A 57167-nucleotide genomic window follows, 5' to 3' on the forward strand; every position below is an offset into this window, starting at 1 on the left:
TCTTACCCCAATCTTCTGGAGGTATCTGTTCTAAGTGATTGACGCGATTTAGTTCCATGTCACTTAATTTATCACATTTTGGAGGTAATTTTTTAACGATCGCTCTTCTACCCCCCTGAACGGTTACGTTTTTTGTTACCCATTCTCCCGCCATAAATTTTACTGGCCGTTGGTTGAGGGTATATTGTTTAAATAGTTCTCGTAATGCACCAGAAAGGGTAGATTCCATCATGGGAAATTGACTCTGATCGGTACTATTTGGTAAAGGGTCGTAACGCAATACCGGAGGGGAAAAGAAGACTGTTAGGGGCATTTCTGGGCGGTTGTGGACTATTTCCAGAGTGTCATCAGCAATGCCAAAAAAGGGACTATTGCGATCTCTTCTAGCATCATCACGATTTTGTTTATCTCGTTGTCGGGTAATTTGCGCGTCAAGATAGCGGATTTCAATGGCAAATTGTTGATCTGTTTCAGTTTTCCATTTTTGAAAGGCAATATTATCAGTTTGGATGGCAATTTGTACTTCTGCTTTGAATTTTTCAATTGCTTGGGTAAATTCTCGTTGTTTTTCTGCTTCTAATACTTGGAATGCTTGCCGCATTTTTTCTTGTGTGAGCAAAGTTTTTACTTCCATAGCTTTAAGAGTAAGGCTAAATTCCTTATCTCCTTGATGTTCTTTAGCTCTGACACTTTGCCGCATCATTTCCATTTTGGCATCAAATTCCATGCGTTTAATTGCCAAATTTTGAGCGTCATTATCGCGTTTTTGAGCAAGTGCTAAAGATTGTGTTTGGGTAGTAATGATACGGGTTTTATTTAATGCCATTAATGTGGGAGCGATAGTCCCAGCTAATTTAGCAATACCACCGACTATAGCGCCGAGAATACTCATGGATAAACTTCTTTTTTGTGGTTATTTATTCTGATGATTGAGATTCTTTTTCGAGTAAACTTTGTAATTGTTGAATTAGTACAGGAATATCATTATTAATTCCTCGCCATATCAATTTGAGCCTAACTTGAAAATATTCATGGGTAACAACATTTCGCATATCACCCATTAATCGCCAAGGAATTTCCGGGTAACGTTTCTTTATATCTTCAGGAATATGTTTAGAGGCTTCACCAATAATCATGTAGTCATAAAGTACGGCTTTGACGATAACCTTATTTTCGCAAAATGTTTCAAAACTCAGTCCTGCTGCACAGTCCCTAATTGTACGGGTGGAGTCAAGAATATCCTGAATACGAACCAGCCAATTTCTAGAAGACATAGACAATATCCTCTAAAATTGGTTGGCGCAAATGTTCACGTAAAGTATCTTTTGTTCCCATATCTACCGGACATTTTAATAAATCTTGAATATAGAGTTTAGCTTCAATAAACTGAAATAAACTCATTGATTCGGATAATTCTGCTAATAAATCTACATCACTATCAGAATGAGCTTCATTACGAGCAACAGAACCAAATAATTCAAGGGATCTTACTCCTAAGTCTTTTAATTCTTGTTGATGTGTTCTGAGAATTTGTAACACTTCTTCACGGTTCATAATTTGGTATTTCTCCTTATTTCTCCATTTTATTTGCAAGTCTCCTACTATCTTTCTAAATCCTTTACTTCCTTGGGAACTCCGGCTGTTAAAACCTCATTTCCATCTGCGGTAACTAATACATCATCTTCAATGCGAATCCCAATTCCTACCCAACGGGGGTCAATTTCCGGTTGGTCTTCGGCGGGTTTGGTATCCGGTACTATATAAAGTCCTGGTTCTATGGTTAGCACTTGGCCAGGTTGTAAGGTTTGGGGGTTTTCTCCATGTTGATAAACGCCGACATCATGGACATCTAAGCCTAACCAATGGCTGGTGCGGTGCATATAAAAGGGTTTATATTTTTCCTCGGCGATTAATTTATCAATTTCTCCTGTGAGTAAACCTAGTTCGACTAATCCTTCTGTTAATATCCGCACGGCTGCATTATGAGGTGCATGGAAGGAATTTCCCGGCTTTACTTCTGCTATGGCTTGTTTTTGTGCTGCTAATACGATTTCATATAATGCTTTTTGTTCTGGTGTGAACTTACCACTAACGGGAAATGTCCGGGTAATGTCAGAGTTGTAATAACCATAAGCGCAACCAGCATCAATCAAGAGTAGGTCATTTGCTTGCATTTGACAGTTGTTTTCGATGTAATGCAGTACGCAAGCATTTGTCCCCGATGCGACTATGGAAGGATAAGCTGGACCCATACCACCCCGTAACCGGAAAATATGTTCTATTTCGGCTTGGATTTCATATTCATAACGTCCGGGTGCGGTGGTTTTTAAAGCATGATTATGGGCTTCTACGGCAATTTCTACGGCTTGACGCATTAAATCTAATTCTGTTTTGCTCTTGTATAACCGCATATTGTTGAGGACAGTACCAGGATCAGCAATGGATGTGGGACCTGTACCGCGTTTGGGGTAGGTTCGCAGTAAACTTTGATAATGTTGGAGAATTTTGTCGTTAAAATGGCGATCGCGTCCTAAATGATAATAGATACAATTGGCTTTTTCTAAATATTGGGGTAACTTTTCATCTAACTCCGCAATGGGGTAAGCTACATCTGCACCATAAAATTCCTTAGCTGCGTCTATTCCACAACGATAACCACTCCAAACTTCCTTTTCTCGGTCTTTGGGTTGGACAAATAAGATAAACCGATGTTCTGGATGATGTGGTGCTAATACTGCGACTGCTTGGGCTTCGTTAAAGCCAGTTAAGTAAAAGAAATCACTATCTTGACGATAAATATACTCGACATCGTTGTGCATTACTGCGGTCGGCGCACTTCTAAAAATCGCTGTACCACTGCCTATTTTCGCCATTAACTGCTCACGACGTTGCCGATATTCTGTTTGCATAGTTGATTTATTGATAGTGTTGTTTTTGGCTTTAACAATTATAGACTACTGATAAATGTTGTCAGGAAAATTGTTAATTTTAGTTATTTTAACCAATTTTTAATTTCCTTGACAATCCATGCGGACTTTTAGGGATGAGATTGTCAAGAAAACAGGATTTCATTTTTAAATGATGACATTGATAAACAGAATATAAAATATTTTTTGATTGTTTAGATATTACTTTAAAAATTAAAAGTTAGTGTTGATGAACATTATTAAAATGTCTATAAATAATGACATTAAATCAAAATAATTAAGCAAATGTTTGTCATTTACAGAATCTTCATATAAATCAAATTAAAAATAGATGTTAATAACTCATAAAAACAAGTCATGGCTGATCAATTATCTTTAGATACAAGAAATTACGGTTTACAAGCTCAAAATAAAATCGAGCAAGCATCACCTCTTGAAGATTTAAATACTTCATCTTTTAGCGTTAGAAGTTCTTCTGTTTCTGCATTAGCCGATCCATTAGTTCCAACAAATCCATTACCTACATTGCCAATTGGAGGCAGTGCTAACCCCAATCCTAATCCTTATTTAACCAGTGCAGCAATTGTTCCTGATTTTAATGGTGATGGGAAAACAGATAAACTTTGGGTAAATGCTCAAACTGGTGAAATTTTAGTTCGCTTGATGAACGGAACTCAAGTTTTAGAACAGGCTTCCTTGGGTAAATATGACTTAAATACCTGGGAATATAAAACTGCTGATTTTAATAGCGATAATAAGACTGATTTCTTATTACGCAATAAGACAACTGGTGATAATGTGATTGTGCTAATGGATGGCGCAAAAGTTTCCAGTTACTTGACTTTAGATCGAGTTGATCCAGGTTGGAGTGCGAATATTGGCGATTTCAATGGCGATCGCAAAACTGATATTTTCTGGAATAATACTACTACTGGTGAAAATGCTATTTGGCAAATGGATGGAACAACCGTAGTTAGTGCAAATGTTCTAGAAACTACAGCACCAGGATTGACTGCTACCATTGTTGATTTTGATGGTAATGGTAAGAGTGACATCTTCTGGCGCAATTCCACCACAGGTGCAAATACCGCTTGGTTTATGGATGGTAGCCAAGCCACTAAGTATGATCTCCAATCTCAAGATGCTTCTTGGACTTCTACTCTTGGTGATTTTAACGGCGACTTCAAGACTGACGTTCTGTGGCGCAATACCGCTACAGGCGAGAATAAGATTTGGACAATGAATGGCGTTTTTGTGACTGAAGGTGTTGTCAGCACATTGGGTACAGATTGGAGTGCGAGAATTGGCGATTTCAATGGCGATGGTAAAACTGACATCTTCTGGCACAATGCGACTAGTGGGGCAAATACTGCTTGGTTGATGGATGGTACAGCGGTAAGTGCTGAAGCTTTCCTACCTAGCAATACTCCTGGTTTGACAGCATCTTTAGGTGATTTCAACGGTGATGGTAAGACGGATATCTACTGGAGAGATCAACAAACGTCCGCAGATAAAATCTGGACTATGGATGGAACTCTAGCGACTGAAACTCCTGTTGCTGATACAGAGAAGCTGACTCCAGAATGGTATACAGGTTGATTTGGTAATTGATCTATGATCAATTTATATTAGGCGATCGCTCTTTTGATTTTACAAGTAAGATCCCCGACTTCTCTCAGAAGTCGGGGATCTTATTGATCATCGCTCTTTTGATTTTACGGAAGGCGGCGACATAGGAATCGCTTTTTTGTGGCTGTTAAAGCTAATTACCCATTCTTTCGCTAAGATTGTGTGGGTATTCTCATGATTAGTAATTTGACAAATGATTGAAGTTGAGCATTTGAGTAAAATTTATGGTTCAACAACAGCAATTACTGATGTTACCTTTAGTGTTGAACCAGGGGAAATTTTAGGTTTCTTGGGACCGAATGGGGCTGGTAAAACCACAACTATGCGAATTTTAGCTGGTTATTTACCGGCTACAAGTGGGACAGCCAAGATTGCGGGTTATGATGTTCATGATCATTCTCTATTGGTGCGACAGCGAATTGGTTACTTACCAGAAACGCCCCCATTATATCCAGAGATGACTGTGGAGGGTTTTTTACACTTTGTCGCTCGGATTAAGGGAGTTTCTTCAGGCGATCGCCCCACAAAGGTAACAGCAGCTATTAACCGTTGTAACTTAGAAGATAAGCGCAAAGTTATTATTCGGAAACTTTCTAAAGGTTATCGGCAAAGAGTGGGAATTGCCCAGGCGATCGTTCATGATCCACCAGCTATTATTCTTGATGAACCTACCATTGGTCTTGATCCTCGGCAAATCATCGAAGTGCGAAACCTAATTAAAAGTTTAGCCGGAACACACACTATCATTTTGTCTACCCATATTCTCCCAGAAGTGAGCATGACCTGTAGTCGAGTTGCCATTATTAATCGGGGGCAAATAGTCGCAACGAATACCCCAGAAAATTTGATGACACAGTTAACAGGTGGGGTGGGATATGAGTTAGAAATCGGTGGAGATGCAGCCTTAGCTAGACAAATGCTGGAAAATATCGCTGATGTCAGTTCAGTAGAATTAATGCCTAACCATCAGCAATCGTCAGATGATCATACTTGCCTCCGGGTAATATTGCAGCCAGGAACAGAACCAGGAAAAGAAATTACTGCTGCTTTAATTCGGGCTGGGTTTGATTTATATGAAATGCGACGAATCAATGCCACACTAGAAGATGTTTTCTTAGAATTAACTACAGCAGAAAAGAATTTACCAATGGAAATAACCCCAGAAATTGAAGAAGGAGAAGCTGCATAAATGGGTATAGTTATCGCCAACATTATTGCCATTTATCGTCGAGAACTACAAAGTTATTTTGTTTCGCCATTAGCCTATGGAGTAGCTAGTGCATTTTGGTTTTTAGCCGGGTTATTTTTCGTGATGATTTTGTTAGGACCAGAAGGAATTTTAGTCACGGTTTCTGCTTATGATTTACAAGGACAACAAATGGGAGTCCCCGCCCCAACAATAGATGTTCCCTACGAATTTGTGCGGGCATTTTTAGATAGAATGGGGTGGTTAATGTTATTTGTATTACCGATTCTCTCAATGGGACTTTATGCCGAAGAACGGAAACGGGGAACTTTAGAACTACTAGCCACATCACCAATTACCAACTGGGCTGTAGCTGTGGGTAAATTATTAGGGGTATTGACATTTTTCTTAACTATGATTCTACCCTTAATGGGATTGGAGGCGATCGCTTTATCTAGTTCCAATCCACCCATATCACCCATAATTCCCTTACTTGGTCATTTAGGATTACTCTTACTAGCAGCAGCGATTTTATCTTTAGGAATGTTTATTTCCTCTTTAACAGACAGCACAATCCTATCGGCTGTCCTCACCTTTGCCCTCGTCATTTTGCTATTATTTATGGATTTAATTGCCAAAGCCATACCAGGACAAATGGGTGAAGCCGTGAGTCATTTATCCCTTCTCAAACATTATAACACCCTGATTCAAGGCATTTTTGATACTAGCGGCTTGATTTTATTTGCCAGTTACATTGTCTTAGGTATTTTTCTCACCGCCCAATCAATTGATGCACTCCGGTTTCAACGTCAGTAGGTGCGGGGTTTCCCCGCCCTTGTATTGTATGTTTACTCTATTCCCTATTCCCTATTCCCTATTCCCTATTCCCTATTCCCTATTCCCTATTCCCTATTCCCTATTCCCTAATGAATAAAAATAAACTTTGGAAACTTGTATTTTGGCTAGGACCATTCTTTTTAGCTGCCGGCTTAACCATTGGTTTAATATCAGAAAAATGGGGAATAATTCCCTTAGTATTAACAATATTAGGTTTAGTAATTTGTAGCCTCTGGATAATCATCCAAAGCCAACAAAGTAAATGGTGGCAAAAACGTTCCACCCAATCTGGTACTAACGCCCTTGTCGCCACCTTATCAGTATTAGTTATCTTAGGATTAATTAACTTTTTAGGTATTCGCTATCACCTGCGCCTAGATTTAACAGATAGTCAATTATTTACCCTATCCCCTCAATCAAGAGAATTAGTCAGTAACTTACCCGAAACCATGAAAGTTTGGTTATTTAGTAAAGAACAAAATCTCCAAGATCGAGAATTATTAGATAACTATCAGCGTCAAAGTAATAAATTTAAATTTGAGTATCTTGACCCTCAATTAAAGCCAGGAATAGCCGAGAAATTTGGTGTCAAAGATTATGGCGAAGTTTATCTAGAATTTCAAAACAAACGGCAATTAGTCCAGACAATTAATGAAAATGAACGTTTATCAGAAATAAAACTAACTAATCGCTTACAACAAATCACCAGTTCCACAACTGCTAAAGTTTATTTTCTTCAAGGTCATGGTGAACATCCACTTACAGCTAGTAAAGGGGCAATTTCCCAAGCAATTAAAGCATTAACCGATAAAAACTTTACTACATCAGCTTTGAATTTAGCAGAACAGCCACAAATTCCTGATGATGCTGCTGTTATCGTTGTCGCTGGACCTAAAAAAGAATTATTGATAGGGGAAGTTACAGCTTTACAAAATTATCTTAATCGTGGTGGTAACTTATTATTGATGATTGATCCCAATACTAACCCGAAAATAGACACTATTTTAAAAGATTGGGGTGTACGCTTAGATAATCGTTTGGCTATTGACACTTCTGGCGCAAATTTACAACTAGGACCCGCTGCTATTCTGGTGACAGAATATGGACAACATCCTATTACTCAAGATTTTGCTAAAAATATTTCTGTATATCCCTTAACTCGTCCTTTGGAAATTGATCCTGTTTCGGGTATCGAGTCTATGACTTTATTGAAAACTAAACCCTATCCCAACAGTTGGGCAGAAAGTGATCAAAAAAGTGAAAAATTAGAGTTTAATGAAGGTCAAGATTTAAAAGGACCTTTAACTTTAGGAGTAGCACTAACTAGAAAGTTATCAAATGCAATTCCCACAAGTTCACCAACACCAACTCCTACAAGTTCACCAACACCAGCCTCCACAAGTTCACCAACACCAGCCTCCACAAGTTCACCAACACCAACTCCCACAAGTTCTCAACCTACTGCTAAAGAATCCAGATTAGTAGTATTTGGAAACTCAAATTTTGCCGTTGATGGTTTATTTGAACAACAATTAAATGGAGATGTATTTTTAAACTCAGTTAGTTGGCTAAGTCAACAAGACCAACAACTTCTCTCAATTCGTCCTAAAGAACCAAAAAATCGCCGCATTGTTATCTCAATCCTTCAAGCTAATTGGTTAACAATAGTTGCTGTGTTTGTATTGCCTTTAATGGGATTAATTACAGGTTTTGTGATTTGGTGGAAACGCCGATGAAAAATAAATTAGTAATTCATGATGCTAAATTAAAACATTGGCTTTGTTTTCAAAATCCCGATGAAATTATCAAAGCTGATAGTATTGATCAAGTTGTGCCTAAATTGCAACTTGTAAATGATTTAATCGCCAAACATCAAATGTATGCAGCGGGTTTCATTAGTTATGAAGCTTCCACCGCTTTTGATTCCATCCTAGAAACCCATTGTTCTGGTTCATTTCCCCTACTTTGGTTTGGATTATATAAAAAACCAGAAATTATTGAATTACCAAAACCGACCTTACCGACAGAATATCAACTCAATTGGAAACCTTCAGTTAGTGAAGCCGAATATCATCAGGCCATTAGTAAAATCAAAGAATATATTGCTTTGGGGGAAACATATCAAGTTAATTATACCTTACGACTAAATGCACCCTTTAATGGCGATAGTTGGGAATTATTTCTCAAATTAGTACAAGCACAAAACGCCGACTATGGGGCTTATGTTGACATTGATAACTTTGCTATTTGTTCCGCTTCCCCAGAACTATTTTTTGATCTTGACGGTAATAATTTAACCTCTCGTCCCATGAAAGGAACAGCAGCTAGAGGTTTAACATTAGCGACAGACCAGGATATTGCTAATCAACTACATTTTTCTGAAAAAAACCGCGCCGAAAATGTGATGATTGTGGATATGATTCGCAATGATATGGGAAGAATAGCTAATATTAATACTGTCAAAGTTCCCCATTTATTCAATGTTGAAAAATATCCCACAGTTTGGCAAATGACATCCACAGTCACAGCCAAAACTACAGCTTCCCTAAGTGAAATTATGAGGGCGTTGTTTCCCTGCGCGTCTATTACTGGCGCACCTAAAGCCCGGACTATGCAAATTATTCAGAAGTTGGAAAATACACCGCGCCGCATCTATACTGGATGTATTGGATTTATTAGTCCCCACCGTCAAGCGCAATTTAATGTGGCTATTCGGACTGTATTAATTGATCAGGAAAATAGTCAAGCTGAGTATGGAGTCGGAGGAGGAATTGTTTGGGATTCTGTAAGTAGTGATGAATATCAAGAATGTCAAATTAAAGCCCAAGTTCTCACGTTGAATCAAGCAGATTTTTCACTTTTAGAAACGATATTATGGCAACCTAATCATGGTTATTTTGTTTTAGATTATCATTTACAACGGTTGCATTCCTCAGCAATTTACTTTAATTTTAAAGTTGATATCAATAGTTTAAGAAAACAACTTGATGAATTAACAAAAACATTTTTAAGTCAAGCTTATAAAGTGCGGTTGTTATTAGATTATTATGGTGAGATTACATATCAAACTATACCTTTATCTCCTGTGAATAATCAGGAATTTGTTAAACTAAGTATGTGTTGCACACCCATTGACTCTAATAATCCATTTTTGTATCATAAAACGACTAATCGCCAAGTTTATGAAACAGCAAAAGCTGCTTTTCCTGATTGCGACGATGTTTTGTTGTGGAATGAAAGAGGTGAAATCACAGAAACTTGTATTGGTAATATTGTGGTAGAGTTGAATGGAGAATTATTGACACCTTCGGTAAAATGCGGTTTGTTAGCAGGTACTTTTCGCGCTGATTTACTTGAAAAAGGAAAAATCAGAGAAGAAATTATTGCAGTGGAACAGTTACAATATATCAATCGCATTTATATAATTAACTCAGTGCAAAAATGGCGAGAAGCGGTTTTAATTTCTAACTAATTAGATAATTTAGTAATATTCAACATGAAATTACCAAAAACGACTTTAATTTTAATACTTTTAGCCTTGGGATTAGGTAGTTTTGTCTACTTTCATGAAATCAAAGGTAAAAATCAGCAAACAGAAATAAAAACCCCAAAACAGAAAATTTTCGCTTTTAATGCTGATGATGTGCAATCTTTAACAATTAATTTTAAGGAAACAAGATTACAAATAGAGAAAAGAAATACAACTGAAAAGCCTCAATGGGAAATCAAATCGCCTATCTCAGCACTGGCAAATGATGCAATTGTTTCTTATTTAATGGATTTATTAGTTAAGGGCAAAAGTGAAATAACAGTATCAGTTTTACCCACTGAATTATCAGAATTTGGTTTAGATAAACCTGTAGCGACCATTGATGTTAAACTAAAAAATAAACAAAGCCATCAATTGATTTTAGGTAAAGGTGATTTTAATAATCAATTTTTATATGCTCAAGCTGATGGTAACAAAAATATGAATTTATTGTTAGTGTCTAAAGATTTTGTGAATGCAGTTAATCGAGATATATCTGAATGGAAACAACCAGAGGAAAAGACTGATGTACAGCCATTACCTAGTCTTCCTTTCCCAACTCCTCCAAATAAATAATTAAGCCCTGGCGACTGGAAGTCGTGGCTATACAAACAAAGTCCGCCTGCGCGGACTAATTAAAAATCAATAACTACTTTATTTACTCCAATGACAAAACAAACAGCAACGTTATTAATTTCTTGTCCAGATCAACGGGGATTAGTAGCAAAATTTGCCAATTTTATCTATGCTAATGGTGGTAATATTATTCATGCAGATCAACATACAGATTTTGAAGCTGGACTATTTCTGACTCGCATAGAGTGGCAATTAAAAGGATTTAATTTACCCAAGGATGTAATTAATCCTGCTTTTAATGCAATTGCCCAACCCTTAAATGCAAAATGGGAATTACACTTTTCTGATACTCTTCCCCGCATTGCTATTTGGGTAAGTCGTCAAGATCATTGTTTATTTGATTTAATTTGGAGACATCGCGCTAAAGAATTTCATGGGGAGATTCCTTTAATTATGAGTAATCATCCAGACTTACAACCGATAGTTGAACAATTCGGTATTGGTTACCATTACTTACCTATTACTAAGGACAATAAACAAGAACAGGAAGCTAAACAACTAAAATTACTGCATGAATACAAAATTGATTTAGTAGTTTTAGCCAAATATATGCAAATAGTTAGTGCAGATTTCATTGAAAAATTCCCGCAAATCATTAATATTCATCATTCATTTTTACCTGCATTTATTGGGGCTAATCCCTATCATCGCGCCTTTGAAAGAGGTGTAAAAATTATTGGTGCAACAGCCCATTACGCTACGGCCGACTTAGATGCAGGACCGATTATTGAACAGGATGTGGTGCGGGTAAGTCATCGAGATGAGGTGAATGATTTAATTAGAAAAGGTAAAGATTTAGAAAGAATTGTGTTAGCTAGGGCGGTAAGATTGCATTTACAAAATCGCGTTTTAGTTTATGGAAATAGAACTGTAGTTTTTGAGTAAATTTATTTAATCTGAATTGATCATCTTAGCTATCGTTTCCATCATCAAAAAAAGCCTATGAGAATAATCAGGAAAGCAAATAAATTGATAATGCTCATAAAAAGAACGGGCTTTATCATCTTTAGCATCAACAACTACCGCAATTGTCGCAATTTCATTTTGTAAACTACGATATAGGGCATCCATTAACAACATTTCCCCTAAACCTTTTTGACGATGATTTTTATCAACTGCTAATCTACCTAAAAGGGTAGCGGGAAGTTGAGGATATTTTGGTAGTTTTTTAGTAATTTCTATCGGCAATTCTCCGATCTGAATACTTGTTGATGATAGTGTGTAATAACCTGCTACGAAACCAGAACTTTTTTCTACTAAAAGAAATGGGGCTGCTATGTAATTACGTGCATCTTGCCCAGCTTTTTTTTGCAAATAATCATCTAATTGATCAACACCACAACAAAAAGCCGCCCGGTTATGCTTTTTGCCTAGCGGCTCTATTAAATAATTCTCAAAAGCATCAAAATTATCTGTTTACTGCACTTATACACCCATATTCTTTTTATAGCGTTGAGCCGCAAGCTGTAACTTTTCACTGGGTTTCGGTGGATTAAGCAGTGCTTCTACAAAAACTTCTTGGTCTTTTCTGCTTAAAACCATGATTTCATTTTCCTGAATAATCTGGTTTGCAGCACTGACAAGACTGCTAACTACAAAATCTGTAAGTGTTCGCCCTTGAATATCTGCCGCACGTTGAAACAATTCCTTATTTTCTGGACTGATACGGGCTTCTAATCGTTCTGATTTGGAACGCAAGGATTTTTCTGGGCTGTTTCTAGCCACTGAGTGAGTCATGATACTTTCTACACAATAAATGTGATGTGTAAATCTTTAATGTACGGCAAAACTCCTAACAAATAATAGTGTACTGATTTATTCAACAAATGTCAACTATCCCCAGTCTCCAGACTTGCCACCTGTCTTACTGACTAAATGAATCGCCTCAATTTGAATCGTTTTTTCTAACGCTTTAGCCATATCATATAAAGTTAAAGCGGCAATAGATACCGCTGTTAAAGCTTCCATTTCCACACCTGTTTCTGCTTTAGTTTTGACAGTGGCATCAATTTGATAACCGGGTAGTTGGGCATCGGGGATAATCTCAACGGTAATTTTTTGCAACGGTAAGGGGTGACAGAGAGGAATTAAATTCGCTGTCTGTTTAGCAGCCATGATTCCCGCTAACCTAGCAGTTGCTAAAACGTCGCTTTTGGGAGTGTTTCCGGCTTGAATAGCGGCGAATGTCTCAGGTAACATTCGTACCTTACCAGTGGCTACTGCTTGGCGAATAGTGGCTATTTTGCTGGATACATCAACCATTCGGGCTTGTCCTTGGGCATCCAAATGGGTTAGCGAAAAAGAATTTGAAAAATTAGCTTGCGTCATTGGGAAAGTGTGTGCTACTATGAAATTCGTGAGTCAAGGGTGTGTAGCTCAGTGGACTAGAGCACGTGGCTACGAACCACGGTGTCGGGGGTTCGAATCCCTCCTCGCCCACTATCTGATTTTAGATGCACAAGTTCCTTTTTTGGAGTTTGTGCATTTTCGATCAGTGCGGGTATATATGAATGGGCGCAGGGACTGCGCCCCTACGATTGCTTGACGGCATAGATATCTTCTGTACGACCAAGGGCAAAACGCAGAGATTGAGGAATATTGCGGCTAGACTGGGTAAAGAAGATGATCATGGCGATAATGGTTAAACCTGTGGTCAAACCAAACATATTTCGATAACCTAGTGTTTCGGCAAATGTACCAAAAATTGGACCAGCGATCGCTAAACCGATATCAAATCCCATTAAGGAAGCACCAAATATTCTCCCGCGTTCGTGGGGTAACGCCCTATCTGTCATCAATACAGAAATCATGGGAATAAGTGTACCAGAAGCAGCACCTTCCATCAATGCTGCCAATAAAAACATGAAGGAGTTAGTTGCTTGCCAAATGCAGATGACAGAGAATGTATAAGCTATCAAACTCATGGTGACAAATAAACCCCTTCCATATCTATCAGAAGCTTTACCAGTAAATAATCTACAACTAAAACTGGAGACAGCCGCCGCAGTAAAAAATAAACCTGGATTTAAATCAACTCCGGTTGATTTGATAAATAGGGAGATGAAAGTATGCAAACTACCTAAAGTCAAACCACTCAGGAGTAAGACGATAGCGGGAATCCGCACCCGAGGACTAGTTAATATTTGCCAAAAGTTATCATTTTTACTGTTAGTTGGTTTGGTGACAATTGGTGGATTAATAATCGGGATGATACATAATAAACCCAAGGAACATAAAGCCGCAGATGAGAGAAATAATGGGGTATAACCAGCACTTGCTTGTAAAAATCCCCCGATAGCCGGACCTATTCCCACACCTAAAGGACTCACCAAACTCATGTAACCAACGACTTCACCTCGGCGGTGTTCTGGTGCTAAATCGCTGACTAGGGCAATGTAAGCTGTGGCAAAAGCGGCGATACTAATGCCATGAAAGGCACGAATTACCATGAGGGGAATAATTGATTTTACACATAAATATCCCAAAGGAGCGATCGCTGCTGCGGACATTCCAATCAATAATACTATTTTACGACCCCGAGTATCTGCTAAAGCACCCATTGACGGGCGACATAGCAACATCCCCATGGCAAAGCTACCCATGACAATGCCAATTTCTTGTTTGCTTGCACCAATATGTTCAATATATAAGGGTAAGGTAGGCAATAATGAAGCCAAACCTGACCAGAAAAACAGACCCGCTGCAAATAACATGAGCAGGTTTTTTCGCAGATTAGCGTCAAAAGTATCAAAGGCTTTCACGGCAGATGCAATAATGCTAAAAGTATTATTTCTCTATTGTTACGTTACTTAACATTTTTTGCCACAACTTCTCGCACCCGATAGATGGGTCGTCCTTGAGATTCATGATAAGTCCGCATCAGTAATTCTGCCAAAAGACCGAAGCAAAATAGCTGCACTCCTGTTACTAACAGCAACACTGCCAAAATCAACAAAGGACGATTACCAATATCTACATGAAAAGCCAATTTGACGACAGTTAAATATACGCCTATCACCCCACCAGAAACCATGGAAATTAAGCCTAACAGCCCAAAAACGTGCATAGGACGGGTGAGAAACTTCTTCATAAATAGAATAGTTAATAAATCCATCAATACCCGAAAAGTCCGTGATATCCCATACTTACTTTGTCCAAACCGCCGCGCATGATGACGCACAGGTACTTCTGTAATTCTCGCCCCTTCGATATATGCCAATGCAGGTAGAAAGCGGTGTAGTTCTCCATACAGATTCATGTCTGCCACCAATTCCGCCCGATAGGCTTTTAAAGAACAACCATAATCATGAATATAGACGCTTGTAGCCCCACGAATTAACCAATTGGCAATTTTAGAAGGAAGTAGGCGATTGACCGCCCCATCTTGGCGATTTTGCCGCCAACCACTAACTAAATCATAACCTTCATCTAACTTTGCCAATAACATCGGCATATCAGCGGGGTCATTTTGCAAATCAGCGTCTAAAGTCACAATTACTTTAGCTGTAGCATAATTAAAACCCGCAGACATGGCCGCAGTTTGCCCATAGTTACGTCGCAAAATCACCGCTTTTAAATCAGTGCGCCTTTGGGCTTGTGCTTTGAGAAATTCTGCTGTACCATCACTAGAACCATCATCTACACAAATAATTTCATAATTCAATTTACTAGCGGTGAGAGTCGCAGCAATAGCTTCTAGTAATAAAGGTAAACTTTCGACCTCATCTTTAATGGGGACAACTACAGATACATCTAAAATTGGTGATTGGTCATTGGTCATTGCTAGATAGTTGATAACTGATGGTTAATTTTACATGGTTGAGGAAATGCAAATACAAAAATATTCACTTTATAGCGTGTATTAACTCAAGTTGCTAGTTGTCTTGTTGAGGCTGGTAATGGGTAATTGATTTTCATACCTCAATTCACCTGAGTTCGGTGTTAGGAGTTTCTCCTTCGGAGACGCTACGCGAACGGAGTTATGATTTTTTCAACGAGATCATCAGGGTTTGAGACTCATGGCGAGTTTTCCACAAATTATCTTATGTCGAACTCAGGTTCAATTCAGCAATACCAAAAATCTTTAGGATAAAGATTTTTGTTTGAAGGCGTTAAATTTCTGAGCTAATTCTTGCCGAGTCTCATATTTGATAAGATAACGGAAAGTAAACCAGATAGAATAAAACAAGCCAATCAACTCGAAAATCGGTTGTAGCAACGGGAAATCATTAACAGCATCTAGTAATGCGATCGCTACCTTAACTGTGACAAAAGCTGATAAAATTAAGGCTAAAGTGATTAAACCCTGTTTATTGTTGTTAAAAATACTGCCTAAATAATCTGGCAGTTGGTTGAAAAATTCAACAATTTGTCTAATAATTTGCTGCCATTGAGATTCAGATTGCTTAGGAGCAAGTAATTTTGGTAAACGGCGATTGTCTGCATCTGAAAAAGATCCACTATCTTCTGGTGAAGAAGAATTTCCTTGTGCTGTTTGCTGTGCTTGAGTTTCCATCATAATTATCATTTAGGAATTGCAACATTTTTCGACAAGTGCATAGTTCACTCTATCGTCTCATAATCAGCTTGTGAGTTATTTTCCTCGTTTAAATTAATATTGAATTGCGGTATTTGTATGTTGGTCAAGGAAGAATGATATTCTTCTGTCAGATTTATTTGGGTGGCATCTTCTGATGTGGAATCCTCTTCACTAGCCTGGTTGTAAACATCTGTACCAATAGCAAAGATAGTTTGTTGGAAATCCTCTAAAAGGGTTTTAAACTTCCCTGGGGACAGACGGGAATTGTTCATTGCGGCTTGCAGTTGTTCAACTTTCTGATTAGCTACAGCTATCAATGGCTTACTGAGTAGATTGGAATTAGCCCGTAATGTTGAAGTATAGGTACACAAGAGATTATTAGCTTGGTTTTTGAGTTCCACCAGTTCTTTACGTCTTTGATCTTCTTCGGCAAATAATTCAGCCTGTTTCCGCATTTGCTCAATTTCTTTGTTGTTTAACCCGCCTGTACTCGTAATGCGGATGCTTTGTTCTCTGCCTGTACCTTTATCTTGCGCAGCAACTTTGAGGATGCCATTCACATCAATTTCAAAAGCGACTTCAATTTGGGGAACACCACGAGGAGCAGGAGGAATACCACTGAGGAGAAATTTGCCCAGACTTTTGTTATCTTTAGCCATAGCACGTTCTCCTTGGAGGACATGAACTTCTACAGAGTTTTGACCATCAACGGCTGTAGAAAATATTTGGGCTTTGCTGGTGGGTATGGTGGTATTCCGGTCAATGATTTTGGTGAATACTTCTCCTAGTGTTTCAATCCCTAAAGATAAAGGTGTAACATCTAAAAGTAACAGGGTGTCTAATTCCCCCCCCAATACCCCGGCTTGGATAGCTGCACCCAAGGCTACGGCTTCATCAGGGTTGACGGAATGATCTGGGGTTTTGCCATTGAAAAATTTAATCAGGGCGTTTTGAACGGCAGGAATGCGGGTAGAACCCCCGACAAGAATAATCCTATCTATATTCTGTAGTTTGACTTCTGCATCTTTGATGGCTTGCATCATTGGGGCGATAGTCCCCTCGATTAAACTCCTTGTGAGTTCTTCAAATTGGGACCGGCTGAGTTCCATTTCCAGATGTTTGGGTCCGGTGGCATCAGCCGTGATAAATGGCAGGTTAATGGAGGTAACAACCATGCTGGATAGTTCGACTTTGGCTTTTTCCGCTGCTTCTCGCAGGCGTTGGAGTGCCATTTTGTCTTGGGTAATGTCTATGTTCTCTTCTGCCAGGAATCGCTCCACCATCCAGCAAACAATGGCATTATCAAAGTCGTCTCCGCCGAGATGATTATTACCACAGGTGGCTTTAACTTCAAAAACTCCATCTCCTAGTTGGAGAATAGATACGTCAAATGTGCCTCCGCCTAAGTCAAATACGAGGATTAATTGTTCTTGATCTTGTTTGTCTAAACCGAAGGCTAGGGCGGCCGCGGTGGGTTCGTTGATAATTCTTAATACTTCTAGCCCAGCAATAGTACCTGCATCTTTTGTGGCTTGTCTTTGAGCGTCTGTAAAATATGCTGGTACGGTAATTACGGCTTTTGTGACTTCGTCACCCAGGAAATTTTCCGCGTCTTGCTTGAGTTTTTTCAAGACCATAGCGGATATTTCTTGGGGTGTGTAGTTTTGGGCGCGAATTTGGACATCAACGGTGTTATCCCTGCCTTTGATACAATTATAAGGGACACGACCACGCTCTAATTCTGTGTCTTCCCAGCGACGACCGATAAATCTCTTGATACTGTAGACTGTGTTTTCGGCATTGGTTACAGCTTGTCGCTTGGCTAGTTGTCCGACTAGGCGATCATTAGCTTTACCAAAGGCTACGATACTAGGGGTAGTGCGTCCACCTTCGGAGTTGGCAATTACTTTTGGTTGCCCAGCTTCCAAAACAGCGACACAACTATTTGTAGTCCCTAAGTCAATCCCAATAACTTTTCCCATACTTGAATTATTTTTAGTAAGATGCTCTACCGTAATTACTCACAAGTGGTTGTGTCTTAGCTACAGGCAATGAATTTATGCAAACTTGATGCAAACTTTATTTAAAAACTTAGTATTACATTGGCATTCATAATTGATGATTCCATCTGGATGCTATGAGCATAAGGCAGTGAAACTTTAAGCAAGTATCAACAGCCTTATACTTTTTAGGCTAACTGTTATCTTGATTGGACAAATCTTCTGAGTCCACAGATATATCTTCTTTGGGCGCAGCTACTTTCACCATAGCATGGCGGAGTACACGATCGCCAAAATAATAGCCACGAACTAACTCTTCTAAAACTGTTCCTTCTGGATGTTCATCTGTCGGTTCTCGCATCACAGCTTCATGCAAATTCGGGTCAAATTCTTGACCTTCAGGACGCATGGGTGCTACACCTAAACGTTTGAGACAATCCACCAATTGTTTATAAACCCCTTGATAGCTCTTATGAATGGTCATTTCGCCATCGCCCTGGGGTTTGAGGTGCGCTCGCGCTCTTTCAAAATTATCAACGACAGGTAGCAATTCTGTAATCGTGTTGCGCTTTACCTGTAGGTCAATTTCTTCTTTTTCTTTGGCAGTTCGTTTACGGTAATTCTCAAAATCTGCGGCAATTCGCATATATTGAACACTACGGTCTTCTAATTGAGCCTTGAGAGTTTCAATCTGTTGAGATAAATCCGCTAAGACAGCGATATCTACTTCAATGGGGTTGGTTGTAGCATTACCATTTTCCTCAGTGAGTATATTATCTCCCTGTTCATTTATTTGGTTTACTACTTGCTCATTAGCTTCGCTGCTAGAGTCTTGGGGGTTAATTTCGGACGGGGAGTCACTTTTCATAAGAATATGTGGTAAGTGGAAAACTCAGTCACTGAAGTGCTGAGAAGAATGGTTTGCGGTAGACTTAGGCGTTTTCGGTAACTTTAGCAACTACTTGCTATATCTTTAGTTGATTCGCCCAATTCCTGGTTTATAGAATAACTCAGAGGCTTTAGCCCTGGGATATCAGCGACTCGTGGGATTTTCATCCCTGTCATTTATTTTCTCTTGCCATAATTTAGCATTTTATCGACAATATGACCCATGTAGGAAGGGTAATCAACCTGTCTAAAAACCCGATTGCCGCCTAAACCGCAGAGACTGTACCTTGACAATTAAACGGCTGTTGCTCTGCTTGGGGAGACCCCAAAACCGCACGGTAGGAGTCGGACACACCTGCAAAGGTTTTCGGTATTTTTCCGATAAATTCTCAATATAAAAATTTTTACATCAAAAGGTTGTTGGCTAGAATTTAATACAGTATCAATGAGAAGTATGTACCACCGTGAGGGAATACTTAAAGAAGAGATTCCCCTACCCTAACCTATCTGCTTATGACTTACTCATCACCACAAGGGCGCAGTACGGCGATAACGATCAAAACTGAGTTTTCGCCTTTTGCTAATAAACTAGTAGCATCTGGATATATCAATAATGAACAAATGAGACAGGCTTTAGCTATGAGCCGCAAGTCTGGCAAGCTGCTGACAGAAGTATTAGAGTCAGTTACTAACCGAAAATTAGCTCCTGAACAGGTAACAGCATACAAAAAACAACACTTATTTGAACTTAAAATTTTATACGGTATTGAGTCGCTTGATACTGAAATCAACGAAATTGATACAACAAATGTGGGGATGCTGATTCAAGAACTCATTCCTGTGGAGATATGCCGTCGCCATTATCTAGTGCCATTGTCAAGACATGATGACCAAGCGTCACCTTATATTTTGGTGGCGATGGTTGACCCAGATAATTTAGACGCTTCTGATGATCTTAACCGAATTTTGCGTCCTAAAGGTTTGTCTTTTCAGCGGCGGGTAATTACCCATAAAGATTACTGGAGCATTATTAATCAATACCTAAATGAGCAAGCTGCCCGCCAAAAGACCTTAGATCAACAAAAAAATTATGATGTGAAGGGGGATTTAGATAATTTAGAGAATCTGGAAATAGAGGAAAATAGTGATGATGATGTTGATTTAGATAAGGCAATCAAGGGTGCTGATGATGCACCTATTATTAAACTTGTGAATCGGATTTTGTTGAAGGCTTTAAGTGAGGGTGTTTCGGATATTCACATTGAACCCCAGGAAGAATATTTACGGATTCGTTTCCGTAAGGATGGGGTGTTACGTGAGGCATTTGAAAATATGCCGAAAAAAATTATCCCGGCAGTAACAGCCCGATTTAAAATTATTTCTAACCTGGACATAGCGGAGAGACGTTTACCTCAAGATGGACGTATCCGGCGGATATTTGCGGGGAGGAAGGTGGATTTCCGGGTAAATACTCTACCCAGTCGTTATGGAGAAAAGGTTGTTCTTCGGATTTTAGATAACTCCTCTACCCAATTGGGTTTGGATAAGTTAATTACTGACCCAGAAACCTTAAAAATTGTTCAGGATATGGTTAGTAAGCCATTCGGGTTGATTTTGGTGACAGGACCAACTGGTTCGGGTAAAACGACTTCGTTGTATTCGGCGCTGTCAGAAAAGAATGATCCGGGGATTAATATCAGTACGGTAGAAGATCCGATTGAATATAGTTTACCGGGGATTACTCAAGTACAGGTAATTCGAGAAAAAGGGTTGGATTTCTCGACGGCATTGCGGGCTTTCTTGCGTCAAGATCCAGATGTGTTGCTGGTGGGGGAAACACGGGATAAGGAAACTGCGAAAACGGCAATTGAGGCGGCATTAACCGGTCACTTGGTATTAACTACTTTACACACTAATGATGCGCCGGGAGCGATCGCTCGCTTAGGAGAAATGGGTATTGAACCTTTCATGGTTTCCAGTTCTCTGATTGGTGTTTTAGCTCAACGTCTCGTTCGTCGTGTCTGTTCTGAATGTCGGATTGCCTATACTCCCACCATTGAAGAACTAGCTCGCTATGGTCTATCCGCTTCCCAAGAGGCTCAGGTGACTTTCTATAAAGCCAATATTATCCCACCAGAAGAAATAGCCAGCCATAAAAATCTTTGTCCAAAATGTAATGGCATTGGCTATAAAGGGCGTTGTGGTGTTTATGAAGTGATGCGGATTACTGAAGAACTACAAACCCTCATTAATCAGGAAGCACCTACAGAAAGGATCAAAGAGGTAGCTGTTGAAGAGGGTATGAAAACCTTACTGGCATACAGTTTAGACCTAGTTCGTCAAGGTGCAACTACCTTAGAAGAGGTAGAACGGGTAACATTTACAGACACAGGTTTAGAAGCCGAATTAAAGGCTAAACGCAAAAGTGGTCTGACCTGTCGAATTTGTACAGGAGAATTACAACCAGAATGGTTAGATTGTCCTTACTGTATGACACCTCGATTTACAGATTAACCAACCACATATTTTGCATTGAGAGTTTGCGGTTATTTATTATTAATTAATGGGAGTGCAGTCAGACTATGGAAATGATGATTGAAGACTTGATGGAGCAACTAATTAATATGGGTGGCTCAGACTTACACCTATCTGCTGGTTTGCCTCCCTATTTTCGGATTAGTGGACATCTCACACCTATTGGTGAACACATCTTAACTGCTGATGAGTGCCAAAGACTAATTTTCAGTATGCTCAATAACACCCAGCGCAAAACCTTAGAGCAAACTTGGGAATTAGATTGTTCCTATGGTGTCAAAGGATTAGCTCGGTTTCGGGTGAATGTCTACAAGGAACGAGGTGCTTTTGCCGCCTGTTTACGAGCATTAAGTTCTAAAATTCCTAACTTTGAAAAATTAGGGTTGCCCGATATAGTTCGGGAAATGACGGAAAAACCTAGAGGATTAATTCTCGTTACAGGTCCGACTGGTTCTGGTAAAACTACGACCCTAGCGGCAATGATTGACTTAATTAATCGGACTAGGGCAGAACATATTTTAACAGTTGAAGACCCTGTGGAATTTGTTTATGAACCTATCAAAAGTCTAGTTCACCAACGCCAATTAGGGGAAGATACGAAGAGTTTTGCTAGTGCTTTAAAAGCAGCTTTACGGGAAGATCCAGATATTATTTTGGTAGGAGAAATGCGGGATTTAGAAACAATTGCCTTGGCAATTTCTGCCGCAGAAACAGGTCATTTGGTATTTGGTACATTACATACAAGCTCGGCTGCACAAACCGTTGACCGGATTATTGACGTTTTCCCCTCAGAAAGACAAACTCAGGTGCGGGTGCAGTTATCTAACTCCTTAGTTGCAGTTTTTAGTCAAACTTTAGTACCTAAGAAAAATCCCAAACCAAATGAATATGGTCGAGTTATGGCTCAAGAAATCATGGTGATTACTCCCGCTATTTCTAACTTAATTCGGGAAGGAAAAACAGCACAGATTTACTCAGCTATTCAGACCGGTGGTAAATTGGGAATGCAAACTCTAGAAAAGGTTTTAGCTGATTTATACAAAGCTGGAACTATTTCTTTTGAAGCGGCAATCTCTAAAACCTCTAAACCAGATGAAGTACAGCGTCTAATTGGTGCAACAGCCCCAGCAGGAGCTAAATTGAACAGGTAAGATGAGGGGGCAAGGGGCGGGGAGCAGGGGAGAGAAATATTCTTTTGCAACTAACAACTGACCAATTCTAAAATTTTAAATTAATATTATGCCTACCTACGTTGCCCGTATTCGTGATTCTCAAGGAAAATCCAGAACTGAAAAATTTACCGCTGATTCCTTGACTGATGCTCGGACTAATCTTAGAGATCAAGGTTTTGTTGTTCAAGATTTAAAAGAATCTCAAAGCTTGGCTTCTCGGTTTGATATCCAGAAAATTCAGAATTCCTTTGTTAAGGTTTCTGTCAAAGATAAAGCAATTTTTTCCCGTCAATTTGCTGCTTTAGTAAATGCAGGTGTAGCTATAGTTAGAGGCTTGAGTGTACTTGCTGAACAGTGTAGTAATCCTAAACTTAAAGCAGCTTTAATAGAAATTTGTGCTGATGTTCAAACTGGAGTTAACCTCTCCGATTCCATGCGTAAACATCCTGAATGTTTTGATGGCTTGTATGTGAGTATGGTACAAGCTGGAGAAATTGGAGGTGTGTTAGATGAGGTTTTAAATCGTTTAGCTAAACTATTAGAAGATATGGCGCGATTGCAGAACCAAATTAAATCAGCTATGTCTTATCCAGTGGTAGTAGGGTTTTTGGCAACTGCTATTTTTGTGGGGATGACAGTTTTTCTAATTCCCATTTTTGCCGCCGTTTTTAAAGATATCGGAGTAGAATTACCAGCACTTACCCAATTTTTGATGACTTGTAGTGAAATATTACGAAGTTATTGGTCATTGGCAATTATCGGCGGGTTATCTGTACTATCATTTCTCTATAAGCAGTATTACAAGACCCCTATAGGTAAGTTAAATATTGATGGTATTTCTCTCAAATTGCCTTTGTTCGGTGATTTGATTCAAAAATCTGCTATTGCTCGGTTTAGTCGGACTTTTGGTTCATTGACTCGCTCTGGAGTCCCGATTTTAACCTGTTTAGAAATTGTGAGAGATACATCAGGAAACCAAGTTATTGCTAATGCTATTGACTCTGCCCGTGAGGAGGTGCAACAGGGGGGTATGATTAGCGTGGCTTTGCTCAAAGAAAATGTTTTTCCGGGTATGGCAATTCAGATGATGAGTATCGGTGAAGAAACGGGTCAATTAGATGGAATGCTGATGAAAGTTGCCGATTTCTATGAAGATGAAGTAGAACAGGCAGTGAAATCTCTCACTAGCATTTTAGAACCGGTGATGATTGTGGTTTTAGGGGGAATGGTGGGAACAATTTTGTTGGCTATGTATTTGCCCATGTTCAAAGTATTTGAAAAGTTGGGTTAAGGAAGGATTGAAAGATGAAGTATGAAGACTAAATAGGGTTTGCTGAATAAGTTGTCTGTGAGGGGAGGTGACAGGTGACAGTTTCAACTATCTGGATATCCTCAACTTTCCAAATCCGACAAGGAAAAATGCACCTATTTTGAGACACTATCAGCCAAAACCTGGCACTTTCTTGTGATAAAAATCCGCGAAACCCTTATTAGCAAATAGTTGTAGCTTTATTTAGCAATCCCTAAATAGGGTTTGCTGAATAAAATCTGTTTTGGGAATATTGGCTGGAGAAACCGTTCAGTTGTTATTAGTTGAATTTTCTTGATTAGGATTAATTAATTCGGGTTTACATTTGCTAAATGGTGCTACCAATTCAGCCCGTTTTAAAAATACTCTTATTAAATAAGAATATCACTTACCTTAATTTTAATTTCTGGAATTACTCCACTTTTAATCACATCATCACGTATATAGATAGATTCTTCATAAAAGCCTTCTACTAAAGATAAAACTGTAATCTTGTTCTGCACAGGATCGACAATCCAATATTCAGTAATTCCCCTGGCTGCGTACTCAGAACGCTTGAAACGATAATCTCGTATTTGATTTTTAACACCAGGCGATACCACCTCAATCGCTATTAATGGTGGTGGCATATCATGGGTAATTGTTCCTCTTTTCGTAGTTTCCAAAGCAGCACGACATTCTTCACCCAAAACTAATAAATCAGGAATCCTTACTTTAGCCCTACGCCCACTTACCTCAATCATAATTTCTTTATATTTTAATAAATGGAACGGGACAGATTTAGCCAATTCCAATAATAATCTCATTGATATATCAGAGTTTAAAATTGATTCTGGTGGCATTAAAACTAATTCTCCATCTACTAGTTCATAGCGATTCTCAGTTCCATCATCATAGGCATAGTAATCTTCAAAGGAAAAATACTTGACTTGTGGTTGAGTAGTTTGAAACATAAATATAATTCCATTATCTTAGTAACTCAAGTTGCTAGTTATCTAGTTGAGGCTGGTAATGGGTAATTGGTAATGAAAACAGAAGTTTCATCCTGTTCATCCTTTAATCCTGGACATCCTGATAGCGAAGCGTGGCGTTAGCCATTTCTGACAATGTACCTAACTAGCAACTTACATTAGTACATATTACTACAAAATTTAAAATATTACAGTTCACATCAGGTCATTCTACACAATTGTGTAGGCTGTGGATCTTTATACACTGCCCTCATAAACAACTTATTCAGCAAACCCTATCTAAAGTTTTTGGATTTTCCATAAATAGCTAGATAGCCAATTTGTCACCATATGAGCAACTATTGGTAATAACAAGTTGCCACTTAATAGGGTACTACAACCTAAAATGATACCAACAATAGTTGCCCAAATTACATAAGGCCATTGTTCCGGACTGCTAAGGTGTAGGACTCCAAAACAAAGACTGGATACGATCACAGCGGTATAATCTGCGCCTAAAGCGGGTAGCATTACACCTCGAAATAATAATTCTTCACTTAACCCGGGGAGTAATCCTAACCAAATTAAGTCCGGTAAAGCTAGAGGTTTGAGAACCATTTCTAGATAATAATCGGCACTTTTGCGATAGGGAGGGGAAAGGCGATACGCTAAACCACTTAATATGGTAATAATTACACCTAAACTAATTCCTAATAATAAATCTTGTTCGTGCCAGCGCCACTCAAAAAGCACAATGTTACCCCAGCGTAACCATAATTTAGCAACTATCCAGAGAATAATTGCGGTTACACCCATTGCTACTAAGACTTGGGTGCGTGTTAAATAGGGTATTTCTGGTTCTTGATTTTGTTTTTCAATCACAGGAGTTTAAAAAATAATTGTTAATTGTCAATGGTTAATGAGGAAGGATTGATACCTGCTTTATGAGCGACTAATACACCTACTGCTTCTAAATATGAGTTTACCTGTAAGGTGGGAATTCTTAACATGGATGCAGAAACTTGCATCAAAGTTTCATTTTCTGCAACTGTAATTATTTGACATTGTTTCTGGATTAAACTCAATAAAGCACTATTTCCACAAGCGGTGACGGGAATAATTAAAGCATCAACTTGATCTGCCCATATATCAGTGGATAAAGAATTGTGATGTTCTGTATTAATGATAAATTGCGGGGCGTTACTCAACCCAACTAAAACGCAAGGTAAGAATGTGTAGCCCAATTCTTCCGCTGCTGCACGGGGGGATAAATCTGCGTCTGGTGAGGTGCTGGCAAGGGCAGGAGCATGGGCGCAGGGAATTTTAAAGGTACGAACTAATAAATGACTAATGACGGCTTCTGCACCTGCTATAGGGTCTACTCCTTGCCCTTGGCAATAGTTTTGGACTGCGGTTTCGTCCATATCCTCGGGGAAACGGGCAACAACTGCGATCGCTTCGGCTTTTTCTTCTATAATTAATTTCTCAGCAGCCCGTAATAAACTATCAGGATTGCCAATTGTTCCCCAACTAGCACCTGATGCAGAAGTCCGTAATTCTACGTTTAGTGGGGCATCTGTAATAACATGATTTGTAATATTTAATCCTAAAGTTGCTCTGGCTGCGTCGGCTACCTGCAAGTGTCGCAGCATTAATTCCGGTTCGAGTCCCTGGTCTAAAAGTAAACCGACTCTGTTACTACGGACGGGACGTAAACCCCATTCTCCAGCCGCAAATTTATCTAAACCATAACCTTCGACATAGAAAGCGTTGGGAATATTCCAGTATAAACTTGCGCCGTTCATGACATTGGGGTGAGTAATCAAGCGATCGCATACCTGTGATATAACTCTAGCTACTGGTAACGCATCACCAGCATAACCGCCAATCGCCGCCCCAATGCCGGTAGGTATAATTAAAATTACTGTGTATGGTTTTTGGATGGGTATCACAGGTTTTTTTCGCGCAAAGACGCAAAGAAGAAATTTAAGCGGTAACTACGGCTTCTACTGTTACGGTTTGTGCTTGTTCATTAACAGCGGTAATAGCCCAACGCAGGGGTTCACCTTGTTTCTCCAATTCTGCTGTAATCGCTTTTTCTAATTCTGTGGGAGTTTCTTGCAATTCGATTTCAGCGGAAATAAAGTGAGTTGTCATAATCCTAAATCCTTTCCCTTGATGATTTTGAGAATACAGAAACTTTTTGGTGATTGGTAATGATGATCAACCTTTCCCAAATTGCGCTTTATAAACAATCTCTTCTTTTTCCGTTTCGATTTTTAAATCAGAAAGAGGTTTAGCAACACAAAGCAGCGCATAGCCTTGTTTTTGCAAATCTGGACTTACACCCATACCATCCTCTTGATTTACAGTTCCTTCTGTAATCAAAGCCGCACAAGTTGTACAAACACCAGCACCGCAAGAAGTCGGTAAGTCTAAACCATTAGCTGAGGCGGCATTGAGAATAATTTCATCTTCAGGAACTTGCAGGGTATGTTTTTTACCTTGGTGGTTAATTTCTACAGTGTAAATTTTGGACATATATAGCAGCAGTGTTTGGCAACAGACAAATATTCTATTCTACTTGTTGACATTATTAGGACATTCTACCATATTTATTGTTAAATTTGACTTAATCCTCAAGGCTTTTGGCTGTTATTGAATTTGGTTCGTTCGTTTATATTCATGGGGATACCTCAAACTTTGGGCGTAAATTAGACTTTTCAACCAACCTCTTAGAATATAGATCAATTATTTACGGTACAAAACCACATTTGATTGTAGACTACTAATACCAATTTTACGGGAATCTCCACAGAATCATCAAATACATTGATTCATGCATATTCATCTGCGTTTATTTGCGTTCATCTGCGTTTAATTATTCTTAAAATCCTAAATTGACATATACAAATTTTATGTTACGTGATTTCCAAAATCGAGCCGAATTAGTCGCATATCTCAAGGAACAGTTCCCCCAAGCCGCAGCACAAGATGATCACATTAGCGATATTCCCGGAGGAAGGAAAGCAGCACAACAAGCACTCCAAAAAATTGACCCCATAGCTTACGCAAAAACCCGCAACTTCTTAACAGGTGACATTACCAAATTATCACCATACCTTCGTCATGGAGTCTTGAGTCTGCGGGAAGTTCGAGAATATATACTGAACCGAATTGACAATCCAGAGGATGCTAATAAACTAATTAACGAATTAGGTTGGCGCGATTACTGGCAAAGATTATATGTCAAACTAGGAAACGAGATTTGGCAAAATCAAGAAGAATCCAAAACCGGTTATCAATCAACAGACTACGCAGCCCAACTACCTGAAGATATCACAACCGGAACGACAGGACTAGTTTGCATTGACAGCTTTAGTCAGGAACTACGAGAAACAGGCTACCTGCACAACCATATAAGAATGTGGTTAGCCGCCTATATTATCCATTGGCGGCATATTCAATGGCAAGCCGGCGCAAAATGGTTTCTCCAACATTTACTTGACGGTGATCCAGCAAGTAACAATATGTCCTGGCAATGGGTAGCAAGTACATTTAGTCATAAACCCTATTTTTTCAACCGTGAGAATCTAGAACGGTACAGCAAAGGCGTTTATTGTCGTCAATGTCCCCATTTCGGCAAATGCGACTTTGAAGGCAGTTATGAACAAATAGAACAACGACTTTTTCCTCAAGCTAAATTGAGCAAGCAGCCTAACAGTCAAAGTTGGCAAAAAGGCAGTTATCGGCAATAAGCACCCCAATTTGTTAATAAATGTAAAGAATAAGTCCTATCTCAAAAATCAAATGATATATTCAAACCATAGGACACCAAGCAAATAAAAACCAACTAAAAGAAAGGGTAAATGATCAGTGTGTCCCCTATCATCAGCCCGACAATTACAGCATTATTGATGAAGAAGTGGCAATTAGCCAAACTCTAGATGAGATGGCGAAGCCAAATCCCAGAGCGGAAAGACGTAGATATGCTGTATTTGCGTTTTAGAAAGTCCACCCTTAGTAACTTAAATTCACTTACTTAGTTTAATCATTTGAAACCTGCAAATTCACTAGAACCCGGTCAACCTTGATCGGGTTTTTAGATGTTTATACCTTGTTTTAATGGGAAAATTGCTATGATATAATAGTCAATTATTAATCATCAAATAGAATTTATTTATGTCTTTAACCCACATTCAGCAGGTGTTTTTTGAATTTTCGGAATTATCCATAACCCAATGATAACAAGGCTTTCAGACAATGACACGCAATTCTATATTAGAGCGATGCCTTCGGCGCGGCGTAGCCATCGCCGATATACTTAAAGTTAGAATCAAGTTTATTGAGAATAATGTCAATAAATTAGTTGGTTTGAGATTAAATTCATTGAATACCTCCATGTATGGCAAAAAGCATAAAGTGGTTATTATGATTGGGTTTTAGCTGTTTTATGAAATTCTTTTTTTGACAAAATAACCTGCTGGGGAAAATATTCTGAGTATATTTACTCATGCTGAATGTGGGCTTTAAAGTTCGTATTGTTATGAGAGTTAATTATTATGCGAATTAAGCAAATTTCCGTTAGCGGCTTATTTGGAATTTTTGATCATGTAATTCCGTTGAATATGGATGAGAGAATCACCGTCATTCATGGACCTAACGGTTTTGGAAAAACAGCAATGTTGAGAATTTTAAATGCTTTTTTTAACTCCCGATACCCGGAATTGCGAACTATTCCGGTTAGTAAATTTTGCATTGAATTTGATGATGGTAGTCATATTGAGATCATCAATAACACTAACAATTATGATAAAATTGAAAATAATTTTATTGTCAATTTTTATCAACCCAATTTAGATATAGTTACTTTTGATCCAAATAGTAGCCCTCAGATAAAAGATTTCCCAATTGGTGTTATCAATAATTTTATACCAGGATTAGAACGAATAGCTACGAAAAAATGGCTCTATAAGCCTACTAAAGAAAGTCTTTCTTTAGAAGAAGTTTTAGAGCGTTTTGGTGATTCATTGCCCTTAAAGTTGATATCTCCAGAACAACCTGACTGGCTAGAAAAATTAAAGAACAACATTCATATTCACCTCATAGAATCGCAACGTTTGTTAAAGTTTGCGCCTAATCTTCGTGTTAAATCAGAGGATAAAATATCTTCAAAAGTGTCAACTGTATCTCAATATTCTTCTGATCTTGCCACTTTAATGCAAGATAAGTTTAAAGAATATGGAACAATTTCCCAATCTCTTGATAGAACTTTTCCCATGAGAGTAGTAAAACAACAGTCATCACCAGATATAACAGATGAACAACTGCGTAATCAACTCAACGAACTTGAAGAAACTCGTTCTCGTCTTATAGAAGTAGGTCTTTTAGATCCAGATGAAAATTCAGAGTTTCAAATTCAACCACAAGACATAGATGAAAGTACCAAAAATGCTTTATCAGTATATGTTGAAGACGTAGAGAAAAAGCTCAATGTCTTTACTGAAATAGCTACCAAAATTAATTTATTGAAGAAGATTATTAATAATAAATTTTCCTATAAAGAGATAAATTTTAGTAAAGAAAAGGGATTCATTTTTACAACACTTTATAATTCCTCCTTATCTGATTCAAAAACTCTATCAGCAACTGATTTATCATCGGGTGAACAACATGAATTAGTGCTTTTATATGAACTACTATTCAAAGTTGAACCTAATTCCTTAGTCTTGATTGATGAGCCTGAATTATCTCTTCATGTAGGCTGGCAAGTGCAGTTTTTAAAAGACTTACAAGAAATTACAAAGCTGGCTGATTTAGATATTCTCATAGCTACTCATTCACCAGATATAATACAAGATCGCTGGGATTTAACAGTTGAATTGAAAGGTGCGGTAAAATGAGAGAATTTTTGACCGTTGACCGTGTTGCTAACCAAATAAGATTACGACGTAGTACTTATTCAGGAACTTTCTTATTAGTTGAAGGAAGTTCTGATAAAACTTTCTATGAGCGATTTGTTGATAAATTAAGTTGTGAATTAGTCATTACTGCGGGTAAACCTTCTAGTAAACAACGTGCTATTGCCATTTTAGAAATTTTAGAAAAATCAAATTTTCAGGGAATTTTAGCAATTGTTGATGCGGATTTTGATCGTCTGCAAAATACACCAGATACAAGTCCTAATCTACTCCGCACCGATACTCATGATCTGGAAACTATGTTAATCAAGTCATCTGCTTTAGAAAAAGTAATTAGTGAATTTGGTTCTGAAGAAAAAATTACCCAGTTGAATCGAGATATTAGAGAAGTATTAATTTCAGTTGGTGTTGCAGTTGGTTATTTACGTTATATTTCTGAATCTGATGAATTAAATTTGACATTTGAAGGTATAACTTTTAGCAAATTTATTGATGAAAAAAATTGGCAATTTAATGACGTAAAACTCATTCAAGAAATCAAGAATAAATCTCAAGCTTTTTATTTGAAAGATGAAGATTTAGAAAAACGGTTATTTACCGAAAAAAGCAATAATCAAGATCCTTGGCAAGTCTGCTGTGGTCATGATTTAGTAGAAATCCTATCACTTGGTTTACGAAAAGCTATTGGAACTAATAAAACGGTTGATGTTGAAGCAAATAGTCTTGAGCGTAATTTACGACTTGCTTATGAAGTAGCTTATTTTTACAAAACTCAGCTTTATTGGGAAATTCGCAAATGGGAAACCAACAATCAACCATTTCATGTTTTACAGATTCTTGAATAAGAGGACGTTTTAAAAGTCATTATTGATGTATCAAAAACTTTTAAATCCCCTAATGAACATAGTATTTCAAACATCCAACTTAATGTAAAATACACCAAGCAACCTGGCAAATAAAGTTATATGATATAAATGATTTACTAGAATAAAATATTTTCAACTATGTCTGTTATTTCATGGAGAAATTGATTGAACTATGGTAACAATAAAATCTCAACGGAAAGTGCTGTTATCTCATGGGGAAGATGGGTATTTTGTTGTCGAAGTACCAAGTTTACCCGGTTGTATCAGTCAGGGGAAAACTCGTGAGGAAGCTTTAGCTAACATAGAAGAAGCAATATCTCTCTACATTGAAGTTTTGCAAGACAGAAATGAACCTGTTCCAGAAGATACGGTATTGATGGGATATTAATCTGAAATACCCCTTTTTGATATAATTGATGCTAACGCCCCATCAGTTTTATTGCTGTTATACCCTTCCCTGGATAGTATTATGACTAACAACGTAAGTATTTATAATCAGTCCGAGGTAGATGAAAAGTATCTAGAAGCATCCCAACAGTTGCAGTTAGAGAAACAAACTTATGGCTCAAATTATATTCATCTTTATGTTGATGATATAGAAGGTGATTGGCTGGAAAATTGGGATTGTGAAGATGATTTAACAGATTATATTGATGCTTTTTATCATCATTGTGAACAGGGAAATTATCAATTTGCTTTTGATACTTTAAAAGCTGGTGATGATTTGTTGAATCAGCCGGAGAATCATGAAAAATGTTTAGAACTTTATAGTTATTTAGTTGAAAGGTTAGAATTACAAGATACAAAGCAATCAGAAATAAACCATCAAGAGATTTTGAACTTAGCTAAACAACGGATTTTAGAGTTACAAAAACAGAAACAAGGAGAAAATATGTCATCCCGTCAGATTTTTAATATGACCGAGGAAAAAATTACTCTGGCAAAGTTGATTAGCGAAAAACAACTATCAAGGATAGTTTTGAAGGGCTTTAAATCTATTGCAGAATGTGACATTGAACTTACTCAACTCAATATACTCATTGGCTGCAATGGCGCAGGAAAATCCAATTTTATCAACTTTTTTCGTATGGTTCAAGAGATACTTGATGGACATTTGCAAGTTTTCGTTAGTCGTCAAGGTGGACCAGACACAGTGTTGCATTTCGGGCGAAAAACAACTGAACAATTAGAGATTGAATTATATTTTGGCAATAATAGATATTTTGCCACCCTTGAACCTACTCAAGATAACCGTCTGATGTTTTCTAAAGAGTCATTTGGCTCGAGTAGTGGTAAGTCAAAAATGCGAGTGCAAGCACTAATAGGTAGTGGTCATTTTGAAACTCAGGCTTTTACTGGTACTGGTACAAAAATGGATAAATATATATTATCTGCCATGCAGCAATGGCGGGTTTATCATTTTCATGACACCAGCGATAGTGCCTATGTAAAACAAGCTGCTCCTATTAATGATAATATTTATCTACGTCCAGATGCTCGCAATTTGGCGGCTTTTTTGTATTTATTGAAAAATAACTATTCCCAATCTTATCAACAAATTGTTAAAACAATCCGACTTGTAGCACCTTTCTTTAGTGATTTCTTGCTGCGTCCTTCACCACATAATAATGATGTGATAGAGCTAGAATGGTTTGAGCAAGGTCAGGATATGCCTTTTAAAGCACATCTTGTTTCTGATGGAACACTGCGCTTTATATGTTTAGCAACGGTATTTTTACAACCTACTGCTTTACAACCAGAAACTATTTTAGTTGATGAACCAGAATTAGGTCTTCACCCTTACGCAATTACTATTTTAGCATCTTTAATACGTGCTGCTTCTAGAGAAAAACAAATAATTGTTTCTACTCAATCTGTAGAATTATTAAATGAATTTACAGCAAAAGATGTGATAGTTGTAGATAGAAAAGACGGTAGATCATTACTGCGTAGATTGGATAAGGATGATTTACAGGAGTGGTTAGAAGATTATACTTTAGGAGAATTGTGGAAAAAGAACATTATTGGAGGTAGACCTTCAAGATGATGCGAGTCAATATTTTTGTAGAAGGACAAACGGAAGAAACTTTTGCCAGAGAATTACTTTACAATCATTTTCTGCAACAAAACATATATGTTAGGCCTATACTTCTAGGAGGTGCGGTAACTTATGGAAAAATCAGAAAAGAATTATATCGTAAATGTTCTGAAGATAGCACCGCTTTTGTAACTACGATGTTAGATTTGTATGGACTACCAAAAGATTTTCCCGGTAAAAGTTCTATTCCCACTACAGCTAATCTTTTTGAGAAAGCTGAATATCTTGAACAACAAATGGGTGTAGATATTGGAGTCCAAAATTTTATTCCTAATTTATTGGTGCATGAGTTTGAGGGACTTCTCTATAGTAATCCACAAGCTTTTTTAGGATGGTTTGATCAAAACATAGTAGAACAGCTACAGCGTGAACGTGAATCATTTCCTTCACCTGAACATATTAATGATAGTCCGCAAACATCACCATCTAAACGTATTCTTCGATGTTGTCCTCGATATGATAAACCGTTACATGGTTCTTCAATTGCTATGGATATCGGATTGGATACAATACGTAAACAGTGTCAGCATTTCGATAAATGGTTAACAAAACTGGAAAACATTAAGTAGTTAACTATTTTGTCAGAATCAGGATGTCTAAGATTTAAGGATTTACAGGATGGAAATTTTATGAATAACAATGTAGATATAGGAATCGTGCTGTTATCTCATGGTGAAGATGGGTATTTTGTTGTCGAAGTACCCAGTTTACCCGGTTGTATTAGTCAGGGTAAAACCCGTGAGGAAGCTTTAGCTAACATAGAAGAAGCAATATCTCTCTACATTGAAGTTTTGCAAGACAGAAATGAACCTGTTCCAGAAGATACGGTATTGATGGGATATTAATCTGAAATACCTCTTTTTGATACAATTGAGATCCAAAATCGCATAAAATTAACAAAACAACCCCGAATGGAGATTTAACTTGTCGGCATATAGGACTAGACTACAAGCAAACGAGATTAAGCTCAGACTACAACCTTTAAGACGTGCATCTCTGTTTAGAGGAGAAATTGAATTGGCAGTTAGGATTAAAGAAATTCTAAATACACTATCTAAATATAAAAATGAACTTCTTGATAAAAAACGGTTTTTAATAGACTTTCTGAATGAATTTTATTACGATATCCAAACTTATCTATATACCATCCAACCACTTTTAAATTTATCCCCAGGAGACATAGAAAAATCTTGCCAGCAAAAGAACATATCTGTAACTGATTATTACTGGTATACAGTAATATTACCTAATTGGTTGAGTCAAGAAGATCCGAAATTTTCTTACTGGATTGAAAAACTTATACAAGAAGAGTATACTGGTAGTGATGAAGATTTAATTATTGCTCTAACTAAAACAATTAATGCTAGGTCTGACGGAAGTGCTTCAAACCGTTATATTCTAGATTTATCTATGGCTACAGATTTACTTGTTAGTCACGTTCCTAGTGCAATTGAGCCTGTGTTTGTTCAACTTACAGGTACTGTTATCCTTCGAGATGGACAACGTAACCCTGATTTTTTGACTAAGCAGCAGAAATGGAATCATACTCTATCATGTTGGGGTATTAAACGGGCTTTACTGGTTGCTCATGATGCTCAAGTGAACACTCCAAACAATCTACTTAAGTTAGCAAGTGTTATGCTAAAAGAGAGTAGAGATCGCCCTATCACTTTTATTGCCGTTATACCCTTCCCTGGATAGTATTATGACTAAGAATGTAAAAATTTATAATCAGTCAACTTCCGAGGTAGATTGGAAATATCTAGAAGCATCTCAACAGTTGCAGCTAGATAAAGAAACCTATGGCTCAGATTATATTCATCTTTATGTTGATGATATAGAAGGTGATTGGCTAGAAAATTGGGATTGGGAAGATGATTTAACAGATTATATTGATGCTTTTTATCATCATTGTGAACAGGGAAATTATCAATTTGCTTTAGATACTTTAAAGGCTGGTGATGATTTGTTGAATCAGCCGGAGAATCATGAAAAATGTTTAGAACTTTATAGTTATTTAGTTGAAAGGTTAGAATTACAAGATCCAAAGCAATCAGAAATAAACCATCAAGAGATTTTGAATTTAGCGAAACAGCGTATTTTTATATTACGAAATAATGGAAAAGGGGAAAATATGCAAGAAGAAAGAATGATAAATATCATAGATCCAGCAGGATCTCGTTTAGGATATATTAGAAAGTCCCTTGATAAAGTACATAATGGTGTAATTAGGAGAACTTGGGGTATTGAAGTTTCTGTTTCTGAAGATGATCTGTGTCATTCATTTAGTCAAGAAGCAAAAGCAAGTAGTGGTGATTTTCTAGTAACTTTCGGCATTTGGTATAATATTCCAGTACAAGGTTATTTCCTAACTATAAAACAGGGTTCTGAAACTATAACAGAAATTAAAGAATTTTCAGAAACATCAACATTTTCTATTGATGAACATGATTTGGTAGAAGAATTTTTGAAAAAAATAGAGGGTGCTACTTGGCAAACTAAGTCCTTAGATTTAGATGCTTTACCAGAATAAAAGATATATCATTATATTTGTCATTCCATCAAAAAACTAATTGAACTATCGTAAAAATGAAATCTCAAAGAAAAGTGCTGTTATCTCATGGTGAAGATGGGTATGTTGTTGTTGAAGTACCAAGTTTACCCGGTTGTATCAGTCAGGGTAAAACTCGTGAGGAAGCTTTAGCTAATATTGAAGAAGCAATATCTCTCTACATTGAAGTTTTGCAAGATAGAGGTGAACCTACCTGTTCCAGAAGATACGGTTGAGGTAGTGCTGGTTTGAGTAAGTCACCCATAATCTCAGGTTTAGAGTGTGTGAAAGGACTAGAAAAAAGCGGCTTTTTTGTGGATAGAAAAAGAGGAATTAATATTTTACACAACTCTATGATAAGTAATTATATTTTCTGATTCATCTTCTGGATCTGCAAGCCAGATTTGATCAACAATAGGTGGAATCGTTGCATTTTCGATAATTTCTATAATTCTCTCAGGAAAAAGAAAATCACCACCTATTTCTACAATTAGAATCTTTACACAATCTGTATATTCCTGGAATTTTTTTTCTGTAGCTGCTAAATGTCTAGCTAATTCTTGGGCTATTACTGGTTCAGCTTCTATCATCTCTTTATAATAAACTCCAACATCTTTCCAAGCACCAGATAATTTTAGACCAGATTTATCTGAAGTATCATCACGTTCATTGTCTGGAATACGACGAAAGCAACAAGGAATAGGTTTATCAATAAAAATGATCTCAGAAATTAAAAAATCTTCCAGATTATTTTTAATGTACAGTGTTATTTCTCTCGATAAACCATCTAATTTACTTTTGGAATTTTGATAAAGAATACTTTCATCGATACTAATTTGATATAAATCTTCAGGTAGAGAGTTCCTTAAATCTCTTTTAAAAGCTTTTTGAAAAGAATTAAAAAAATCGTGAAAATGTCTATGCTTTTGATAATAATCTTTAGGATAAACTATCTGTTTACATTCAATGACCATTGGTTGATCCCCGGATGCTTCTAGTAATACCTCTGGTTGCTTTGTCTCTTTCTTGGAAATATCAAGACATTTAGAAAGACTATAATCTTTTCCATAAGTCTCGTTAAATTGATTTGCAAAATCTTTTAATCCCTTGTTCCACTCGCATTTGCCATCACGAAAACAATGAAAAGACACCATATTATTTATGATTAAATAGCTTACTCTTTAATTATAGTCTCAAAATTTACATGGCGCAAGAATAACTAAGGTATAAATATGAAGCAATATTATGGTTTATATTCTAGTAAAGAACCGTGCAGTTTTTGTCCCAACTCCATGTAAAATAAATATTCCAGTCAGTATTTCCTTAATATTACTATTCCCTATTTAATATATTTATGCAAATCAATTTTCAAACCTTTACCGTTAACAAACGATTTCCCCTCACAATTAGTCGCGGGACAACAGCACAAACAACAAATATCTGGTTACAAATTAGCGCAGAAGGAATTGCAGGTTGGGGAGAAGCATCACCTTTTGGTGTGGGCAACCATAGGCAATCTACCGAGAAAATTCAAGAAACTTTGCAGCAAATCATACCTGCTTTACAAAAATATAGCCCTTGGCAACGGCAGGAAATTGAGGCACTATTAGAACAAATGCAAATTCTGTCCGCAGTCAAAGCGGCTGTGGATATGGCATTACATGATTGGTTGGGTAAGCGCGTGAATTTACCATTGTGGCAACTATGGGGACTGGATAGAAATGTTATAGTACCAACATCGGTAACAATTGGCATTAATTCCCCAGCAGGTGCAAAGGCAAGGACGCGAGACTGGTTACAATTTATGGATGTGCAGTTATTAAAGGTAAAATTAGGTTCAACCGAGGGAATAGAAGCAGATAAAAAAATGCTCTTAGCAGTACGGGAAGAAGCCGCCGGAAAAGATGTATTTGTTGATGCTAATGGCGGCTGGAGTTTAACGGATGCTATAAATATGTGTAATTGGTTAGCTGATTTGGGAATCAAGTATGTAGAACAGCCTTTAGTAAGAGGTGAAGAAGCAAATTTAGCCGAATTGAAAAAACATTCACCGTTACCAATTTTTGTAGATGAAAGTTGCTTTACCAGTGCGGATATTCCCCAATTAGCTAATTATGTGGATGGTATTAATATCAAATTAATGAAATCTGGGGGAATCTCCGAAGCTATGCGAATGGTGAATACAGCCAAAGCCCACAATTTACAAGTCATGTTTGGCTGTTATTCTGATAGTTGTCTTGCTAATACTGCCGCTTTACAACTTGCACCACTGGCTGATTATTTGGATTTAGATAGTCACTTAAATCTAATTGATGATCCTTTTAGTGGTGCAGTGGTGGAAAATGGGCGAGTTTTGCCGAATAATTTACCTGGTTTGGGAGTGAAACATTGTGCGTCTGTCGCTTAATCAAAAAATAGCAATTCTTCTCCATGAGGGAATTACTGGAGTTCAGGGAAAAACGGGGTTATCAATTTTACGTTACAGCGAGTCCCCCATTGTGGCGGTGATTGATAGAGAAACTGTAGGTAAATCTTTAGTCGAGTTAACTGGTATTCAGCGAGATGTGCCAATTGTGGCATCTTTAACAGCAGCTTTACAGTACAAGCCGGAAGTTTTGGTAATTGGGATTGCGCCTAAAGGTGGTGCTGTTCCTGATGATTATTGGCTGGATATCAAAGATGCCCTCAAGGCGGGAATGTCTTTGGTAAATGGATTACATACACCAATGGCAAATATACCGGAATTAACTGCCCTCCTCAAACCAGGACAATTAATTTGGGATGTCCGCAAAGAACCGGCTAACTTAGATGTAGCATCAGCAGCGGCGCAAAATCTGCCCTGTCGGCGGGTGTTGACGGTGGGAACGGATATGGCTATTGGTAAAATGTCCACAAGTCTGGAATTACACCGGGTGGCTAAGTTGCGGGGTATCCGTTCTAAGTTTTTGGCTACCGGTCAAACTGGGTTAATGTTGGAAGGGGAAGGGGTGGCTTTAGACGCGGTGCGGGTGGATTTTGCTGCGGGTGCGGTGGAACAGTTGGTAATGCGTTTTGGTCAACATTACGACATTTTGCAAATTGAGGGTCAAGGTTCTCTTTTACACCCTGGTTCAACGGCAACTTTACCGTTAATTAGGGGTTCTCAGCCTACACATTTAATTTTAGTGCATCAAGCGGGACAAACTCATAACCGTAATAATCCTCATATCTTGATTCCATCTTTATCGGAGGTGATTAGGATGTATGAAATTGTTGCTAGTGGTGCGGGGGCTTTTCGTCCTGTTTCGGTGGTGGGAATTGCTTTGAATACTCGGAATTTGGGGGAAGTAGAGGCAAAAAATGCGATCGCTCAAATTATAGCAGAAACTAAGTTACCTTGTACAGATCCTATTCGGTTTGGGGCTGGGTTATTATTGGATGCTGTTATGCAAAGTTAAAATTTCTGAACGGGTAGTATACCCGCACTATCAAGATTCAGGAAAAACTCATCAAACTGTCAATTTAGCCTGGATAATCACATCATTAAAGTCATTATCACCACCACCAGCTAAATCTTCAAACCCGAAAGTGTTATTTCCTAATAGGCGAATGTGATCTATCTTATCAGAATTAGCCCCTAAATAGGCAAAGTAAGTTTGATCAACTTGTCCATTTATAACTTGGTCTACAGTTCGACCATTGGTAAGGATAAATGGCGCAAAAATACTCCCTCCTGTTAATAGTTTATCAGTAAAAGTTGCAGTTCCTTGATTATCAACCCGCAGATCAATTCCCGCTACACGATTGTTGATAGCTGCTTGTGCATAACCTGAATCACTTGGACGGAAATCAACAGTACCATTACCATCAACATCAATACCTCCATTTTCATCAGTCACTTTATAAAAACCCACAAAATTGTTAAAAGCTGCTTCTCTATTGACAATAAAATCAACTTTTACATCTTGGGTTATATCTCTTAAATCAATCACTTCTCCTTGTTGTTTTCCTTGCAGATTTGCACCTAATGGTAATGGGTCATTTGTGGATTTAATGTTCACTACCAAATCTTTGAAATCGGCATTATTATTAGAGCCATCTTTCCAACTCAAAGAGAAACCATCAGTACCTAAATCTCTAATATTTTGGTTTGAAAGGTCAGAAAACAGGATATTCGTAGCAGAGGTAATTCCAGTTTTAACACTATCAATTGTGCCATTTTTGATCAAGAAGAATCTCAGGTTATCGCTAGAATTAAATTCTAATAGGCTGTTCAATTTGTTGATATTAAATCCGTTGGGAATATTGGCAATAGTGGAGAAAATTACTTTTGATTTATTCAAAGCCGCTTGGGTATAACCTGTTTCTCCTGGGGTAATGCCGTTAATTTTACCTTGAGCATCATCAACAGTAAATACACCTAGTTCATTTACCAGATTAGAACTACTTCCCGCAAGGTTTACTTGAAGTTTTGGTTTACTAGCACTACCCGAAATAGTAAAAAGATCATCAGCAATTTTTGTGAGTGTTGATGTTCCTAAAGCAGAATTTAAGGTGACTAATGATTGGTCATCTTCATTGGGATTATTATTGTTAGGAGTGGAATCGGGGTCAGTTTCATTAACTGCTATTAATTCAGCGATGTTAGTAATAGCTCCTAACTGATTAACTTTGGCTGTTAGCTTGAGGTTACGAGTGAGATTATCTCTCATATTGCCTACATCCCACAAACCAGTTTGACTATCATAAGTTCCTTGGTCAGCTAAATAAGAAACAAAGCCTAGTTCAGAAGGGAGGATATCTTTGACTTTGATACCACTAGCAGTTCCAGTTCCTTTATTTTTCAGAGTAAGGGTAAAATTAATTTCATCACCGATTTGAGGGTTAGAATTATCTACAGTCTGTATTAACTCTAAATCAGTAGCAGTCGGAGTAATTGGACTAACATCTACAGCCAGAGTTACAGAATCATTATTAGGATTAGGATCACTTTCTGTACTAGATATATTAGCCGTAGAAGTTACAGTTCCAGCAATGAAAGGTGAAACTTCAATAGTTGCTGTGGCAGTTTCTCCACTATTTAAATTGCCTACATCTATTGATACAATTCCATTAGATTGAGAAACCTGCCCTTTACTCGCATTAGCCGCAATAAATTTAACTCCATTTGACAGATATTCCGTCAGAAATACTCCAGTAGAATTATTCGGTCCTTTATTTTGAATATTAATCGTGTAACTGAAATTCTCTCCCAAAAGAACATCTGGATTAGATAATACAGAAATCTCTAAATCTCCACCTGAAGTTGGAGTATTAGGATCTTGAGGTATATCTGTAAGAACAACATTGAGATTTTTTTGTTCTCCAGTTGCTAAGAAACCGCTAGAATCAACAGCACCAGCTTGTGTACCCTGAACACCACTTACTTGAACGTAGTGATCTTGCTCTAAACCAGTCAGTTCTAATGTTGCTGGAGAATCAACTTCACCAAATACCCAACCAATTCCATCTTGTTCACCAAACCAAACACTATTAGGGATTTCTGTGAGAACACCAGTAGCTTGGCTATATCCCAATCGTCGTCCTTGAGCATCTATCAAGAAACCATCTACAGGATCATTTATGAAATTCCATACATTTTTAGCCAGCCCAAAACTAAGTCCAGATTTACCAGTTGATATTTGCTTGCCTTTCTCTAATTTAGCGCCCAAGGTCTCTAAGATGAACTGCTGTACTCCTTTGTCGCTAGGCAATTTTCCATGCTCTACGCCATTAAATCCTCTATTCTGCTTTCCTGAAAGATAGGTTGAGGATTGAAGTGGGACAGTGCCATCACCACTATTTGGAGTTTCAATATCTTCCCACCATTGTTCATTAGTAGCAGGAATGTGACCTGGCGCTCCTTCAGTAAAAGATTCAACAGAGGGAACATATATATCTAGGATATCACCAGGAAGATCAACTAATTTTTTAGGACTTGTTCTACTCTCAACAGAAGTTATAGTTTTGACATTATCTCCAAAAACAACCGTAATATTACTTCTATCTGTAACCAGACCAGTATTAACGTTCAAATCTAATAGCAATGAGTTCTCTTGATTGGGTTGAACCTTTGCTCCAAAATTGTAAGTTGCTAAAAGTGCTTTAATCGTGGGAATATACTGATCTATAAATGCCTCTTTACTGGCTTTACTAGTCAAATCAGAATTCTTTGATTGAGCAATAACTGTTGCTTGAGTAATAGCTGTTGGACCATTTATAGTCCGTCCTTGCAGTAATTTTTGATAGGCAACATTGGCAAACTGCCGCATCACAAGACTGTAGCCAATGTCGGCATTCCAATCATCATTAATAGGATTCCATGCTTTAGGCGCACCTTGATTTGGCACTCCCAGCATAATCAAATTATCTATCTTAGGTAATGTTACACCATAAGCATCACTTTGAATATATGTTCTAGTAACTAAACCACCTGTACTATGTGCAATTACATCAACAGAGTCTAAAGGAGCAGCATCGGGAAAACGTTGTTGCCATTTTTCAGACGCTTGTTTTAACCAATAGCCAAGATAGTCAACACCATATTCATATTTGTTATCAGTAATGCTGGCAGCAGATATCCCAGTGATTATTCCATCACGTGAAGGATCATTTGGTCCTGGTGCTAATCGCCAGTCATAAGGAACAACAAACAGGTCTTCTCCTAATTTATAACCTGTATTGTGAAGTGTTGCGATTAAATCATCATAGCTATGTAATAGAGGATCAATTACTAATTCATTGGGATTTAAACCTCGATTTAAAACCCATCTGTCGTAATTATTAGGATTAACAAAAGAACCGGCAATACCAGGGAGAATTAAAATTGGTTTTCTAGAAGTTGTGATATTATAATTCCAAGCTGTCCCCGAATCATTTGTTGCCAATATAACCTGTAATTCATCAGATTTTCCTTGAGGAATACTCACTATTCCTGTTTTATCACCCGATACAAATCCCGTATTTAGGATTTCTTTGCCTTCATATCTAAGTATGAGTTGATCGGGAATAGTGAACATTTGATATTCATATTTAACTGTTCCTCCACCTTTAGAATCTAATTTAATTGTTTTTTGACTACCTTCAAAACCGCCACTAACAAAACCAGTAGTTGCCTTTTCAATTTGAAGTATCTGTCCATCCAAATTTATAGTTGCAGTATCATTCTTAGCCTTTAACTCCTGTAACTGATCAGGCTCAAATGTCTTTCCTTGCACCAAAGCCGCAAAAATCGCTCCTTCTTCACCGGGAGTATCAACTGTATTTATTTTTGCATCTACAGCATGACCAATTTCTTCTAATAATACTGAAGTAATAGAAGCAATATTTGCTGTATTTTGGTTGAGAAAATCTTGGGATAAATAAATGGTATTAGTAGCTTGAGCATAAGCTCCCATTGCTCCATCAAGTTCAGTTTCTAGGCGAACTTGAATATTAGGAATTATGCTAAAGTCTTCATTTTGCCAATCTTTTTGGATTTCAGTTATGTCAACTTTAACGCCAAAATTTAACTGCATTTTGGTTTGAAAATCTGGATCAGTGGCAAAATCATGTAATTGTTTCTCGGCTAATTCTAAAGCCGTTAATATCAGATTATTTTGTTCTTGGGTCAGTAAATCCTTAGCTAATTTTAAATTTGCAGTAGATTGAGAAATAGACATGATTTTTACTTCCTGATAACTTAAATAAGTAAGACTGAAATATTGCCAACTTTACAGAAAATAGCCTGATTAATTACTATTACATAATCCTGTAAGCTTCTCACCATTACGGCATCTTTGCAAGAGGATATCTAAATTTTTCCCCCATTTTCTACAAGCATCTGTGTTACCATCTTGGCATTGATCTGAAAGAGGAATATCAGTAATGACTCCTAGATATTTCCAACTATCATTAACTAATTTGTACATTTCTCCAGAGCGAGCAACTGCTATAGTTAGATTTCCCCACATTCCTGTTGATATTGAAGAACCATTGGCATCAAGTCTGACAAAAGTACCACAAACATCAAGACTTACAGGAACTAAACTAAATTTAAAAGGTGAATTTACAGGTTTGCATTCATAAGTTTGTCCATTAGCTGGCTGATTGTTAATTAATGTGGCTGCCATGGTAAAAGATATACCTGTAAAAAATAATTTCATGGTCAAGAATTTATTTTTAGATAAGTTGATACTCATTAATCTGCTCCAATTATTATGTTTGGTTATTATTTGCTAGGGAAAGTGTTGAATGATGAGCAAGATTCAAGCAAGCTATCATTCAACATAAAAATATATGGTTCTTCCGTACCTGTTATGCCAAATATGAGTTTATTTACCCCATAACCCATATAAATAAAGGGTTTCATTGTTTTTGATGCCAAATTTATGTCAAATTCACCGATGAATTAACGTAAAATCCTTACCATATAAGGATTTTAGGGTTTGACAAAATGATTTAGCATAGTAAGTACCGAAGAGCCAAATATATTTTGAACTAATTACTGATTTGGTATCAGTTCTGTCCTGGTGCAATTGTTTTTACCTTTTCCAGTTAAATCAATGCCTTGGTGAACAAAAGACATACATTCAACTGCACGTTGGTTTATATCAGCCTTCTCCTGATTAAATTTCCAGAAGATACAAAAAGCACCTGAAATGATCATCAGTATAAAAATCAAGAAATTTTTCATAACTGCGTCACTAAGAACCACTCACAATTTGACCGAAAAACCGACCAATAGCGTGAGCAATATGAGCAGGAACATCTTCATCAGGATGATCATGAACTTCTTGCTGATAAGCGTCATGAACAGCATTATTCGCAAGTCCCTGTACAAAACCAGTTGTAGCACCTACAACGACCTTACCAATGATCCCTTCTATTGTTGGTTCTTCCATTTTGTTGCTTTCTCCATTTGTATAGATATCTAGTGTTACGGTAAGTAACTAAAAGAGTTAGTGAACTCTAGAATCTTGATGACCCACTGTTTTCTTTAGGAGTTCTAACTGCTACTATTAGAGCAGTACACAAGTACACAAGGCTTGTTGTGTAGAAAAATCCACAATTAGAGTATTGTCAATACAACTTACGTGTACACCACGTAAAAAAATAGACTACTATAAGCGCGGAAGATACGGAGGAATGAGAGTGAAAGTGATATTTTAGGTAAGTCTTGGTCAAAAAACTCCGTAAATTATTGAGAATATTTATATAAAAAATTGATTTTAATTTGAAAATACACTAATTAAATAGGATGTTAATGATATCTAAATAGTTATGGACAAAAATAAATTTATTCAAGCGTTTGACAAACTAACAAATAGACGAAAGGAAGTGCTGCTAAAATTATTAGCATACGAAAGAGATATGGATATAGCATCATCTCTTCATATTGCAGAGTCCACAGTCAGAAAACACATTCAAGAAATTTGCGAAAACTTTGGACTAAAAAATGAACTAGGTGAACGTTATCCCAAACGTCATGACCTAGTTGAGCTATTTCTGCAATACCTACCTGAGTTAGTCAAAAAATCTGATTCTATTAATAGTCAAATTCAACAACAAATAACCTCCCAAAACTTGAAAAAACAGCACCAAGACTGGGGAGAAGCACCTGAAGTTCCTCACTTTTGTGGACGTACTCAAGAAATTGAAATTCTCAAACATGGGATTGTTACAGATAAAGCAAAATTATTAGCATTGTTGGGTATGGGTGGCATTGGTAAAACTGCTTTAGTTACGAAAATATCCCAAGAAATTCAGGATAAATTTGATTGGTTAATTTGGCGAAGTTTAAGAGAAGCACCATCAATTCAAAATATTTTAGCAGACTTGATTTTTTTTATTTCCCAAGAACAAGAAATTGATTTACCTGATACTGTTGGCGGGAGAATAACCAAACTACTGGAATATCTAAGTTACTCTCGCTGTCTCATCATTTTAGATAATGCTGAATCAATTTTTCAAGCAGGCACATATACTGGGAATTATTGTCAAGGTTATGAAGGATATGGCGAATTATTCAAACAAATAGGAATAGGAAAACATCAAAGCTGCTTAATAATAACCAGTCGAGAAAAACCATCAGAAATTGCTCACCTAGAAGGAGATACCTTACCTGTTCGCACACTAACTCTGGCAGGAATAAATACAGAATATCAACAAATATTTAATAATAAATGCTTATTAATATCTTCAGAAGAAGCTCAAAAATTAATTCATTTATATCAAGGTAATCCCCAAGCTTTAAATATAGTCTCTTCCCGTATTCAAGAATTATATAGCGGTAATGTATCTGAATTTTTTGCAGAAGAACAACCCGTATTTGGTGATATACGTCAACTTCTAGCGGAACAGTTTAACCGTTTATCAGAATCAGAAAAACAAATTATGTACTGGTTAGCAATTAATCGAGAGTTGGTTTCAATACAAGAATTAAAAGATGATATTGTTTTAAAAAATTATCAAAAAACTATTACTGATAACCTAGAATCTCTCAAAAGGCGTTCTTTAATTGAAAAAGGGAAAAATGAGAATCGCTACACATTACAAAATGTGATTATGGAGTTTATCACGGAAAACTTGATTGAAAAAGTTTATGAGGAGGTTATTAATGGCAACCATGATTTATTGAATAGTCATGCCCTAATTAAAGCTCAATCTAAAGATTATATTCGAGAAATTCAAATTCGCCTAATTCTTGAACCATTAATTGAAAAATTACGTTATCAATTTAAGGGAACAAAAAATTTAGAAAATAAACTCCAAGAAATTATTATAAATTGCCAAAAACAATCACCTCTATCTCCAGGATATTTAGGAGGCAATATTCTGAATATATTTTGTCACCTAAAAACAGACTTAACCAACTATAATTTTTCTTATTTAACTATTTGTCAAGCCTATCTTCAGGGAGTTCATTTACATCAGACTAATTTTGCCTATTCTGATTTATCTAAATCCGTTTTCTCGAAATCATTAGCTGGTGTTCTAGCAGTAGCATTTAGTCCTGATGGTAAATTTTGGGCTACGGGTGATACAGATAAAAATTTATATATTTGGCGATTAGCAGATAGTCAAATTATCACTACTTGTATAGGTCATACTAATTGGATCAGATCAATTGCTTTTCATCCTCAAGAACCAATTTTAGCCAGTGCTGGTAACGATGCTACCGTGAGAATATGGAATATTTATACTGGTGAATGTATTGCTAAATTAGAAGAACACAAGGATCAAGTTTGGTCAGTTGCTTTTAGTCCTAATGGTCAAATTTTAGCTAGTGCTAGTGATGATTTTACTGTCAGATTGTGGGATGTTAATTCATATCAATGTCGTCACATTTTTACAGAACATACTTACTGGGTACGTACGGTTGCTTTTAACGCTCAAGGAACAATTTTAGCCAGTGCCAGTGTAGATCAAACTGTTAAATTATGGGATGTAAATACAGGTGAATGTCGCACTACATGGAGACAAGGAAATTATCCTATTCGCTCCATTGCTTTTAGTCCCAATGGTAAAATTTTAGCGATTGGCAGCGATGATAAGATAGTGAGATTGCTGAATATCTATACAGGGGAATGTCTGAAGACTTTTCATGGACATGATGGAAGAATTTGGTCGGTTATTTTTAGTCCTGATGGGACAATTTTAGCTAGTGGTAGTGCTGATCAAACTATCAAATTATGGAACATTGAAACTGGTGAATTTTTCACTTTACCAGAAAGAGATGCCTTTGGCGATCGCAGCTATCGTCGCGTGCGAGTTATAGCCTTTAGTCCTGATGGTAAAACTTTAATTAGTGGTAGCGATGATCAAAGTGTTAGATTATGGGATGTGGATAAATGTAAATCTTTAAAAACTATATATGGTCACACACAAAGAGTATGGTCAGTTACATTTTCTCTCGATGATAAAACTTTAATTAGTGGTAGTGATGATGGCAAAATTTCTATCTGGAATATTCAAACAGGTAAATGCAAAATATTAGGAAATCATGCCAAGCGAGTACAGTCAGTTGCCTATACACCTCAAGGCAAAAAAATAGCTAGTGGTGGTAATGATGGTTGGGTAAAATTATGGGACATTACCACAGGTAAAAGTGTCAGTTTATCAGAAAAACATGGTGATTGGATTTGGTTAGTTAGTTTTAATTATGATGGGACAAAACTGGTGAGTGCAGGTGATGATCATAGTATAAAATTATGGGATACAAACACAAACCAATGCTGGAAAAGTTTAAATGATTATCCATATTGGATTTGGTCAGTTGCTATCAGTCCTGATTCTGAAAATATAGTTATTGGTAGTGATGCTCATATCTTACAGTTATGGAATATTGCCACTGGAAAACTCACAAACATAGGGGAACATCAAAATAGAATACGTTCAGTTGCCTGGAGTCCTCATGGTAAAATTATCGCTAGTGCTAGTGATGATCTAACGATAAAACTATGGGATGTTAGCAGTGGTGAATGTCTGCACATTTTAGCAGGTCATAATGCTCAAATTAGATTCCTTGTCTTCAATCCTGAAAGCAAAATTGTGGCTAGTGCTAGTGATGATAAAATCATCAGATTATGGGATGTAAATACGGGTCAATGTTTGCATAAATTACAATCACACACAAAGCCAGTTTGGTCAGTTGCTTTTAGTTTTGATGGTAAAATTCTAGCGAGTGGGAGTGAAGACACAACCATCAACTTGTGGGATGTGCAAACAGGCAATTGTTTACAAACTTTAATACCTAAGAAGCTTTATCAAGATATGAATATTGCAGAAACTCAAGGCTTAACAGAAGCTCAAAGAGATATTATCATAGGATTAGGTGCTACCAATACATACAAAAATTGATTTATTTGGGTGAATTTTAGTCTCATACAATCTCTCTTAGAGGATGTTTTAAAAGTCTCTTATGGTGTATAAAATATTGTTAGATCCCGTATAAGATAGGCGCAAAGGTAAGAGTTTTAAGGGTTCAATTTGGAAATTTTATGGTTGGTGGAGTTTAATCGGAATTTCAATGATAAACTCTGTTCCTTTTCCAGGTGCAGAGATACAATCTAATTTACCACTGTGTTTATCTACGATAATTTGATAACTGATTGATAGTCCTAAACCTGTACCTTCTCCTATAGGTTTGGTTGTGAAAAAAGGATCAAATATGCGTTGTTTAATTTCGGGATTTATCCCCATACCATTATCTTTAATGGCAATTTGTACCCAATTATTATTAATAATTTGAGTGCGAATAATGATCTGGCTAGGATTATTCTTGAGTTCTGCGGTAGATAAACTTTTTTCACGCTGTTTGAGAACATCAATCGCATTACTAATGATATTCATAAATACCTGATTTAGTTGGGAAGCATAACATTGAACTAAGGGAATATCACCATAATTTTTAATGACTACATTGCTAGAATAGCCTAACTTTTCTTGGAATCGGGTTTCTAAAATCATTAATGTACTATCAATTCCTTCATGAATATCTACAGATTTTATGGCAGATTCGTCCAGACGGGAAAAATTACGTAAACTTAAAATAATCTTCCGAATCCGTTCTGAACCTACCATCATTGAATCAAGAATTCTAGGTAAATCTTGAATAACAAAATCAAAATCATTGTCTTGTTTATATTTTTCAATAGTAGCTGATGGACAAGGATATTCTTGTTGATATATATTCAGTAAATTGATAATAGATTCAATATAGTTACTAGCGTGTTCAATATTCGCATAGATAAAATTGACGGGGTTATTAATTTCATGGGCAATACCCGCAACCATTTGTCCTAAACTGGACATTTTCTCCGTTTGAATTAATTGTGATTGTGTGGCTTTTAATTCATTCAATGTTTGTTCTAAGTGCAGATTTTTTTCATTGAGTTCCTGAGTTCTTTGGGTGACTTTTTCTTCTAAATCACTATAGAGTTGGGCATTTTCTAGGGAAATAGCAGCTTGAGAAGATAGGAGATTTAATATTCTTAATCTGTCAATAGTGAAAGCACCCACAGTTAGATTATTTTCTAAATAAAGAATACCAACTAATTGCCCTTTATTCAAAATAGGATTGCATAATATGGATTTAGATTGATGCTGAATAATGTATGAATCATTGGCAAAATTCTGATCATTTGTAGCATCACTAATTAATAAATATTCTTGCATATTTGCTACATAATTAATAATACTTAATGGTAAATCTTGGCTATCGTTAATTGGTGTAGTAGAAAATTTATATTCATGTTCATTCATACATTGAGCTACTAATATTAAATTTCCCTGTTTTTGCAAAATTAATGCAGATTTATTGGCGGCAACATTCTCTGATATTACCTGCATGAGAGTATATAATAACTTATTTATCTGAATTTCCGAAGCGATCGCTAAGGATGCTTTAGTCACAGTTTCTAAATCTAATAATGCAGAAACACCTGTCAAACTAGGTTTACTAATAAGTGTACTTACTTCACCGGCTGTTAATTTAGTTTTGGTTTGATTAATAATATGTTCAAGCAAATGAGGATAGGTTGTTTCTAAATTCTCAATTTTAGCCTTAGCTCCCCAATTAGCATAACAATAATAAGCATCTATTAAATAAGTTTTGGCAATTTTTTCTTTATTAACGCTCAAATAAAATTTAGCTGCTAGTTCATTAGCTAGTGCTTCTTCATGAAGATATTTGTATTTTTTAGCTCCAGTAATTGCTTGATCATAAAGCTCTATTGCTTGCCAATTATTTCCTAACACTCTCGCTTTTTCTGCTTCTATTAATTGATATTTATGTTGAAAATTCATGGGTGCATGAACAGCCCAATTTTTCATTTTCTCTTGATTGGATAAAACCTTTTCTAAATATTGTTTTTGTCCACTCACAGACTGCTGATTATATTCAGCTAAAAGAGATAAAGAATAATAAAAATTATATTGACTCGTAGTAACTTGTCCCACTACACATTCTAAATAAGCTTCACCTTGAATCCCATTCTCAACAGCGATACTGGTTAAACCAGAGAAGTAATAAAATATAGTTTTTGCTAAATATAATGAAAATATTACAGTTGATGATTTAGATGCGATTAAAATTGGTAATATTTGAGATTCATCAAACAACTCACCATCAAATGTTTGTTTGGTTTCATTAATTTCTGCAAGATTAAAAACTAGCTGATACCATAGCTTATGTAGTAAAACGGTACCTTGTTGCTTGAAGCTATACATTAAAAGTATATGACTTTTTAACTGCTCAAATACATAGGATAAGTTTTCACCACTGAAAATCATATTCATGTTATACATTGACGAGCAGTAACCAGAATATTCTAAATCTCCAGTTTCTATTCCGCTTTGTAATGCGTCTTGTAAACTACTAACTACTGTTTTGAGATGTTTTTTCCAAAATAGAACATTGCAAGCCCACATTAGCATAACTCGACATTTAACTGTTCTACCATCAAATTTATCTAATATATTTAAAGCCAATTCACCATAACGATATCCAGTTTCAATATCAGCAACAAAACCGCAGAGTATCACACCATAGTTTACATATCCATGAGCAGAAAACGGGGAATTACCATAGTTTACTGATAGATTGATCATGGTAAAGATAATAACTGGGAATAATTCTGGATCAACAAAATAACTAGCAGCAGTCAGATTAGTTAAAATCCGCATCACCGCAAGTTTATCAGTAGCTATCATCTCTGGTAAATTGATTAAATCATCAACATTTAAGTTTTGTGGAGGTGTTTTTTCTAAGTTTACTCCCAGCAAGTTGACTAAATTCAACCCTGTCTCTATTGCTCTTTGTAGTTGCAATTGAGACATATAGATTTGTATTTGTGCTTCATACACTTTTACTTTATCTATAAGACTAGTAGCATTTTTTTTAACTACTTCTATATATATTTCTGCTTGCTCAAAATCAATATTTAAATATTCTGCTTCTACGATTTCTGTGTAAAGATTTAAAGTTAATTCATACTGATATTGCCAACTATTTACTGCTAAAAGTTCCAAGCCTACCTTTAAATATCTAATAGCAGCTTCATAAGCGGTAGAAGATTTGGCTTTACAACCAGCAATTAAATTTAATTTAGCTAATTCATATCTTTCTGACTGATTAGTAATTAATTCAACCCCAATATTTAACTGGTTAACTATCTCAAATATCTTCTCTTCCAGTTCCGCAGCATTGGTATTTTTTAATAGTAACTGACCAATTTTTAAGTGCATTGCTGATTTATCAACATCAGAAATTAGGACATAAGCTGCTTGCTGAACTCGGTCATGAAAAAATTTATATTTAGCGAAAATTAATTCAGTGCTATTAACCGGAAAATTTAAGTTAAAAATATCAAATACTGATGCTTCGCCCGTAAAAAATTTATATGCTTCATTTTGGGGAATAATCAGTTCTTCTTGCAAAGCATCCCATAATTCAGCCGCTATTTGTATTTGGGATTTTTCGCAAACTATAGCCAGGGTAGATAAATCAAATTGGCTGCCAATACAAGCAGCTATTTTTAAAATATCTTGAGTATTTTCAGGTAATTTTTGTAATTGGATTTTAAGAAAATTAACAATATCATCATTATGATATAAGGTTTTGACTGCATTTAGATCACACTGCCAATAACTAAGGCTAAAATTAAAAGTAATTAATCCATCTTCATGTAATGATTTAAGTAACTGATTGGTAAAAAATGGATTACCTTGGGTGGTTCTTAAAAGTAGTTCCGTTAGTTTTTGGCTATGTGATTCTGGACAACATAGAGTATCTGTAACTAATAGTCTAATATGAGATTTATTTAAAGCTTGCAAAATAATCTGATTAATTGTGATATTTTCTTGACGAATATCATCTAAAGTTGTGATTAAAGGATGTCCCGGATTGACTTCATTATCTCGATACGCTCCAATTAATAATAAATATTTTGTGTATTTTTCACACATTAATAATTTTATGAATTTTAAAGAAGCTAGATCAGCCCATTGTAAATCATCTAAAAAAATGACCAATGGATGTTCACTTGTAGCAAATACTTGAATAAACTTACTAAATAATAAATTAAAGCGATTTTCTGAAGCATTTCCTGTTAGTTCAGAAACTGGTGGTTGCAGTCCAATAATATTTTTTAGTTCAGGAATAACATCAATAATTACCTGTGCTTGTTCTCCCAAAGCTGATAATATCTGAATTTTCCACTCTTGTAACTGCACCATATTTTCGGTTAGCAGTTGTCTCATGAGACTGCGAAATGCTTGCACTAATGCAGAAAAGGGAACATTTCGCTGAAATTGATCATACTTACCAGAGATAAAATAACCTTTTTCCCGCACAATTGGTTTATGAACTTCATTAACGACGGCAGTTTTACCAATCCCAGAAAACCCTGCCACTAATATTAGTTCTTTATTACCAGAACTGACATTTTTAAAAGCATTTAATAAGGTAATAATTTCTTGTTCTCTACCATAAAGTTTTTCAGGAATCAGAAACCTATCACTTACGTCTCTCTGTCCTAACTCAAAGTTACCAATCTCACCTTGAGTTAATAAAATTTGCTGACATATTTCTAGATCATATCTAATTCCTCTAGCTGTTTGATATCTATTATCAGGGTTTTTTGCCATTAACTTAGCAATGACATCTGCGAGAACTTGAGGAATTTGGGGATTAATTTCTCTAGCATTAATAGGTTCTTTTGCCAGATGGTAATATATCAACTCTAAATGGTTTGGACTATAAAAAGGTAATTGTCCTGTGAGTAATTCATAAAAAGTTACTCCTAAAGAATAAAAATCAGTGCGGTAATCTATGCCTCTATTCATTCTTCCCGTTTGTTCTGGAGACATATAGATAAGTGTCCCTGCTAATACATTGGGGCTTTTGATGTCCGTAGTTTCTTTAGGTAATAGGGAGGAAATACCAAAATCTATCAGCTTGATTTCCTGAGTTTGGGGATTAATTAGAATATTTCTTGGTTTAATATCTTTATGAATAATTCTCTTGGCATTCAGAAACTCTAATGCTTTAGTAATTGCGATCGCAATCGGCAGAAAAGAGTTAATATCTAATTTTTGTAAGTTGGTATATTCACTTAAAGATATACCACTAAAATCTTCTAAGATTAGGGCATAACTATTACCATATTTTTCTAGGGCATAAGATTTAATAATATTTGGGTGATCTATTTGTTGACTAATAGCAAATTGATTTTTAAATGCTATTAAATCCTGCAACCCGGGATATTCTGCGTTGAGAATCTTGATAATAACTGAAATCTGTGTTGTTTGTTGTTGACCACGATAAACTGTAGTTTTTTTACTAGCATAAATAAGTTCAGTAATTGTATACCCAGGAATAGTAACTGTACCAATATTACTTTTGTTCATCTTGTTTTTTTCAGCGATATTTCATCTTCAGTGAAGCCAGGTGGGGGAGGGAAGAACAGAAGTTTTTTTCCATTACCCATCAAAATTTATTTGACGAACTACTAGTACCGCAAGGCGGAAGTCAAAAGTCAAAAGTCAAAAGTCAAAATGAAGACAGTATAGGCTTTTGGAGGATTTAGAATGGTTGGTTTATTTACGCCGTTTTGTACTAGCCAAGATTATGAGATGAACGGAATAAATGATTATGTTCGGGGTGATACAAGCGGGAGCGCCCACTTACTGGTAGCAGTGCAGGACTGATGACATAAAGTGTAGTTCGCCGTAATTTTTCTTCATGGGTACAATCTGCCATTTGTGCTAAATTTACAACCCGGATTTTTTCATCTGGCCAGCCTAAACGATAGCAAATTGCGACTGGAGTATCTGGATCATAATGTTCTAACAATTTCCCTTGGGCTTCAGTGATATGACTCACACTTAAATATAAACATAAACTGGCATGATGGGCTGCTAAAGCTGCTAACTCTTCAGTATCGGGAACATGAGTACGGCCGCTAATACGAGTGAGAATAATAGTTTGGACTAAACCAGGGACAGTTAACTCTATTTTCAATTTAGCTGCGGCAGCTTGAAAGGCACTGATACCAGGGATAACTTCAAAGGGAATATTCGCATCGGCTAATAGCTGCATTTGTTCATGAATAGCACTATACAGACTAGGATCACCAGAATGTAGCCTGACCACTGATTTATGCGATCGCACAGCATCAATCATCAGTGGTACAATTTCTTCCAAAGTCCGATTTGCTGTTTTAATAATTTCCGCATCTGCACGACAAATATCTAAAATCTGTTCGGGAATTAAAGAATCTGCAAATAAAATTACATCAGCCCCAGCCAACAACTTTTGCGCCCTAACCGTTAATAAATCAGGATCTCCAGGTCCTGCCCCAACAATATAAACCGTAGGCTCTAAGGAATTTGGATACTTAGAAAAACTTAAATTACTAGTAGATTCACTCATCAATTGCCCCTTTTAAAACCCTGCAAAAAAAACCTTTAGCATTTCCCTCGCACTATCCGGATTCAGCCACTTTGCCCAGTAGAAATAGATGGTAGATGCACCCTGGTTAAGCCCTGGAGATTAATTACTCTGGGGCATTTTTTTCTCCATTCACTGAAGAAACAATATCAGGTAAAGAGCGCTTGAATATATACAACCAAGCTAAACCAAATAATCCTAAAGTCATTCCCCCTAAACTTACCATTTGTGCCATCCGTAAAGGTCCTAGCATTAAGCTATCTGTGCGTAAACCTTCAATCCAAATCCGTCCCAAGCTATAGGCAACCCAGTAAACTAAAAATAACGTTCCTACCTTCAACCGGGGTTTTTTAGATAAAGCTCGAAAAAACAAAGTTAGCAACAATGCAAACACCATTAAATTCCACAGCGATTCGTACAGAAAAGTGGGATGGAAATATTCAAAATTCACGAAATCCAAAGGACGACGATCTGGGGGAATATATAATTTCCAAGGTAAATTAGTTGGTCTGCCAAAAGCTTCCGAGTTGAAAAAATTTCCCCACCGACCAATGGCTTGCCCTAGTATTAAGGAAGGAGCAACCAAATCAGTCAATTGCCAAAAAGATACCTGATTCAATCTAGCAAAAATTAACGCTGCGATCGCACCGCCAATAATTGCCCCATGAATCGCAATACCCCCTTGCCAAATTGCAACTATTCGTTCCGGGTGTTGAGAATATTCTGGCCACTGAAACAAAACATAATACAATCTAGCGGCAGGAATAGCCCCAATCACCAACCAAATTGATAAATCACTGATTAAATCTGGATTCAGATGACGACGCTTGGCTAGGTATTGAGAAAGACTAACACCAATTAATACAGCAGAAGCAATCAACAACCCATACCAACGAATAACAATGGGACCCAACTTAACCACAATCGGACCAGGAGAAGTAAATAAAAACCCCAAAGGCAAAACAGAAAAATCCACTACCATACAAAACTACCTATAGGAATTTGAAATCTATGGAGATGAAACACAATAATATAGTATGCCTTAGTCACTATAGCGATAAGTAATTCGGCAAAATTAAAATCATTTGTAGAATTTGGTAATTGGTAATCGGTCATTGGAATAATTCTTTCCCTGTCTCTTATA

The 57167-nt window shown here is 36.8% G+C and carries 47 protein-coding genes and 1 tRNA gene; 24 read left to right on the forward strand and 24 right to left on the reverse strand.

Annotated features, from left to right (window positions below; all coding sequences use genetic code 11):
* The 4 genes from IQ226_RS11640 to IQ226_RS11655 all read right to left on the reverse strand — a co-directional run.
* Positions 1-892, reverse strand: an 892-nt coding sequence (locus IQ226_RS11640; RefSeq protein ID WP_228039381.1) for a hypothetical protein, incomplete at its 3' end; no start/stop codon positions are given.
* Positions 893-917: 25 nt separating this feature from the next.
* Positions 918-1274: a DUF86 domain-containing protein gene (locus IQ226_RS11645; RefSeq protein ID WP_193895527.1), complete on the reverse strand. Its 357-nt coding sequence runs from the start codon at positions 1272-1274 to the stop codon at positions 918-920.
* Complete coding sequence (locus IQ226_RS11650; protein WP_193895529.1) at positions 1264-1554, reverse strand: nucleotidyltransferase family protein; 291 nt, start codon at positions 1552-1554, stop codon at positions 1264-1266. Before IQ226_RS11650 ends, IQ226_RS11645 begins: the two co-directional genes overlap by 11 nt.
* 47 nt (positions 1555-1601) lie before the next feature.
* Positions 1602-2909 carry an aminopeptidase P N-terminal domain-containing protein gene (locus IQ226_RS11655; RefSeq protein WP_193895531.1) on the reverse strand — a complete coding sequence of 436 codons (1308 nt, stop codon included), beginning with the start codon at positions 2907-2909 and terminating at the stop codon, positions 1602-1604.
* Between the two features lie 375 nt (positions 2910-3284).
* On the opposite strand from IQ226_RS11655, the gene IQ226_RS11660 reads away from it, so the two are divergent.
* The 7 genes from IQ226_RS11660 (at position 3285) to purU (ending at position 11629) form a co-directional block, all read left to right on the forward strand.
* Positions 3285-4526 carry a VCBS repeat-containing protein gene (locus IQ226_RS11660; RefSeq protein WP_193895533.1) on the forward strand — a complete coding sequence of 414 codons (1242 nt, stop codon included), beginning with the start codon at positions 3285-3287 and terminating at the stop codon, positions 4524-4526.
* A 223-nt stretch (positions 4527-4749) separates the two neighbouring features.
* Positions 4750-5745: an ABC transporter ATP-binding protein gene (locus IQ226_RS11665; RefSeq protein ID WP_193895535.1), complete on the forward strand. Its 996-nt coding sequence runs from the start codon at positions 4750-4752 to the stop codon at positions 5743-5745.
* Positions 5746-6558, forward strand: coding sequence for an ABC transporter permease (locus tag IQ226_RS11670; RefSeq protein ID WP_193895537.1), 813 nt, complete (start codon positions 5746-5748; stop codon positions 6556-6558).
* A 110-nt stretch (positions 6559-6668) separates the two neighbouring features.
* On the forward strand, positions 6669-8315 hold the full coding sequence (locus IQ226_RS11675) for a Gldg family protein (protein ID WP_193895539.1): 1647 nt from the start codon (positions 6669-6671) through the stop codon (positions 8313-8315).
* Positions 8312-10051 carry an aminodeoxychorismate synthase component I gene (gene pabB / locus IQ226_RS11680; protein WP_193895541.1) on the forward strand — a complete coding sequence of 580 codons (1740 nt, stop codon included), beginning with the start codon at positions 8312-8314 and terminating at the stop codon, positions 10049-10051. Before IQ226_RS11675 ends, pabB begins: the two co-directional genes overlap by 4 nt.
* Before the next feature lie 24 nt (positions 10052-10075).
* Positions 10076-10684 (forward strand): DUF4340 domain-containing protein, encoded by a 609-nt coding sequence (locus tag IQ226_RS11685; protein WP_193895543.1) that lies wholly within the window; start codon positions 10076-10078, stop codon positions 10682-10684.
* 90 nt (positions 10685-10774) lie between these two features.
* A complete protein-coding gene (purU, locus tag IQ226_RS11690; protein ID WP_193895545.1) occupies positions 10775-11629 on the forward strand; it encodes a formyltetrahydrofolate deformylase in 855 nt (284 codons plus the stop codon).
* A gap of 6 nt (positions 11630-11635) precedes the next feature.
* Here purU and IQ226_RS11695 read toward each other — a convergent pair whose 3' ends face one another.
* From IQ226_RS11695 to moaC, 3 genes are all read right to left on the reverse strand, one after another.
* The gene (locus IQ226_RS11695; protein WP_228039382.1) at positions 11636-12058 is read right to left on the reverse strand and encodes an N-acetyltransferase; all 423 of its coding nucleotides are present in this window, start codon (positions 12056-12058) and stop codon (positions 11636-11638) included.
* Positions 12059-12169: 111 nt separating this feature from the next.
* Positions 12170-12481 (reverse strand): DUF1778 domain-containing protein, encoded by a 312-nt coding sequence (locus IQ226_RS11700; RefSeq protein ID WP_193895547.1) that lies wholly within the window; start codon positions 12479-12481, stop codon positions 12170-12172.
* A gap of 96 nt (positions 12482-12577) precedes the next feature.
* Entirely contained in the window at positions 12578-13072 is a 495-nt protein-coding gene (moaC, locus tag IQ226_RS11705) for a cyclic pyranopterin monophosphate synthase MoaC (RefSeq protein ID WP_193895549.1), read from the reverse strand.
* 37 nt (positions 13073-13109) lie between these two features.
* On the opposite strand from moaC, the gene IQ226_RS11710 reads away from it, so the two are divergent.
* Positions 13110-13183 (forward strand) — tRNA-Arg (locus tag IQ226_RS11710).
* Between the two features lie 92 nt (positions 13184-13275).
* On the opposite strand, the gene IQ226_RS11715 is transcribed toward IQ226_RS11710, so the two are convergent.
* From IQ226_RS11715 to grpE, 5 genes are all read right to left on the reverse strand, one after another.
* Positions 13276-14505 carry an MFS transporter gene (locus IQ226_RS11715; RefSeq protein ID WP_193895551.1) on the reverse strand — a complete coding sequence of 410 codons (1230 nt, stop codon included), beginning with the start codon at positions 14503-14505 and terminating at the stop codon, positions 13276-13278.
* 44 nt (positions 14506-14549) lie between these two features.
* Positions 14550-15524 carry a glycosyltransferase family 2 protein gene (locus IQ226_RS11720; RefSeq protein ID WP_193895553.1) on the reverse strand — a complete coding sequence of 325 codons (975 nt, stop codon included), beginning with the start codon at positions 15522-15524 and terminating at the stop codon, positions 14550-14552.
* Between the two features lie 303 nt (positions 15525-15827).
* Positions 15828-16262, reverse strand: a complete 435-nt coding sequence (locus IQ226_RS11725) for a CAAD domain-containing protein (RefSeq protein ID WP_370567124.1) — start codon at positions 16260-16262, stop codon at positions 15828-15830.
* A 44-nt stretch (positions 16263-16306) separates the two neighbouring features.
* Positions 16307-18265, reverse strand: a complete 1959-nt coding sequence (gene dnaK / locus IQ226_RS11730) for a molecular chaperone DnaK (protein WP_193895557.1) — start codon at positions 18263-18265, stop codon at positions 16307-16309.
* 211 nt (positions 18266-18476) lie between these two features.
* Positions 18477-19151 carry a nucleotide exchange factor GrpE gene (gene grpE / locus IQ226_RS11735; protein ID WP_193895560.1) on the reverse strand — a complete coding sequence of 225 codons (675 nt, stop codon included), beginning with the start codon at positions 19149-19151 and terminating at the stop codon, positions 18477-18479.
* A 533-nt stretch (positions 19152-19684) separates the two neighbouring features.
* Here grpE and IQ226_RS11740 point away from each other — a divergent pair.
* The 3 genes from IQ226_RS11740 (at position 19685) to IQ226_RS11750 (ending at position 24169) form a co-directional block, all read left to right on the forward strand.
* Positions 19685-21685 (forward strand): GspE/PulE family protein, encoded by a 2001-nt coding sequence (locus IQ226_RS11740; protein WP_193895562.1) that lies wholly within the window; start codon positions 19685-19687, stop codon positions 21683-21685.
* Between the two features lie 68 nt (positions 21686-21753).
* On the forward strand, positions 21754-22857 hold the full coding sequence (locus tag IQ226_RS11745; protein ID WP_193895564.1) for a type IV pilus twitching motility protein PilT: 1104 nt from the start codon (positions 21754-21756) through the stop codon (positions 22855-22857).
* 88 nt (positions 22858-22945) lie between these two features.
* Positions 22946-24169 carry a type II secretion system F family protein gene (locus IQ226_RS11750; RefSeq protein WP_193895566.1) on the forward strand — a complete coding sequence of 408 codons (1224 nt, stop codon included), beginning with the start codon at positions 22946-22948 and terminating at the stop codon, positions 24167-24169.
* Positions 24170-24558: 389 nt separating this feature from the next.
* Here IQ226_RS11750 and IQ226_RS11755 read toward each other — a convergent pair whose 3' ends face one another.
* The 5 genes from IQ226_RS11755 to IQ226_RS11775 all read right to left on the reverse strand — a co-directional run bounded on the left by IQ226_RS11755 (position 24559) and on the right by IQ226_RS11775 (position 27678).
* Positions 24559-25140 carry a Uma2 family endonuclease gene (locus tag IQ226_RS11755; RefSeq protein ID WP_193895568.1) on the reverse strand — a complete coding sequence of 194 codons (582 nt, stop codon included), beginning with the start codon at positions 25138-25140 and terminating at the stop codon, positions 24559-24561.
* 297 nt (positions 25141-25437) lie between these two features.
* Positions 25438-26019: a CPBP family intramembrane glutamic endopeptidase gene (locus IQ226_RS11760; protein ID WP_193895570.1), complete on the reverse strand. Its 582-nt coding sequence runs from the start codon at positions 26017-26019 to the stop codon at positions 25438-25440.
* 20 nt (positions 26020-26039) lie between these two features.
* Positions 26040-27080 (reverse strand): DUF3326 domain-containing protein, encoded by a 1041-nt coding sequence (locus IQ226_RS11765; protein ID WP_193895610.1) that lies wholly within the window; start codon positions 27078-27080, stop codon positions 26040-26042.
* Between the two features lie 43 nt (positions 27081-27123).
* Positions 27124-27294 carry a hypothetical protein gene (locus IQ226_RS11770; protein ID WP_193895572.1) on the reverse strand — a complete coding sequence of 57 codons (171 nt, stop codon included), beginning with the start codon at positions 27292-27294 and terminating at the stop codon, positions 27124-27126.
* A gap of 66 nt (positions 27295-27360) precedes the next feature.
* Positions 27361-27678 carry a 2Fe-2S iron-sulfur cluster-binding protein gene (locus tag IQ226_RS11775; protein ID WP_193895574.1) on the reverse strand — a complete coding sequence of 106 codons (318 nt, stop codon included), beginning with the start codon at positions 27676-27678 and terminating at the stop codon, positions 27361-27363.
* A gap of 377 nt (positions 27679-28055) precedes the next feature.
* On the opposite strand from IQ226_RS11775, the gene IQ226_RS11780 reads away from it, so the two are divergent.
* The 10 genes from IQ226_RS11780 (at position 28056) to IQ226_RS11825 (ending at position 36809) form a co-directional block, all read left to right on the forward strand.
* Positions 28056-28895 (forward strand): FAD-binding domain-containing protein, encoded by an 840-nt coding sequence (locus tag IQ226_RS11780; RefSeq protein WP_193895576.1) that lies wholly within the window; start codon positions 28056-28058, stop codon positions 28893-28895.
* An 804-nt stretch (positions 28896-29699) separates the two neighbouring features.
* A complete protein-coding gene (locus tag IQ226_RS11785; protein WP_193895578.1) occupies positions 29700-31040 on the forward strand; it encodes an AAA family ATPase in 1341 nt (446 codons plus the stop codon).
* Positions 31037-31903 (forward strand): DUF4435 domain-containing protein, encoded by an 867-nt coding sequence (locus tag IQ226_RS11790; RefSeq protein ID WP_193895579.1) that lies wholly within the window; start codon positions 31037-31039, stop codon positions 31901-31903. The genes IQ226_RS11785 and IQ226_RS11790 overlap by 4 nt, the downstream gene beginning before the upstream one ends.
* Before the next feature lie 193 nt (positions 31904-32096).
* Positions 32097-32312 carry a type II toxin-antitoxin system HicB family antitoxin gene (locus IQ226_RS11795; protein ID WP_096667896.1) on the forward strand — a complete coding sequence of 72 codons (216 nt, stop codon included), beginning with the start codon at positions 32097-32099 and terminating at the stop codon, positions 32310-32312.
* Between the two features lie 81 nt (positions 32313-32393).
* Positions 32394-33971: an AAA family ATPase gene (locus IQ226_RS11800; RefSeq protein ID WP_228039384.1), complete on the forward strand. Its 1578-nt coding sequence runs from the start codon at positions 32394-32396 to the stop codon at positions 33969-33971.
* The gene (locus IQ226_RS11805; RefSeq protein ID WP_193895581.1) at positions 33968-34591 is read left to right on the forward strand and encodes a DUF4276 family protein; all 624 of its coding nucleotides are present in this window, start codon (positions 33968-33970) and stop codon (positions 34589-34591) included. Before IQ226_RS11800 ends, IQ226_RS11805 begins: the two co-directional genes overlap by 4 nt.
* Before the next feature lie 60 nt (positions 34592-34651).
* Positions 34652-34867, forward strand: a complete 216-nt coding sequence (locus IQ226_RS11810; RefSeq protein ID WP_193895583.1) for a type II toxin-antitoxin system HicB family antitoxin — start codon at positions 34652-34654, stop codon at positions 34865-34867.
* A gap of 172 nt (positions 34868-35039) precedes the next feature.
* Positions 35040-35723: a hypothetical protein gene (locus tag IQ226_RS11815; protein ID WP_228039385.1), complete on the forward strand. Its 684-nt coding sequence runs from the start codon at positions 35040-35042 to the stop codon at positions 35721-35723.
* A gap of 4 nt (positions 35724-35727) precedes the next feature.
* The gene (locus IQ226_RS11820) at positions 35728-36555 is read left to right on the forward strand and encodes a hypothetical protein (RefSeq protein WP_193895587.1); all 828 of its coding nucleotides are present in this window, start codon (positions 35728-35730) and stop codon (positions 36553-36555) included.
* A 56-nt stretch (positions 36556-36611) separates the two neighbouring features.
* Entirely contained in the window at positions 36612-36809 is a 198-nt protein-coding gene (locus IQ226_RS11825; RefSeq protein ID WP_370567126.1) for a type II toxin-antitoxin system HicB family antitoxin, read from the forward strand.
* A gap of 105 nt (positions 36810-36914) precedes the next feature.
* On the opposite strand, the gene IQ226_RS11830 is transcribed toward IQ226_RS11825, so the two are convergent.
* Complete coding sequence (locus IQ226_RS11830; protein WP_193895589.1) at positions 36915-37727, reverse strand: hypothetical protein; 813 nt, start codon at positions 37725-37727, stop codon at positions 36915-36917.
* Between the two features lie 200 nt (positions 37728-37927).
* Between IQ226_RS11830 and IQ226_RS11835 the strand changes: the two genes are divergently transcribed.
* Both IQ226_RS11835 and IQ226_RS11840 read left to right on the forward strand, forming a co-directional pair.
* Entirely contained in the window at positions 37928-38980 is a 1053-nt protein-coding gene (locus tag IQ226_RS11835; protein WP_193895591.1) for a dipeptide epimerase, read from the forward strand.
* Positions 38964-40010 (forward strand): DUF1611 domain-containing protein, encoded by a 1047-nt coding sequence (locus tag IQ226_RS11840; protein WP_193895592.1) that lies wholly within the window; start codon positions 38964-38966, stop codon positions 40008-40010. The genes IQ226_RS11835 and IQ226_RS11840 overlap by 17 nt, the downstream gene beginning before the upstream one ends.
* Positions 40011-40061: 51 nt before the next feature.
* On the opposite strand, the gene IQ226_RS11845 is transcribed toward IQ226_RS11840, so the two are convergent.
* From IQ226_RS11845 to IQ226_RS11855, 3 genes are all read right to left on the reverse strand, one after another.
* Positions 40062-44252 (reverse strand): DUF4114 domain-containing protein, encoded by a 4191-nt coding sequence (locus tag IQ226_RS11845; RefSeq protein WP_193895594.1) that lies wholly within the window; start codon positions 44250-44252, stop codon positions 40062-40064.
* A gap of 69 nt (positions 44253-44321) precedes the next feature.
* Positions 44322-44771, reverse strand: coding sequence for a hypothetical protein (locus IQ226_RS11850; RefSeq protein WP_193895596.1), 450 nt, complete (start codon positions 44769-44771; stop codon positions 44322-44324).
* Between the two features lie 504 nt (positions 44772-45275).
* Positions 45276-45473 carry a hypothetical protein gene (locus IQ226_RS11855; RefSeq protein ID WP_193895598.1) on the reverse strand — a complete coding sequence of 66 codons (198 nt, stop codon included), beginning with the start codon at positions 45471-45473 and terminating at the stop codon, positions 45276-45278.
* A gap of 379 nt (positions 45474-45852) precedes the next feature.
* Here IQ226_RS11855 and IQ226_RS11860 point away from each other — a divergent pair, with 379 nt between their 5' ends.
* Positions 45853-49431 carry an NB-ARC domain-containing protein gene (locus IQ226_RS11860; RefSeq protein WP_193895600.1) on the forward strand — a complete coding sequence of 1193 codons (3579 nt, stop codon included), beginning with the start codon at positions 45853-45855 and terminating at the stop codon, positions 49429-49431.
* A gap of 138 nt (positions 49432-49569) precedes the next feature.
* Here IQ226_RS11860 and IQ226_RS11865 read toward each other — a convergent pair whose 3' ends face one another.
* The 3 genes from IQ226_RS11865 to lgt all read right to left on the reverse strand — a co-directional run bounded on the left by IQ226_RS11865 (position 49570) and on the right by lgt (position 57005).
* Positions 49570-54981, reverse strand: coding sequence for an ATP-binding sensor histidine kinase (locus tag IQ226_RS11865; RefSeq protein WP_193895602.1), 5412 nt, complete (start codon positions 54979-54981; stop codon positions 49570-49572).
* Between the two features lie 208 nt (positions 54982-55189).
* Positions 55190-56005 carry a precorrin-4 C(11)-methyltransferase gene (gene cobM / locus IQ226_RS11870; protein WP_193895604.1) on the reverse strand — a complete coding sequence of 272 codons (816 nt, stop codon included), beginning with the start codon at positions 56003-56005 and terminating at the stop codon, positions 55190-55192.
* 124 nt (positions 56006-56129) lie between these two features.
* Positions 56130-57005: a prolipoprotein diacylglyceryl transferase gene (gene lgt / locus IQ226_RS11875; protein ID WP_193895606.1), complete on the reverse strand. Its 876-nt coding sequence runs from the start codon at positions 57003-57005 to the stop codon at positions 56130-56132.
* Positions 57006-57167: the final 162 nt, after the last annotated feature.

Source organism: Dolichospermum sp. LEGE 00240 (assembly GCF_015207875.1).
Lineage (GTDB): Bacteria > Cyanobacteriota > Cyanobacteriia > Cyanobacteriales > Nostocaceae > Dolichospermum > Dolichospermum gracile.

What these genes read in the sequence shown, in the direction of transcription:
- IQ226_RS11775 (WP_193895574.1), bottom strand. Translation starts at nt 27,678, where the DNA reads ATGTCCAAAATTTACACTGTAGAAATTAACCACCAAGGTAAAAAACAT.
- IQ226_RS11850 (WP_193895596.1), bottom strand. Translation starts at nt 44,771, where the DNA reads ATGAGTATCAACTTATCTAAAAATAAATTCTTGACCATGAAATTATTT.
- IQ226_RS11795 (WP_096667896.1), top strand. Translation starts at nt 32,097, where the DNA reads ATGGTAACAATAAAATCTCAACGGAAAGTGCTGTTATCTCATGGGGAA.
- IQ226_RS11750 (WP_193895566.1), top strand. Translation starts at nt 22,946, where the DNA reads ATGCCTACCTACGTTGCCCGTATTCGTGATTCTCAAGGAAAATCCAGA.
- purU (WP_193895545.1), top strand. Translation starts at nt 10,775, where the DNA reads ATGACAAAACAAACAGCAACGTTATTAATTTCTTGTCCAGATCAACGG.
- IQ226_RS11820 (WP_193895587.1), top strand. Translation starts at nt 35,728, where the DNA reads ATGACTAAGAATGTAAAAATTTATAATCAGTCAACTTCCGAGGTAGAT.
- pabB (WP_193895541.1), top strand. Translation starts at nt 8,312, where the DNA reads ATGAAAAATAAATTAGTAATTCATGATGCTAAATTAAAACATTGGCTT.
- IQ226_RS11845 (WP_193895594.1), bottom strand. Translation starts at nt 44,252, where the DNA reads ATGTCTATTTCTCAATCTACTGCAAATTTAAAATTAGCTAAGGATTTA.
- IQ226_RS11645 (WP_193895527.1), bottom strand. Translation starts at nt 1,274, where the DNA reads ATGTCTTCTAGAAATTGGCTGGTTCGTATTCAGGATATTCTTGACTCC.
- moaC (WP_193895549.1), bottom strand. Translation starts at nt 13,072, where the DNA reads ATGACGCAAGCTAATTTTTCAAATTCTTTTTCGCTAACCCATTTGGAT.
- IQ226_RS11650 (WP_193895529.1), bottom strand. Translation starts at nt 1,554, where the DNA reads ATGAACCGTGAAGAAGTGTTACAAATTCTCAGAACACATCAACAAGAA.
- dnaK (WP_193895557.1), bottom strand. Translation starts at nt 18,265, where the DNA reads ATGGGAAAAGTTATTGGGATTGACTTAGGGACTACAAATAGTTGTGTC.
- IQ226_RS11725 (WP_370567124.1), bottom strand. Translation starts at nt 16,262, where the DNA reads ATGATGGAAACTCAAGCACAGCAAACAGCACAAGGAAATTCTTCTTCA.
- IQ226_RS11665 (WP_193895535.1), top strand. Translation starts at nt 4,750, where the DNA reads ATGATTGAAGTTGAGCATTTGAGTAAAATTTATGGTTCAACAACAGCA.
- IQ226_RS11810 (WP_193895583.1), top strand. Translation starts at nt 34,652, where the DNA reads ATGAATAACAATGTAGATATAGGAATCGTGCTGTTATCTCATGGTGAA.
- IQ226_RS11700 (WP_193895547.1), bottom strand. Translation starts at nt 12,481, where the DNA reads ATGACTCACTCAGTGGCTAGAAACAGCCCAGAAAAATCCTTGCGTTCC.
- IQ226_RS11670 (WP_193895537.1), top strand. Translation starts at nt 5,746, where the DNA reads ATGGGTATAGTTATCGCCAACATTATTGCCATTTATCGTCGAGAACTA.
- IQ226_RS11755 (WP_193895568.1), bottom strand. Translation starts at nt 25,140, where the DNA reads ATGTTTCAAACTACTCAACCACAAGTCAAGTATTTTTCCTTTGAAGAT.
- IQ226_RS11685 (WP_193895543.1), top strand. Translation starts at nt 10,076, where the DNA reads ATGAAATTACCAAAAACGACTTTAATTTTAATACTTTTAGCCTTGGGA.
- IQ226_RS11745 (WP_193895564.1), top strand. Translation starts at nt 21,754, where the DNA reads ATGGAAATGATGATTGAAGACTTGATGGAGCAACTAATTAATATGGGT.
- IQ226_RS11720 (WP_193895553.1), bottom strand. Translation starts at nt 15,524, where the DNA reads ATGACCAATGACCAATCACCAATTTTAGATGTATCTGTAGTTGTCCCC.
- IQ226_RS11790 (WP_193895579.1), top strand. Translation starts at nt 31,037, where the DNA reads ATGAGAGAATTTTTGACCGTTGACCGTGTTGCTAACCAAATAAGATTA.
- IQ226_RS11865 (WP_193895602.1), bottom strand. Translation starts at nt 54,981, where the DNA reads ATGAACAAAAGTAATATTGGTACAGTTACTATTCCTGGGTATACAATT.
- IQ226_RS11785 (WP_193895578.1), top strand. Translation starts at nt 29,700, where the DNA reads ATGCGAATTAAGCAAATTTCCGTTAGCGGCTTATTTGGAATTTTTGAT.
- IQ226_RS11825 (WP_370567126.1), top strand. Translation starts at nt 36,612, where the DNA reads ATGAAATCTCAAAGAAAAGTGCTGTTATCTCATGGTGAAGATGGGTAT.
- IQ226_RS11855 (WP_193895598.1), bottom strand. Translation starts at nt 45,473, where the DNA reads ATGGAAGAACCAACAATAGAAGGGATCATTGGTAAGGTCGTTGTAGGT.
- lgt (WP_193895606.1), bottom strand. Translation starts at nt 57,005, where the DNA reads ATGGTAGTGGATTTTTCTGTTTTGCCTTTGGGGTTTTTATTTACTTCT.
- cobM (WP_193895604.1), bottom strand. Translation starts at nt 56,005, where the DNA reads ATGAGTGAATCTACTAGTAATTTAAGTTTTTCTAAGTATCCAAATTCC.
- IQ226_RS11655 (WP_193895531.1), bottom strand. Translation starts at nt 2,909, where the DNA reads ATGCAAACAGAATATCGGCAACGTCGTGAGCAGTTAATGGCGAAAATA.
- IQ226_RS11830 (WP_193895589.1), bottom strand. Translation starts at nt 37,727, where the DNA reads ATGGTGTCTTTTCATTGTTTTCGTGATGGCAAATGCGAGTGGAACAAG.
- IQ226_RS11660 (WP_193895533.1), top strand. Translation starts at nt 3,285, where the DNA reads ATGGCTGATCAATTATCTTTAGATACAAGAAATTACGGTTTACAAGCT.
- IQ226_RS11780 (WP_193895576.1), top strand. Translation starts at nt 28,056, where the DNA reads ATGTTACGTGATTTCCAAAATCGAGCCGAATTAGTCGCATATCTCAAG.
- IQ226_RS11835 (WP_193895591.1), top strand. Translation starts at nt 37,928, where the DNA reads ATGCAAATCAATTTTCAAACCTTTACCGTTAACAAACGATTTCCCCTC.
- IQ226_RS11800 (WP_228039384.1), top strand. Translation starts at nt 32,394, where the DNA reads ATGACTAACAACGTAAGTATTTATAATCAGTCCGAGGTAGATGAAAAG.
- IQ226_RS11740 (WP_193895562.1), top strand. Translation starts at nt 19,685, where the DNA reads ATGACTTACTCATCACCACAAGGGCGCAGTACGGCGATAACGATCAAA.
- IQ226_RS11860 (WP_193895600.1), top strand. Translation starts at nt 45,853, where the DNA reads ATGGACAAAAATAAATTTATTCAAGCGTTTGACAAACTAACAAATAGA.
- IQ226_RS11675 (WP_193895539.1), top strand. Translation starts at nt 6,669, where the DNA reads ATGAATAAAAATAAACTTTGGAAACTTGTATTTTGGCTAGGACCATTC.
- IQ226_RS11770 (WP_193895572.1), bottom strand. Translation starts at nt 27,294, where the DNA reads ATGACAACTCACTTTATTTCCGCTGAAATCGAATTGCAAGAAACTCCC.
- grpE (WP_193895560.1), bottom strand. Translation starts at nt 19,151, where the DNA reads ATGAAAAGTGACTCCCCGTCCGAAATTAACCCCCAAGACTCTAGCAGC.
- IQ226_RS11805 (WP_193895581.1), top strand. Translation starts at nt 33,968, where the DNA reads ATGATGCGAGTCAATATTTTTGTAGAAGGACAAACGGAAGAAACTTTT.